General features: G+C 62.1%; 52 protein-coding genes and 1 riboswitch (1 of these 53 cut by a window edge). Of the genes, 33 read left to right on the forward strand and 19 right to left on the reverse strand.

The features are described from left to right. A partial coding sequence (locus BLU85_RS23035) for a beta strand repeat-containing protein (RefSeq protein WP_092290045.1) occupies window positions 1–2,053 on the forward strand: 2,053 nt, incomplete at its 5' end. 198 nt (window positions 2,054–2,251) lie between these two features. Here the strand turns inward: BLU85_RS23035 and BLU85_RS23040 are convergent. After that, window positions 2,252–5,143 carry a ribonucleoside-diphosphate reductase subunit alpha gene (locus tag BLU85_RS23040; RefSeq protein ID WP_060741041.1) on the reverse strand — a complete coding sequence of 964 codons (2,892 nt, stop codon included), beginning with the start codon at window positions 5,141–5,143 and terminating at the stop codon, window positions 2,252–2,254. A gap of 862 nt (window positions 5,144–6,005) precedes the next feature. On the opposite strand from BLU85_RS23040, the gene BLU85_RS23045 reads away from it, so the two are divergent. After that, complete coding sequence (locus BLU85_RS23045) at window positions 6,006–6,728, forward strand: response regulator (RefSeq protein WP_060741042.1); 723 nt, start codon at window positions 6,006–6,008, stop codon at window positions 6,726–6,728. Continuing rightward, window positions 6,725–8,335 carry an ATP-binding protein gene (locus BLU85_RS23050; RefSeq protein ID WP_092203988.1) on the forward strand — a complete coding sequence of 537 codons (1,611 nt, stop codon included), beginning with the start codon at window positions 6,725–6,727 and terminating at the stop codon, window positions 8,333–8,335. The genes BLU85_RS23045 and BLU85_RS23050 overlap by 4 nt, the downstream gene beginning before the upstream one ends. A 115-nt stretch (window positions 8,336–8,450) precedes the next feature. On the opposite strand, the gene BLU85_RS23055 is transcribed toward BLU85_RS23050, so the two are convergent. Together BLU85_RS23055 and BLU85_RS23060 are read right to left on the reverse strand one after the other, a co-directional pair. After that, window positions 8,451–9,176: a 4'-phosphopantetheinyl transferase family protein gene (locus BLU85_RS23055; RefSeq protein WP_218190020.1), complete on the reverse strand. Its 726-nt coding sequence runs from the start codon at window positions 9,174–9,176 to the stop codon at window positions 8,451–8,453. 208 nt (window positions 9,177–9,384) lie between these two features. Beyond that, window positions 9,385–10,176, reverse strand: a complete 792-nt coding sequence (locus tag BLU85_RS23060; protein WP_092203992.1) for a dienelactone hydrolase family protein — start codon at window positions 10,174–10,176, stop codon at window positions 9,385–9,387. A 144-nt stretch (window positions 10,177–10,320) separates the two neighbouring features. On the opposite strand from BLU85_RS23060, the gene BLU85_RS23065 reads away from it, so the two are divergent. The 3 genes from BLU85_RS23065 to BLU85_RS23075 all read left to right on the forward strand — a co-directional run bounded on the left by BLU85_RS23065 (window position 10,321) and on the right by BLU85_RS23075 (window position 13,046). Then, a complete protein-coding gene (locus BLU85_RS23065) occupies window positions 10,321–10,920 on the forward strand; it encodes a hypothetical protein (protein ID WP_092169949.1) in 600 nt (199 codons plus the stop codon). A gap of 105 nt (window positions 10,921–11,025) precedes the next feature. Beyond that, the gene (locus BLU85_RS23070; RefSeq protein ID WP_092203994.1) at window positions 11,026–11,703 is read left to right on the forward strand and encodes a response regulator; all 678 of its coding nucleotides are present in this window, start codon (window positions 11,026–11,028) and stop codon (window positions 11,701–11,703) included. After that, window positions 11,700–13,046: an ATP-binding protein gene (locus tag BLU85_RS23075; protein WP_092203996.1), complete on the forward strand. Its 1,347-nt coding sequence runs from the start codon at window positions 11,700–11,702 to the stop codon at window positions 13,044–13,046. Before BLU85_RS23070 ends, BLU85_RS23075 begins: the two co-directional genes overlap by 4 nt. Before the next feature lie 144 nt (window positions 13,047–13,190). Here BLU85_RS23075 and BLU85_RS23080 read toward each other — a convergent pair whose 3' ends face one another. Next, window positions 13,191–14,189, reverse strand: coding sequence for an AraC family transcriptional regulator (locus tag BLU85_RS23080; protein WP_092203998.1), 999 nt, complete (start codon window positions 14,187–14,189; stop codon window positions 13,191–13,193). Window positions 14,190–14,521: 332 nt separating this feature from the next. Here BLU85_RS23080 and BLU85_RS23085 point away from each other — a divergent pair, with 332 nt between their 5' ends. Both BLU85_RS23085 and BLU85_RS23090 read left to right on the forward strand, forming a co-directional pair. After that, complete coding sequence (locus BLU85_RS23085) at window positions 14,522–15,874, forward strand: dicarboxylate/amino acid:cation symporter (protein ID WP_092203999.1); 1,353 nt, start codon at window positions 14,522–14,524, stop codon at window positions 15,872–15,874. 314 nt (window positions 15,875–16,188) lie between these two features. Then, a complete protein-coding gene (locus BLU85_RS23090; RefSeq protein WP_092204001.1) occupies window positions 16,189–17,370 on the forward strand; it encodes a CaiB/BaiF CoA transferase family protein in 1,182 nt (393 codons plus the stop codon). 117 nt (window positions 17,371–17,487) lie between these two features. Here the strand turns inward: BLU85_RS23090 and BLU85_RS23095 are convergent, their stop codons facing one another. Then, window positions 17,488–17,982 (reverse strand): SprT family zinc-dependent metalloprotease, encoded by a 495-nt coding sequence (locus BLU85_RS23095; protein WP_092204003.1) that lies wholly within the window; start codon window positions 17,980–17,982, stop codon window positions 17,488–17,490. A 148-nt stretch (window positions 17,983–18,130) separates the two neighbouring features. Beyond that, window positions 18,131–18,733, reverse strand: a complete 603-nt coding sequence (locus tag BLU85_RS23100; RefSeq protein WP_092204005.1) for a Yip1 family protein — start codon at window positions 18,731–18,733, stop codon at window positions 18,131–18,133. 396 nt (window positions 18,734–19,129) lie between these two features. Between BLU85_RS23100 and ttcA the strand changes: the two genes are divergently transcribed. Next, window positions 19,130–19,954: a tRNA 2-thiocytidine(32) synthetase TtcA gene (gene ttcA / locus BLU85_RS23105; protein ID WP_003204698.1), complete on the forward strand. Its 825-nt coding sequence runs from the start codon at window positions 19,130–19,132 to the stop codon at window positions 19,952–19,954. Window positions 19,955–20,035: 81 nt separating this feature from the next. After that, window positions 20,036–20,710, forward strand: a complete 675-nt coding sequence (locus BLU85_RS23110) for a DNA-3-methyladenine glycosylase I (protein WP_092204007.1) — start codon at window positions 20,036–20,038, stop codon at window positions 20,708–20,710. A gap of 89 nt (window positions 20,711–20,799) precedes the next feature. Here BLU85_RS23110 and BLU85_RS23115 read toward each other — a convergent pair whose 3' ends face one another. The 3 genes from BLU85_RS23115 to arsC are packed head-to-tail and all read right to left on the reverse strand — an operon-like array spanning window position 20,800 to window position 22,173. Continuing rightward, window positions 20,800–21,225, reverse strand: coding sequence for a DUF2069 domain-containing protein (locus BLU85_RS23115; protein ID WP_092169969.1), 426 nt, complete (start codon window positions 21,223–21,225; stop codon window positions 20,800–20,802). After that, the gene (wrbA, locus tag BLU85_RS23120; protein ID WP_092204009.1) at window positions 21,218–21,823 is read right to left on the reverse strand and encodes an NAD(P)H:quinone oxidoreductase; all 606 of its coding nucleotides are present in this window, start codon (window positions 21,821–21,823) and stop codon (window positions 21,218–21,220) included. The genes BLU85_RS23115 and wrbA overlap by 8 nt, the downstream gene beginning before the upstream one ends. Continuing rightward, a complete protein-coding gene (gene arsC / locus BLU85_RS23125) occupies window positions 21,820–22,173 on the reverse strand; it encodes an arsenate reductase (glutaredoxin) (RefSeq protein WP_092204011.1) in 354 nt (117 codons plus the stop codon). The genes wrbA and arsC overlap by 4 nt, the downstream gene beginning before the upstream one ends. Before the next feature lie 114 nt (window positions 22,174–22,287). Here arsC and BLU85_RS23130 point away from each other — a divergent pair, with 114 nt between their 5' ends. Continuing rightward, on the forward strand, window positions 22,288–22,755 hold the full coding sequence (locus BLU85_RS23130; protein WP_092204013.1) for a TlpA disulfide reductase family protein: 468 nt from the start codon (window positions 22,288–22,290) through the stop codon (window positions 22,753–22,755). Window positions 22,756–22,945: 190 nt separating this feature from the next. On the opposite strand, the gene BLU85_RS23135 is transcribed toward BLU85_RS23130, so the two are convergent. From BLU85_RS23135 to BLU85_RS23150, 4 genes are all read right to left on the reverse strand, one after another. Further along, entirely contained in the window at window positions 22,946–23,350 is a 405-nt protein-coding gene (locus BLU85_RS23135) for an META domain-containing protein (RefSeq protein WP_092204015.1), read from the reverse strand. Then, window positions 23,350–23,784, reverse strand: coding sequence for a hypothetical protein (locus tag BLU85_RS23140; protein WP_092204017.1), 435 nt, complete (start codon window positions 23,782–23,784; stop codon window positions 23,350–23,352). The genes BLU85_RS23135 and BLU85_RS23140 overlap by 1 nt, the downstream gene beginning before the upstream one ends. 194 nt (window positions 23,785–23,978) lie before the next feature. Further along, window positions 23,979–24,968, reverse strand: a complete 990-nt coding sequence (locus BLU85_RS23145) for a 2-hydroxyacid dehydrogenase (RefSeq protein WP_092204019.1) — start codon at window positions 24,966–24,968, stop codon at window positions 23,979–23,981. A 181-nt stretch (window positions 24,969–25,149) separates the two neighbouring features. Continuing rightward, window positions 25,150–27,900 (reverse strand): response regulator, encoded by a 2,751-nt coding sequence (locus BLU85_RS23150; RefSeq protein ID WP_092204021.1) that lies wholly within the window; start codon window positions 27,898–27,900, stop codon window positions 25,150–25,152. Window positions 27,901–28,190: 290 nt separating this feature from the next. Here BLU85_RS23150 and cysM point away from each other — a divergent pair, with 290 nt between their 5' ends. The 5 genes from cysM to BLU85_RS23175 all read left to right on the forward strand — a co-directional run bounded on the left by cysM (window position 28,191) and on the right by BLU85_RS23175 (window position 34,339). Further along, window positions 28,191–29,093, forward strand: a complete 903-nt coding sequence (gene cysM, locus BLU85_RS23155) for a cysteine synthase CysM (RefSeq protein ID WP_092204023.1) — start codon at window positions 28,191–28,193, stop codon at window positions 29,091–29,093. After that, complete coding sequence (rlmD, locus tag BLU85_RS23160; RefSeq protein ID WP_092204025.1) at window positions 29,093–30,463, forward strand: 23S rRNA (uracil(1939)-C(5))-methyltransferase RlmD; 1,371 nt, start codon at window positions 29,093–29,095, stop codon at window positions 30,461–30,463. The genes cysM and rlmD overlap by 1 nt, the downstream gene beginning before the upstream one ends. A gap of 101 nt (window positions 30,464–30,564) precedes the next feature. Continuing rightward, on the forward strand, window positions 30,565–32,811 hold the full coding sequence (relA, locus tag BLU85_RS23165) for a GTP diphosphokinase (RefSeq protein WP_014339754.1): 2,247 nt from the start codon (window positions 30,565–30,567) through the stop codon (window positions 32,809–32,811). 128 nt (window positions 32,812–32,939) lie between these two features. After that, on the forward strand, window positions 32,940–33,773 hold the full coding sequence (mazG, locus tag BLU85_RS23170) for a nucleoside triphosphate pyrophosphohydrolase (RefSeq protein ID WP_092204027.1): 834 nt from the start codon (window positions 32,940–32,942) through the stop codon (window positions 33,771–33,773). A 26-nt stretch (window positions 33,774–33,799) separates the two neighbouring features. Next, on the forward strand, window positions 33,800–34,339 hold the full coding sequence (locus BLU85_RS23175; RefSeq protein ID WP_092204029.1) for a DUF2058 domain-containing protein: 540 nt from the start codon (window positions 33,800–33,802) through the stop codon (window positions 34,337–34,339). Window positions 34,340–34,498: 159 nt separating this feature from the next. On the opposite strand, the gene BLU85_RS23180 is transcribed toward BLU85_RS23175, so the two are convergent. From BLU85_RS23180 to purM, 4 genes are all read right to left on the reverse strand, one after another. Then, window positions 34,499–34,693 carry a hypothetical protein gene (locus tag BLU85_RS23180; protein WP_092204031.1) on the reverse strand — a complete coding sequence of 65 codons (195 nt, stop codon included), beginning with the start codon at window positions 34,691–34,693 and terminating at the stop codon, window positions 34,499–34,501. A 310-nt stretch (window positions 34,694–35,003) separates the two neighbouring features. Continuing rightward, a complete protein-coding gene (locus BLU85_RS23185; protein WP_060741064.1) occupies window positions 35,004–35,717 on the reverse strand; it encodes a DUF3108 domain-containing protein in 714 nt (237 codons plus the stop codon). 8 nt (window positions 35,718–35,725) lie between these two features. Further along, a complete protein-coding gene (purN, locus tag BLU85_RS23190) occupies window positions 35,726–36,376 on the reverse strand; it encodes a phosphoribosylglycinamide formyltransferase (RefSeq protein ID WP_060741065.1) in 651 nt (216 codons plus the stop codon). Continuing rightward, entirely contained in the window at window positions 36,376–37,434 is a 1,059-nt protein-coding gene (gene purM, locus BLU85_RS23195; protein ID WP_092204033.1) for a phosphoribosylformylglycinamidine cyclo-ligase, read from the reverse strand. The genes purN and purM overlap by 1 nt, the downstream gene beginning before the upstream one ends. Window positions 37,435–37,798: 364 nt before the next feature. Here purM and BLU85_RS23205 point away from each other — a divergent pair, with 364 nt between their 5' ends. From BLU85_RS23205 to BLU85_RS23225, 5 genes are all read left to right on the forward strand, one after another. Beyond that, entirely contained in the window at window positions 37,799–38,857 is a 1,059-nt protein-coding gene (locus tag BLU85_RS23205; protein ID WP_092204037.1) for a DUF2066 domain-containing protein, read from the forward strand. A 32-nt stretch (window positions 38,858–38,889) separates the two neighbouring features. Continuing rightward, window positions 38,890–39,963, forward strand: a complete 1,074-nt coding sequence (locus BLU85_RS23210; RefSeq protein ID WP_092204039.1) for an AI-2E family transporter — start codon at window positions 38,890–38,892, stop codon at window positions 39,961–39,963. A 169-nt stretch (window positions 39,964–40,132) separates the two neighbouring features. After that, window positions 40,133–40,837 carry a DnaA regulatory inactivator Hda gene (gene hda, locus BLU85_RS23215; protein ID WP_003178999.1) on the forward strand — a complete coding sequence of 235 codons (705 nt, stop codon included), beginning with the start codon at window positions 40,133–40,135 and terminating at the stop codon, window positions 40,835–40,837. Window positions 40,838–41,049: 212 nt separating this feature from the next. Continuing rightward, complete coding sequence (locus BLU85_RS23220) at window positions 41,050–41,676, forward strand: C40 family peptidase (RefSeq protein ID WP_092204041.1); 627 nt, start codon at window positions 41,050–41,052, stop codon at window positions 41,674–41,676. A gap of 165 nt (window positions 41,677–41,841) precedes the next feature. Next, window positions 41,842–42,378, forward strand: coding sequence for a C40 family peptidase (locus BLU85_RS23225; RefSeq protein WP_092204043.1), 537 nt, complete (start codon window positions 41,842–41,844; stop codon window positions 42,376–42,378). A gap of 182 nt (window positions 42,379–42,560) precedes the next feature. Here BLU85_RS23225 and BLU85_RS23230 read toward each other — a convergent pair whose 3' ends face one another. Together BLU85_RS23230 and BLU85_RS23235 are read right to left on the reverse strand one after the other, a co-directional pair. Continuing rightward, complete coding sequence (locus BLU85_RS23230; RefSeq protein ID WP_092204045.1) at window positions 42,561–43,871, reverse strand: PQQ-dependent sugar dehydrogenase; 1,311 nt, start codon at window positions 43,869–43,871, stop codon at window positions 42,561–42,563. A 177-nt stretch (window positions 43,872–44,048) separates the two neighbouring features. Further along, window positions 44,049–44,633 (reverse strand): hypothetical protein, encoded by a 585-nt coding sequence (locus BLU85_RS23235; RefSeq protein WP_092204047.1) that lies wholly within the window; start codon window positions 44,631–44,633, stop codon window positions 44,049–44,051. A 153-nt stretch (window positions 44,634–44,786) separates the two neighbouring features. Next, window positions 44,787–44,997, forward strand: a riboswitch (cobalamin riboswitch). Between the two features lie 80 nt (window positions 44,998–45,077). Between BLU85_RS23235 and cobO the strand changes: the two genes are divergently transcribed. The 12 genes from cobO to BLU85_RS23295 form a co-directional block, all read left to right on the forward strand. After that, entirely contained in the window at window positions 45,078–45,689 is a 612-nt protein-coding gene (gene cobO / locus BLU85_RS23240; protein WP_092204049.1) for a cob(I)yrinic acid a,c-diamide adenosyltransferase, read from the forward strand. Further along, window positions 45,686–47,080 carry a cobyrinic acid a,c-diamide synthase CobB gene (locus tag BLU85_RS23245; RefSeq protein WP_092204051.1) on the forward strand — a complete coding sequence of 465 codons (1,395 nt, stop codon included), beginning with the start codon at window positions 45,686–45,688 and terminating at the stop codon, window positions 47,078–47,080. Before cobO ends, BLU85_RS23245 begins: the two co-directional genes overlap by 4 nt. Next, the gene (gene bluB, locus BLU85_RS23250) at window positions 47,077–47,727 is read left to right on the forward strand and encodes a 5,6-dimethylbenzimidazole synthase (protein WP_092204053.1); all 651 of its coding nucleotides are present in this window, start codon (window positions 47,077–47,079) and stop codon (window positions 47,725–47,727) included. Before BLU85_RS23245 ends, bluB begins: the two co-directional genes overlap by 4 nt. After that, window positions 47,724–48,632: an adenosylcobinamide-phosphate synthase CbiB gene (gene cbiB, locus BLU85_RS23255; RefSeq protein WP_092204055.1), complete on the forward strand. Its 909-nt coding sequence runs from the start codon at window positions 47,724–47,726 to the stop codon at window positions 48,630–48,632. The genes bluB and cbiB overlap by 4 nt, the downstream gene beginning before the upstream one ends. Next, window positions 48,625–49,617, forward strand: coding sequence for a threonine-phosphate decarboxylase CobD (gene cobD, locus BLU85_RS23260; protein WP_092204057.1), 993 nt, complete (start codon window positions 48,625–48,627; stop codon window positions 49,615–49,617). Before cbiB ends, cobD begins: the two co-directional genes overlap by 8 nt. Continuing rightward, a complete protein-coding gene (locus tag BLU85_RS23265; RefSeq protein WP_092204059.1) occupies window positions 49,614–51,065 on the forward strand; it encodes a cobyric acid synthase in 1,452 nt (483 codons plus the stop codon). The genes cobD and BLU85_RS23265 overlap by 4 nt, the downstream gene beginning before the upstream one ends. Window positions 51,066–51,216: 151 nt before the next feature. Continuing rightward, the gene (cobU, locus tag BLU85_RS23270) at window positions 51,217–51,738 is read left to right on the forward strand and encodes a bifunctional adenosylcobinamide kinase/adenosylcobinamide-phosphate guanylyltransferase (protein ID WP_092204060.1); all 522 of its coding nucleotides are present in this window, start codon (window positions 51,217–51,219) and stop codon (window positions 51,736–51,738) included. Beyond that, a complete protein-coding gene (gene cobT / locus BLU85_RS23275; protein WP_092204061.1) occupies window positions 51,735–52,790 on the forward strand; it encodes a nicotinate-nucleotide--dimethylbenzimidazole phosphoribosyltransferase in 1,056 nt (351 codons plus the stop codon). Before cobU ends, cobT begins: the two co-directional genes overlap by 4 nt. Further along, a complete protein-coding gene (gene cobC / locus BLU85_RS23280; protein WP_092204062.1) occupies window positions 52,787–53,362 on the forward strand; it encodes an alpha-ribazole phosphatase family protein in 576 nt (191 codons plus the stop codon). Before cobT ends, cobC begins: the two co-directional genes overlap by 4 nt. Before the next feature lie 2 nt (window positions 53,363–53,364). Next, window positions 53,365–54,096: an adenosylcobinamide-GDP ribazoletransferase gene (locus BLU85_RS23285; RefSeq protein WP_092204063.1), complete on the forward strand. Its 732-nt coding sequence runs from the start codon at window positions 53,365–53,367 to the stop codon at window positions 54,094–54,096. Window positions 54,097–54,290: 194 nt separating this feature from the next. After that, entirely contained in the window at window positions 54,291–56,321 is a 2,031-nt protein-coding gene (locus tag BLU85_RS23290) for a hypothetical protein (RefSeq protein ID WP_092204064.1), read from the forward strand. Between the two features lie 230 nt (window positions 56,322–56,551). Beyond that, window positions 56,552–57,166 carry the beginning of an autotransporter outer membrane beta-barrel domain-containing protein gene (locus tag BLU85_RS23295; RefSeq protein WP_092204065.1) on the forward strand. 1,602 nt of this gene lie beyond the right edge of the window, so only the first 615 of its 2,217 coding nucleotides appear in the window; its start codon is at window positions 56,552–56,554; its stop codon lies off the right edge, out of view.

Below are 57,166 nucleotides of genomic sequence, written 5' to 3' on the forward strand. Positions count from 1 at the left end.
GGGTAACGACGTTTACGTTATCAACGGCACGGCCAGCCAGTTCGTGCGGGAGTTTGCCGGTGGCGGTGACGATGAGGTGCGCACCAATCAGGCCAGCGTGACCCTGGCCACGGAGGTTGAACGCCTGACCTTCACCGGCACAGGTAATTTCCGCGGTAATGGCAACGCTTCAGACAACATCATCACCGCCGGCGCAGGTAACGATATTTTGATCGGCGGCAATGGTGCGGACCAATTGATTGGCGGTGCCGGCATCGACACCGTCAGTTACGAGGATGCGAGCAGCGTCACCCTGAACCTGAAAACCGGGGTACACACCGGGTTTGCGGCGGGCGATACATTCAGCGGTATCGAGACGTTCCGAGGCTCGGCAATCGACGATACGTTTTACGCCAGTGCCGATGCTGACAGTCTAGATGGTTACTCAGGTACCGACATGCTTTCTTATTCGCAGTCGGAACAGGGCATCAATATCACCATGACGTCTGCCACCGCGGGGACGGGGTCGGGCGGTGATGCTCAAGGCGACATCTTCACGGCCTTCGAGAGAATTACCGGCTCGAACTATGACGATGTATTCACCACCGCACTGGGCACTACCGAGTTCTATGGCGGTAACGGCAACGACGTGTACATCATCAACGGCACGGCCAGCCAGTTCGTGCGGGAGTTTGCCGGTGGCGGTGACGATGAGGTGCGCACCAATCAGGCCAGCGTGACCCTGACTTCGGAGGTCGAGCGCCTGACCTTCACTGGCACGGGTAATTTCGTCGGTCGCGGCAACGCCTCGGACAACGTCATCATCGGCGGTGCGGGTAACGATACCCTGTTCGGTGGCGCTGGTGCGGACCAACTCATTGGCGGCGCGGGCACCGATACAGTCAGCTACGCTGACAGTGGTGCGAGTGTGACCATCAACACCCAAACGGGTATCCATACCGGTATCGCGGCAGGTGATACCTACAGCAGCATCGAAGCGATTACGGGCTCCAATTACAGTGACGTATTTGTCGGTGATGCAGGGGCCAACATCTTCAACGGTGGCACCGGCCTGGACTTGTTGAGCTTCGCCAGTGAGAGCTCGGGTATCACGTTGGACCTGAGTGCGCCTCTGGTGACGGGTGTCGCGGCCGGCGATAGTTACACCTCCATTGAAATTTTCCAAGGGACCGCACAGGCCGATGCCTTCACCGGCAGTACGGGAGCTGCGGAAAACTTCATCGGGGGGGCGGGCGCTGACACGCTCAATGGATTGGGCCGTGGCGACGGTGCCTGGTATCTGACCAGCAACGATGCGGTACAGGTCGATCTGTTGGCGGGAACCGCGTCGGGAGGTGATGCGCAAGGCGACGTGCTGGCCAATATCGATAATCTGATCGGCTCGCAATTCAACGACACCCTGACGGGCAACGCCTACTCGAACAAGCTGGAAGGTGGGGCGGGCAACGACCTGCTTTACGGCGGCGATGGCGATGACTTTATCTATGGCGGCACCGTCACGGACATCAGCACCCTTGCATTGACGCCTTCCTCGGGCACCCAGGCCGATACGCTGTATGGCGGCAATGGCAATGACACCATGATGAGCAGCGGCAACGATGCTGGCAGCGTGCTTTACGGCGAGGCCGGCAGCGATACGTTGACGGTCTCTTCCGGCATTGCTTATGGGGGCGATGGCAACGACATCCTGACGGGAACCGGTTACGCCTATGAGCTTCATGGGGGCGCGGGTTTCGATACCTTCAACATGAATGCGTCTGGCGATGCCTATGGTGGGGAAGGTAGTGACGCCTACATAGTCAACTCCAAGAGCATGGTCGCCATCGAGGACACCGGGACAACAGGTGTCGACACTGTCAGGTTGAAAAATATCCAGAGTGTCAACGACGTGCAGGTGATCAAAACCGATGCGGGCGCCTACATCTTCAACGTGGCCGATTACCAGAGTGGAAACCTGGACTCCGGTGTTTTCCTGAAGGACTGGTACGCAGGAAGCAATACCATCGAAACGTTCTTTACCAACAACGGTGACTCTTTCACCCTTCCGGTCTAAGCGTCATCTGGCCACTGCGGCATCCGTCGATTTTCGGCGGATGTTGCGGTGAGATGAAACACCAACGGCAAAGCCCACAATCGGGCCTTGCCGTTTTTTTTTACCCGGCTTTTCTCCACACAAAAGAAAACCCCCGATAAACTAGCGGTCTATCGGGGGCTTCTTCAATCGGCGCCTTTACACGCCCACCCGCTCAGCTTATTGGCAAGCTTCGCAATCCGGCTCGTCGATCGCACAGGCCTTTGGCACTGGCGCCGGACCTGCTGGAGCCGCCAGGACCGAATCGTCACCGTGATTGCCGCCGCTGGAAACCGCGTTCAGCTTGCCGGTGTTGATGGTCGACTTCTCGGTGCTGGTGGCGGCCAGGGCACGGAGGTAGTAAGTGGTTTTCAGGCCACGGTACCAGGCCATGCGGTAGGTCACGTCCAGCTTCTTGCCCGAAGCGCCGGCGATGTACAGGTTCAGCGACTGAGCCTGGTCGATCCACTTCTGGCGACGGCTGGCGGCGTCGACGATCCACTTGGTGTCCACTTCGAACGCCGTGGCATAGAGCGCTTTGAGCTCTTGCGGGATGCGTTCGATCTGTTGCACCGAACCGTCGTAGTACTTCAGGTCGTTGATCATGACCGAGTCCCACAGGCCGCGAGCCTTGAGGTCGCGAACCAGGTACGGGTTGATCACGGTGAATTCGCCCGACAGGTTCGATTTCACATACAGGTTCTGGTAGGTCGGTTCGATCGACTGCGACACGCCGGTGATGTTGGCGATGGTGGCGGTCGGTGCGATGGCCATGATGTTGGAGTTACGGATGCCTTTCTGCACACGGGCGCGAACCGGTGCCCAGTCCAGGGATTCGTTCAGGTCGACGTCGATGTACTTCTGGCCGCGCTGGGCGATCAGGATCTGTTGCGAGTCCAGCGGCAGGATGCCCTGGGACCAGAGCGAACCCTGGAACGTCTCGTAGGCGCCACGCTCGTCGGCCAAGTCGCAGGAAGCCTGGATCGCATAGTAGCTGACCGCTTCCATGGACTTGTCGGCGAACTCGACCGCGGCATCGGAACCGTACGGGATGTGCTGCAGGTACAGCGCGTCCTGGAAGCCCATGATGCCCAGGCCGACCGGACGGTGCTTGAAGTTGGAGTTCTTCGCTTGCGGCACCGAGTAGTAGTTGATGTCGATCACGTTGTCGAGCATGCGCACGGCGGTGTTCACGGTGCGTTGCAGCTTGGCGGTGTCCAGCTTGCCGTCGACGATGTGGTTCGGCAGGTTGATCGAGCCCAGGTTGCAGACCGCGATCTCGTCCTTGTTGGTGTTCAGGGTGATCTCGGTGCAAAGGTTCGAGCTGTGGACCACACCCACGTGCTGCTGCGGACTGCGCAGGTTGCACGGGTCCTTGAAGGTCAGCCATGGGTGGCCGGTTTCGAACAGCATCGACAACATCTTGCGCCACAGGTCTTTGGCCTGGACGACTTTGAACAGCTTGATCTTGTTGTACTCGGTCAGGGCTTCGTAGTACTCGTAGCGCTCTTCGAAAGCCTTGCCGGTCAGGTCGTGCAGGTCCGGCACTTCGGATGGCGAGAACAGGGTCCACTTACCGTCGTCGAAGACACGCTTCATGAACAGGTCGGGGATCCAGTTGGCGGTGTTCATGTCGTGGGTACGACGGCGGTCATCACCGGTGTTCTTGCGCAGCTCGATGAACTCTTCGATGTCCATGTGCCAGGTTTCCAGGTAGGCACAGACCGCGCCCTTGCGCTTGCCGCCCTGGTTGACCGCAACGGCGGTGTCGTTGACCACTTTGAGGAACGGCACGACGCCCTGGGATTTACCGTTGGTGCCCTTGATGTACGAGCCCAATGCGCGAACCGGGGTCCAGTCGTTGCCCAGGCCGCCGGCGAATTTCGACAGCATGGCGTTGTCGTGGATGGCGCCGTAGATGCCCGACAGGTCGTCCGGTACGGTGGTCAGGTAGCAGCTCGACAGCTGTGGACGCAGGGTGCCGGCGTTGAACAGGGTCGGGGTCGACGCCATGTAGTCGAAGGACGACAACAGGTTGTAGAACTCGATCGCACGGTCTTCGCGCTGCTTCTCTTCGATTGCCAGGCCCATGGCCACGCGCATGAAGAAGATCTGCGGCAGTTCGAAACGGATACCGTCCTTGTGGATGAAATAACGGTCGTACAGGGTTTGCAGGCCCAGGTAGGTGAACTGCTGGTCACGCTCGTGGTTGATCGCCTTGCCGAGTTTTTCCAGGTCGAATTCGGCCAGGACCGGGTTCAGCAATTCGAACTCGATACCCTTGGCGACATAAGCGGGCAACGCCTTGGCGTACAGGTCGACCATTTCGTGGTGGGTCGCGCTCTCGGCGACTTCCAGGAAGCTCAGACCTTCGGCACGCAGGGTGTCCATCAGCAGGCGGGCGGTCACGAAGGAGTAGTTCGGCTCGCGTTCCACCAGGGTCCGGGCGGTCATCACCAACGCGGTGTTGACGTCCTTGAGGGCGACGCCGTCATAGAGGTTCTTCAGGGTTTCGCGCTGGATCAGGTCGCCATCGACTTCTTCCAGGCCTTCGCAGGCCTCGGTGACGATGGTGTTCAGGCGGCCCATGTCCAGCGGCGCCAGGCTGCCGTCGGCGCGTGCGATGCGGATCGAAGGGTGGGCCTGGACCGGTGCGTCGGCCGGGGAGCGGGTGGCACGTTCCTTGGCGCGCGAATCACGGTAGATCACGTAGTCGCGGGCCACTTTCTGCTCGCCGGCACGCATCAGGGCCAGTTCGACCTGGTCCTGGATTTCTTCGATGTGGATGGTGCCGCCCGAAGGCATGCGACGCTTGAAGGTCGCGGTGACCTGTTCGGTCAGGCGGGCGACGGTGTCGTGGATTCGCGACGAAGCGGCAGCGGTGCCGCCTTCAACTGCGAGAAACGCTTTGGTGATGGCGACGGTGATCTTGTCATCGGTGTAAGGAACGACAGTGCCGTTACGCTTGATCACGCGCAGTTGGCCCGGCGCGGTGGCGGACAGATCCGGGCTCGAATCGGCGGCCAGCGGCGCGGTGCCCTGCGGGTTCTCGCGAGTTGTGTCGGTGTGCATGGGTGTCTCCACGTTCTCTATGTTTGTTTGGGCACCATCACGGTGCCCACCGTTCCGTCCTGAAGCACTACAACCGACTGGCGCCGGGCATAACAACTTCGGGACAGTAGGAAGCAGGCGTTTAATGCCGCTTCCATCCGAAGTTCTCAGGTTACGAGCGAGGCTCGAAACCGGATTGCCGGGGTGGCAGCAATTGACTGCAACACCCGTACCGTTTCGGTCGTTTTCGACCTGGAAACAGCTGCCATCCGCAGGGGCGGTCTGGGCTTGGGGAAATGCGATGTTCCAGTTGGACAGAAGCAAGAAAAGCGCTTGAATTCTCTGCCCGACTTGTGTTTGGTTTTTGGCCTGAAACCCTACATGTAGGGTTTTTTACGCGGCGGGCTACAAGATAATGCGTTTTCGGGGGGTATGCAACGTACTACCTGTGGATAAGCCTGTGCGTAATTTGTGTGCGAAACATGGAACTGCTCTGTAGGCCGCGACCTAGCTGGAGTGGACCTTTTTTCACCGGTTTCGACGATCCGAAAACAGCCTGAAGATTTTTGCGGGCGCGGACATTACCACATAAAACCCACCCGACCGAAACGCATTTGTCCGCTTGTTTTCTGTGCAGGCGGCGTTTATACAATCGGCCCGTGCATGGGGGTGTTTATCCTCCTTTAACATGACAAAAAGACGGGGAGGCGCAGGACCCAACCTGTGGGAGCGAGCTTGCTCGCGATAGCGTCGGAGCAGCAGCATGGAGGCTGACAGACACACCGCCATCGCGAGCAAGCTCGCTCCCACAGGGTTCGTGCCTTGTCAGTGAGATTGGCAACACGCCTCTCCTTATTTAGCTAATCAGCCAAAAGGTCCCCCTGTGGAACAAGAAGCCTGGCAGGTATTGATCGTCGAGGATGACCAGCGTCTGGCCGAGCTGACCCGGGAATACCTCGAAAGCAACGGGTTGCGTGTCGCCATCGAAGGCGACGGTGCGGTGGCGGCGGCGCGGATCATTGCCGAGCAGCCGGACCTGGTGGTCCTCGACCTGATGCTGCCCGGCGAAGACGGCCTGAGCATCTGCCGCAAGGTGCGTGAGCACTACGACGGGCCGATCCTGATGCTCACCGCCCGCACCGACGACACAGACCAGATCCAGGGCCTGGACCTGGGCGCCGATGATTACGTTTGCAAGCCGGTTCGCCCGCGCTTGCTGTTGGCGCGGATCCAGGCCCTGCTGCGACGCAGCGAGCCGGAGCCGAGCGTGGCGCAGAAGCAGCGGCGCCTGCAATTCGGCCCGCTGGTGGTCGACGACGCCCTGCGCGAAGCCTGGTTGCAGGGCAACGGTATCGAGCTGACCAGCGCCGAATTCGACCTGCTGTGGCTGCTGGTGTCCAATGCCGGGCGCATCCTGTCCCGGGAAGAAATCTTCACCGCCCTGCGCGGCATCGGCTATGACGGCCAGGACCGCTCCATCGACGTGCGTATTTCGCGCATCCGGCCCAAGATCGGCGACGACCCGGACCATCCACGGCTGATCAAGACCATCCGCAGCAAAGGCTACCTGTTCGTTCCCGAAGCTTGCGCAGACTTGGCGCCGTGAATTCGATCTTCCTGCGTATTTATGGCGGCATGTGCGCGGCGCTGGTGCTGGTGGCGGTCCTCGGCGTGTTGGCCCTGCACCTGCTCAACCAGACTCGCGGCGAGCAATACCGCGAGCGCCTGGCCCATGGCACGTTTTCGTTGATGGCCGAGAACCTGCGACCCATGAACGACACCGAGCGCCGCCGGGCACTGCTGGTGTGGGAGCGCCTGCTGGGCATTCCTCTGGCGTTGCAGACCTTCTCCCAGACCGATCTGGATCTCGGCCAGCGTACCCGCGTACTGCGCGGCCAGGCGTTGGTCGAACAGACCGGGCCCCATGCGGCAAAAGTCTATCGGCTGGTCAATGAAACCGAGCAATTGATGTTGGTCGGGGAAGTCCAGCAGATCAGCGAGCAATTGGCCCGCGCGACCATTTACCTGTTGGCCGACGAACTGGTGCGTTACCCCGTGGCCGAGCAGCCCAAGCGACTGGCGCAACTGGAGCAGGAAAAAGGGTTTGGTTTCGACCTGCGACTCATGACCGCCGAGCAGGCCGACATGGACGAAGATCAGCGCCGTCGCGTGTCCGAGGGCGATACGGTGATGGCGCTGGGCAAGGGTGGCGATTCCATCCGGGTCTTCGCCGGCATGGTCGGCACCCCGTGGGTCCTGGAGATCGGCCCGCTGTACCAGATGAACCCTTATCCGCCGCAATGGCTGGTGCTGATCGCGGCGCTGGGGTTGAGCCTGATCGGGTTGATCGTCTACCTGTTGGTGCGCCAGTTGGAGCGGCGCTTGCGTGGCCTGGAGTCGGCCGCCACCCAGATCGCCCAGGGCAGCCTGGAAACCCGGGTGCCGGCCCGCGGCGCCGACTCGGTCGGGCGATTGGCGGCGGCGTTCAATGGCATGGCCGAGCACTTGCAGCAACTGTTGGCGATCCAGCGCGAGCTGGTGCGGGCGGTGTCCCACGAATTGCGCACCCCGGTGGCGCGCCTGCGGTTTGGCCTGGAAATGCTCGGCAGCGCCACCACCCCCCAGGCCCGGGATAAATACCTGGCGGGCATGGATCACGACATCGAAGACCTGGATCGGCTGGTGGACGAAATGCTCACCTATGCGCGGCTGGAGCAGGGTTCGCCGGCGTTGAATTTTCAGCGGGTGGATCTGGATGCGCTGGTTAATCAGGTGATCGATGAGCTGGGGCCGTTGCGGGCCGGGATCACGGTCGAGCGCGGTCTATGCCTGTCGGCCGCCGATTGCGACGGCGCCTGGGTCGAGGCCGAGCCACGCTTTCTGCATCGGGCCTTGCAGAATCTGGTGGGCAATGCCATGCGCCACGCCCATTCCAAGGTCACGGTCAGCTACCAGGTGGGCCAGTTGCGCTGTCGGGTGGACGTGGAAGATGACGGGCCCGGCGTGCCGGAAGCGGCGTGGGAGCGGATTTTCAAACCCTTCCTGCGCCTGGACGACAGCCGCGCCCGCGCTTCGGGCGGTCATGGGCTGGGGCTGTCGATCGTGCGGCGGATCATCCACTGGCATGACGGTCGGGCGTTGATAGGCAAGAGCAAGAGCCTGGGTGGGGCGTGCTTCAGCTTGAGTTGGCCCAGGCATCAGGACAGGTCTTGAGAGAAGCGGTGCCTGTGCCGGCCTCATCGCGAGCAAGCTCGCTCCCACAGGTTGAACGCATGCCCATGTGGGAGCGAGCTTGCTCGCGATGAGGCCCTCCCAGACACCAAAAATCTCAGGCCCTGACCCCCACCAGGCTCAACAACTGCCCGTCCTTCACCCCGAATTGCGCCTGCAGCTCACTGCCATGGCGCCATTCGGTCGACAGGTCCGTCAGCAAGCGCAGCCGCACCTGCCCGTCGTGTGTCCAGTCCAGCACTTCGGCATGCTCGAAATAAAAACGCTGCCTGACGATGGGATACAGCGCCTTGAACAAGCTTTCCTTCACTGAAAAGGTCAGGGTCACCAGCAAGGCCTGGTCATCGCGTGTGAGCCGGGTCATGCGCTGCAACTCTGGCGGGGTGAGGATTTCACCGGCCAGGCGTTCGGCGCGCTCGGGGTCGAGCAGGTTTTCCACGTCCATGCCCAAGCCTTGCCAGTGGTCTTTTTTCGCGACGATGGCCGCTGCCCGGCCCGTGCTGTGGGTGATCGAGCCGCTGATATGAGCCGGCCACACCGGGGCGCGGTCTTCGCCGATGGCCGGCACGCAGGCCTGGCCGTCGAGCCGCTGCAACGCCGCCCGGGCGCAGATCCGCCCGGCCAGGAATTCTGCCTGGCGCTTGGCCACCGAGCGCTGGATGCTCGCCGGTGGTTCGATGGCGCTGTCGGGAAAGTCGGTGCCCGCCAGCAGCAACGGGTCGAAGCGGGTGCTCAGCAGCACTGTATCGGGCAGCGCGTCGGGCAATAGCCAGTGTTCATCCAGGGGCGAGCAACAGGCGGGCAGGGGGGGGAGTGTCTTCATGCCGGGCATTTTGCCGGGTTGGCTTGGGGCTGGGTAGTGGCGATGGGATTTTCCCTGCCGGGCCTGACCTGTAGGAGCTGCCGAAGGCTGCGATCTTTTGATCTTGATCTTGATCTTTCGCTCTCGACTCAATTGGCAAGGGAAAGATCGCAGCCTCGTTGCACTCGTCAGCTCCTACAGATGTGCACAAGAAGTCTCTTCCAGGGCGTCAGCCAAAGATTTTCTTGAAGAACTTCTGCATGTCCGCCCACGACTTCTCGTCGGCTTCCTTGTTATAGCCAATGTCCGGCCCGCCATGTTCGCCGTGGCTCAAACGGTCGGCGTCAGGGTTGCTGAAGCCGTGCTTGGCACCTTCGAGGCTGACGAATTTATAGTCGGCACCGGCCTTGTCCATTTCGCTCTTGAAAGCGGTGACGTTGTCTTCGGTGACCATGCTGTCCAGCGCGCCGTGCTCCACCAGCACCTTGGCCTTGACGCTGCCCGGGGTGGCCGGGGTATTGGTCACCAGCGCGCCGTGGAAACTCACCACGCCGGCCAGCGGCACACCCTGGCGTGCCGCATCCAGCACCACCTTGCCGCCGAAGCAGTAGCCGATGGCGGCCAGTTTGTCCGGATCGGTCTGGGGTTGTTTTTTCAGCAGGTCCAATCCCGCCTGGAAGCGTGCGCTGGCGGCCTTGCCGTCCTTGAGTGCCGCCTGCATGAAGGCCATGGCGTCCTTGGGGTGCTCGGTGTTCTTGCCGTCGCCGTACATGTCGATGGCCAGGGCGCTGTAGCCCAGGCCCGCGAGGTCACGGGCGCGGCGCTTGGCGTAATCGTTCAGCCCCCACCATTCGTGAACCACCACCACACCCGGGCGCGGACCTTTGACGGCGTCGTCATAAGCGTAGTAACCGATCAGCTGGGTGCCATCGGCACTGGTGTAGGGGATCTCCTGGGTCTGGATGGCGGCGTGACTCATGCCGCTCATGGCCAAAAGTACAACAGCAAGCAGCCTGCGCATGACGGATCTCCTTATGAAAGTGGTCCGCACAGATTAGCCGATTCATTCAGCGCAGGTTCAGAGAACGTTCAAGGGGTGTTCAGGGAGCGCTGGTTAACGTGACAGCGACTTCACACACCACCCATGCTTCAAAGGAGCTCGACCATGACTCAGATGAAAAAACTGTTGCTGGCTTTCACCGTGCTGGGCGCCAGCGCCTTGGCCCACGCCGATGACAACTTCGCCAGCCTGACCCTCGGCCAGACCAGCGACAAGGTCAAGAAATCCGACGCCCTGGATGCCAACCTGAACCACCCGAACGCCGACGGCATCATCGGCAAGGACACCACGTATGGCCTGCGCCTGGGCAAGCAGAACGACCAGGGCCGCTACTACGCCACCTACGACAACGTCTCGGGCACCCACAACGGCATCAAGCTGCGCCAGGAAAACCTGCTGGGCAGCTACGATGTGTTCCTTCCGGTCACCAGCACGACCAAACTGTTCGGCGGCGGCACGGCGGGCCTGACCAAGCTGACCCAGGACTCTCCCGGTTTCAGCCGCGACAGCGACATCGGCTACGCGGTAGGCCTGCAGGGCGGCGTGCTGCAACAAATTTCGCAAAACACCTCGGTTGAACTGGGTTACCGTTACCTGCGCAGCAACGCCAGCACCGAGATGAGCCCGCACGGTGGTGACAAGGTCGGCTCGCTGGACCTGACCAGCAGTGCCCAGACCTACCTGTCCGCCAACTACACGTTCTAAGCGGGCCAGGGTGAGTGTATCCAGCCGGATCGGTCGAAGACGATCCGGCGCCTTTCGTTGAGGTGCGCCGCGCGCGATTGTTTGATTTGCCTGGGGAGAGGCTCCATGAAGTTACTGGTCGTCGAAGACGAAGCGCTGTTGCGCCATCACCTGCAAACCCGTCTCACTGACAGCGGCCATGTGGTGCAGGCCGTGGCCAATGCCGAAGAGGCCTTGTACCAGGTCCGGGAATTCAATCACGACCTGGCGGTGATCGACCTCGGCCTGCCGGGTATCAGCGGGCTGGAGCTGATCCGCCGGCTGCGCTCACAGGACAAGACGTTTCCGATCCTGATCCTGACCGCCCGCGGCAACTGGCAGGACAAGGTCGAAGGCCTGGCCGCCGGTGCCGACGACTACGTGGTCAAGCCGTTTCAGTTCGAAGAGTTGGAGGCTCGGTTGAACGCCTTGCTGCGTCGCTCCAGCGGCTTCACCCAATCGACCATCGTCGCCGGGCCGTTGCTGCTGGACCTCAATCGCAAGCAGGCCGTCCTCGATGACGAGCCGCTGGCGCTGACCGCCTACGAATACCGCATCCTCGAATACCTGATGCGCCATCACCAGCAGGTGGTGGCCAAGGACCGCTTGATGGAGCAGCTTTACCCCGATGACGACGAGCGCGATCCCAATGTCATCGAAGTGCTGGTAGGGCGCCTGCGCCGCAAACTGGAAGCCCCCGCCGGCTTCAAGCCCATCGACACCGTGCGCGGCCTGGGTTACCTGTTCAACGAGCGCTGCCAGTGATTCGTTCGCTTCGGCTGCGGCTGATGCTGGCCGCGATGACCCTGGCGGTGCTGTTCATGCTGGCCTTGTTGCCGGCCATGCAAGGCGCGTTTAGCCTGGCGTTGCAGGAGTCCATCGAGCAACGCCTGGCCTCGGACGTGACCACGCTGATTTCCGCCGCCCGGGTGGAAAACAACCGCTTGAAGATGCCGGCGCAATTGCCCGATGAGCGCTTCAACCTCGCCGATGCCCGCTTGCTGGGCTACATCTATGACCGTGAGGGGCGGTTGGTCTGGCGGTCCAAGGCCACCCAGGAAGAAAACATCAACTACACGCCGCGCTATGACGGCCAGGGCAACCAGTTTGCCCGCATTCGCGAGAACGACGGCCAGGAGTTCTTTGTCTATGATGTCGAGATCAAGTTGCTCGGCGGCCAGAACGCGGCGTTCAGCATCGTTACCTTGCAACCGGTGCGCGACTACGAAGTGACCTTGCAGGGGTTGCGGGACAATCTCTACCTGGGTTTTGGCGCGGCCCTGGCGGTGTTGCTGGCGCTGTTGTGGATCGGCCTGACCTGGGGCCTGCGGGCGCTGCGACGCCTGAGTCAGGAACTGGATGAAATCGAAAGCGGTGCCCGGGAAAGCCTCAGTACCGAGCACCCTCGGGAACTGTTGCGCCTGACCGGCTCCCTCAACCGCCTGCTCTACAGCGAACGGGAGCAGCGCAGCCGTTACCGTGATTCCCTCGATGACCTGGCCCACAGCCTGAAAACCCCGCTGGCGGTGTTGCAGGGCGTCAGCGAAGACATGGCCCGGCGCCCCGAGGACCGTGGCCAGGCCTGGGTGCTGCAAACCCAGATCGAGCGTATGAGCCAGCAGATCGGCTACCAGTTGCAGCGCGCCAGCCTGCGCAAAAGCGGGTTGGTGCGCCATCAGGTGCGCTTGCGCCCGGTGCTGCAAAGCCTGTGCGACACCTTGGACAAGGTCTATCGCGACAAACGGGTCAATGTGAGTTTCGATCTGCCGGAGCACTGCCAGGTGCCGATCGAGCAGGGCGCCTTGCTGGAGATGCTCGGCAACCTCCTGGAGAACGCCTATCGACTGTGCCTGGGCGAGGTGCGCGTCAGCGTGCACCAGACCCTCGGCGGCACGGAGTTGAGCGTCGAGGATGACGGGCCGGGTGTGCCGCCGGATCAACGTGCGCGGATCCTCCAACGCGGCGAACGGCTGGACCGTCAGCATCCGGGGCAGGGCATTGGCCTGGCGGTGGTCAAGGACATTATCGAAAGCTATGGCGCCCGTTTGACTCTGGGGGATTCAGAGCTGGGCGGGGCGGCGTTCCGGATTCATTTTCCGGTGGTTTGACTGGGATGTTTTCGGTGTGTTTGCGGGCCTCATCGCGAGCAAGCTCGCTCCCACAGGGGATTTGTGAGCACCGAAAATCCAATGTGGGAGCGAGCTTGCTCGCGATGAGGCCCGTCAGCACACCACAAAAAACCAATCAGGAAATCAGTTCTCCAACTCCCTGTAGGCCCCCGGCGTCAGCCCCGTCCACTTCTTGAACGCCCGGTGAAACGCCGACGGTTCGGAAAAACCCAACTGCTCGGCAATCTGTTGCAACGACAGATCCGCACGCCCCAAGTGGTAGATGGCGATATCCCGCCGTAGCTGATCCTTGAGTTCCTGGAAGCTGGTGCCTTCCTCCCGCAGATGCCGGCGCAAGGTCTGCGGGCTGATGTGCAAGTGGGCGGCGACGTTATCCAGGTCGGGCCAGCGTGCCGTGTCGCGGCTGAGCAGGCGGCGCAGTTGGCTGCTCAGGCTATGGCCATCGTCCGGGCGTGACAGCAGGTCGGCGGGGGAGTGTTCGAGGAAATGCTTGAGGGTGCGTTCGTCCTGCAACAGCGGCATGTCCAGGTAGCGGCTGTGGAACAGCAGGCTGCTGCCGGGCGCGTCGAACACCAGCGGGTAGGGGAACAATAAGTCGTATTCGGCCCCGTGGGCGGGCCTGGCATAGCCGAAAGTCACCTGCTCCAGGCCGATCCGCTGGCCGATCAGCCAACTGGCGAGGCGATGCCAGACCACCAGCAGGCTTTCAGTCAGGAAGTGATCGGGGTCCCACAACGTCGAGTCGTCCAGCACCAGCCGCACCCGTTCGCCTTCGGTTTCCAGCGTCAGGCGCGGGGCGTCGGGGAACAGGCTGTAGAACAGCAAGCCGCGCTGAAGGGCCTTGCCCAGGGTCCGACAGTGGATCAACGCATGACACATCATGGCGAACGTCCCGGGCTTGCTCGGCGCCCGGCCGAATCCCAGGTATTCGTCCTCCATTGCCAGCCACAACGCTTGCAACAGGCGGGCGAACTGTTCCGGCGCGATGCGCGCGCGCGGTTCATCCAGCAGTTCAGGGCTGATGCTCAATTGTTGCAACAAGGGAAAATAGTCGAAGCCTTGCCGACGTGCGCCGCCCAGGGCTGCGCGGGCGAAGTGGCTGGCGATCGTGCGTTGGCGCATGGCAGAAATCCGTCCGTTAAGCGGGCAAATGGTAGCAGGGGCTTGAGGCTGAACAAGGCGGATATCCGCCAAATCCCGGAGCGCGGGATGGTCTGTAGGCGGAAATCCGCCACTTATACACTGCGTTTAGTCGCGTGTGGAAACCGCAAGCCCTTCTGCTATACCGGGTGTAGGGCATTTCGCAAAAATGGCACGCGCTTTGCGATGCGTTGGGTAGGTCTGCTCCGTGCAGCCGAAAAAAACAAATCCCTCCAGTGCAGGAGGGTTCGCAATTGAGGTGCCGTGGACGACAGGTGGAAGTCGTCATACGGGACTCTTGAGGAAGGTTTGCCATGACGACTCGTCAGCCACTGTACAAATCCCTGTATTTCCAAGTGATCGTAGCCATTGCCATCGGCATTTTGCTCGGCCACTTCTACCCGCAGACCGGTGTTGCCCTCAAGCCATTCGGTGACGGGTTCATCAAACTGATCAAAATGGTCATCGCCCCGATCATCTTCTGTACCGTCGTCAGCGGCATCGCCGGCATGCAGAACATGAAGTCGGTGGGCAAGACCGGCGGCTACGCGCTGTTGTACTTCGAAATCGTCTCCACCATCGCCCTGCTGATCGGCCTGGTCGTGGTCAACGTCGTGCAGCCGGGCAACGGCATGCACATCGACGTATCGACCCTGGACACCAGCAAGATCGCCGGTTTCATCTCGGCCGGTAAAGACCAGAGCATCATTGCCTTCATCCTCAACGTGATCCCGAACACCATCGTCGGCGCGTTCGCCAACGGCGACATCCTGCAAGTGCTGATGTTCTCGGTGCTCTTCGGCTTCGCCCTGCATCGCCTGGGTGCCTACGGCAAGCCGGTGCTGGACTTCATCGATCGCTTCGCCCACGTGATGTTCATCATCATCAACATGATCATGAAGCTGGCGCCACTGGGTGCGTTCGGTGCCATGGCCTTCACCATCGGTGCCTACGGTGTCGGTTCGCTGGTACAACTGGGCCAGTTGATGATCTGCTTCTACATCACCTGCGTGGTGTTCGTGCTGGTGGTGCTGGGCGCCATCTGCCGCGCCCACGGCTTCAGCGTCATCAAGCTGATCCGCTACATCCGTGAAGAACTGCTGATCGTGCTGGGTACTTCCTCCTCGGAATCGGCCCTGCCACGCATGTTGATCAAGATGGAGCGCCTGGGCGCGAAGAAATCTGTCGTAGGCCTGGTGATCCCGACGGGCTACTCGTTCAACCTCGACGGTACTTCGATCTACCTGACCATGGCGGCAGTGTTCATCGCCCAGGCCACCGACACCCAGATGGATCTGACTCACCAGATCACCCTGCTGCTGGTGCTGTTGCTGTCGTCCAAAGGTGCGGCCGGCGTGACCGGTAGCGGCTTCATCGTACTGGCGGCCACCCTGTCGGCCGTAGGTCACCTGCCGGTGGCCGGCCTGGCGCTGATCCTGGGTATCGACCGCTTCATGTCCGAAGCTCGCGCCCTGACCAACCTGGTGGGCAACGCTGTCGCCACCATCGTGGTTGCCAAGTGGGTCAAGGAGCTGGACGTAGATCAACTGCAGACCGAGCTGGCTTCCGGTGGTCGCGGTATCTCCGACGTTCGTGAAGATGACGAGCAGATCGCGGCGGCGCAGATTGCAGCGGCTGAGTCCTCTGCTCCAGGCGCTGTGAAGTAATCTTCAGGCTGCAATGAAAAACCCGCTTCGGCGGGTTTTTTCATGCTTCGGATTTCTGAGGGCAAGGGCGTATCTGTGGCAAGGGGATTTATCCCTGTGGGAGCAAGGCTTGCCCGCGATACAGGCGGTGCGGTCTTCCCGATATCGAGGTGCCTGTATTCGCGAGCAAGCTTTGCTCCCACAGTCCAGTGTCGCTGCAAAGGGTCATTGCGCTTTGAGCGCAATAGTCATTCCAAACTGCAAATCCGGTAATTGCCCCAACGCCAGCCCCTGCCTAGTCTTCAGCCATCGCCCCAGGTTATGGAGATTCACCCATGCAAGGCCCACTGGCATCGCTCAAGGTTCTGGACTTCTCGACCCTGCTGCCTGGCCCGTTCGCCTCGCTGTTGCTGGCGGACATGGGGGCCGAGGTGTTGCGCATCGAGTCGCCGACCCGCCAGGACTTGCTGCGGGTACTGCCGCCCCATGACCAGGGCGTATCGGCCAGCCACGCCTACCTCAACCGCAACAAGCGCAGCCTGGCCCTGGACCTCAAGCAGCCGGAAGCGTTGGGGGTGGTCACGCAGTTGCTGGGGGACTACGACATCCTGCTGGAACAGTTCCGCCCCGGCGTGATGGAGCGGCTGGGCCTGGGATACGAAGCCTTGAAAGCCATCAATCCGCGGCTGATCTACGTGTCGATCACGGGCTACGGCCAGACCGGCCCTTACAAGGACCGCGCCGGCCACGACATCAACTACCTGGCCCTGGCGGGGCTGGCCAGCCACACTGGCCGTGCCGACAGCGGGCCGTTGCCGCTGGGCATTCAGGCGGCGGATATCGCCGGTGGTTCATTGCACGGGGTGATCGGACTGTTGGCGGCGGTCATTGCCCGTCAGCAGACCGGTCAGGGCCAGCACCTGGACGTGAGCATGACTGACTGCGTGTTCAGCCTCAACGCCATGGCTGGTGCCGGTTACCTGGCCTGCGAGGTGGAACCGGGTTGGGAGAATCAGATGCTCAACGGCGGCAGCTTCTACGACTATTACCGCACCCGCGATGGTCGCTGGATGTCGGTGGGCAGCCTGGAACCGGCCTTCATGCAGGCGCTGTGCGAGGCCTTGGGGCGGCCGGAACTGGCGGCCCTGGGGCTGTCGCCCAAGCCTGAGCAGCAACAAGCCCTGAAGCAGGCCTTGCAAACCGAGTTCGAGAAGCATGATTTTGCCGAGCTGTGCGGTTTGTTTGCCGGGATCGATGCCTGTGTCGAGCCGGTGCTGAGCCTGGAGGAAGCTGTCCGGCATCCGCAATTGCAGGCTCGGGAGCTGGTGAAGCAGGTGCCCCGGGGGGATGGTTCGAGCCAGGCGCAAATGGCCTGTCCGTTGCGGTTTTCGGAGGGGCTGCCCGAACCTCGCCATATTGGCGTGGGGCTGGGGGCGCATACGGATCAGGTGTTGGGGGCGTTGGGGTTCAGTGCGCAGCGGATTGCTCAATTGCGTCGCAGTGGGGTGGTTTTGTAGCGCCTGTCAGGCAGTCATCGCGAGCAGGCTCGCTCCCACATTGGATTTATGGCGTTCACTCAATCCCTGTGGGAGCGAGCCTGCTCGCGATGGGGCCAGCCCAAACACCACAAAAATTTACTCCACCCGCGTTTCCCCACTGAATACCAAGGTATTGCGACAGCTGCGGCACAAATACCGCCGCCCCTGGCGCACCAGGCTGTGGCGCTGGGCCGAGAACGGGAAATCGCTGCCATCGCAAGGGCACTTGTAGATGTAGCGGGTCACACTGCGGCGTTTGATTTCGTAGGTGTGGCAACGGTTGGGCGGCAATTCGTACACGCCGCGCATGATCAGTTGCCATTCTTCGCCATGGGGCTGGATGCGGTCGCCAAACAGTTGGTGGGCGATCAGGTGCGCGACTTCGTGGGCGACGGTCTGCTTGAGGAAGTCTTCGGCATTTTCCCGGTACAACTGTGGATTGAAGCGCAGCAGGTTTTCGTGCAAGTGCGCGACACCGGCCTTCTGGCCACGCAATTTGAAGCTGACCACCGGGCGTTTGAAAGGACGTTTGAAAAAGGATTCGGCTTGTTGGTAACACTCTTCGACGCGGGTATTGAGTTGCTCGAGCATGCTTTACGGGTCTCCAGAAGCCCGAGTATGCCGCAAGCGTCGGCCGTTGCGAATCGCCCAGGCGCCCAGTGGTCGTTTCGAACACAGGAAGGCCGCCTTGCGGCGGCCTGTGTCGGCAGATCCTGCTTTTTTATTGGCGGGCATTACTTCAATTGGTATAGACCGGGCCGACGCCCAGCCCCCAGACGATCACCGTGAACGCCATGATGGCCACCAGCACCACCAGGCCGACCGCGAGTACCGAACTGGAAAACAGAAAACCTTCGTCCTGGGGAATGTTCATGAACGTTGGCAGGCCCACATACAACAGGTAGACGGTGTAGCAGATTGCCGCCGTGCCGACGATCATCCCCAGCCACATGTGCGGGTAGAGCGCCGCCAGGCCGCCTATGAACAGAGGTGTCGCGGTGTAGGTGGCGAACGCGACGCAACGGGCCAGGCTCGGATTGGCGTCGTAGGTACGGGCCATCCAGTGGATGAAGGCACCCATTACCGCCACGCCGCCCAACATGGCCAGGTACGACATGATGGTCATCCACAGCGCGCTTTCCTGCGTGAGCATGACCGGTGGACGATTGCCGATGACCCATCCCACCTGCGTGGTGCCGATGAATGCCGATACGGCGGGGATGGCCGCCAGGATCAGCGTGTGGGTGAGGTACATGTGGCTGATGCTTTCCTCCTGATCGCCACGGATGTCTTTCCATTCTTGATCAGGGTGGGTAAAGAGCCCCACGACATGATGGATCATAGTCAGTCACTCCTTTGTTATTGCCATCGCCCCCCAACGGAGCGCCTACACGGGCCAAGGTGGCCAAGTAAGTGAAGGTCTGGATATGTGTGCGACCTTATGTCGCAGTATAGAAAGGAGTTACTCCGAGGGGGATGGAGGGCTTAGAGCAAATCGCGCTGTAGGAAGGTGTATTAATCGCCGATGAGTCTGTGGCGAGGGGATTTATCCCCGTCGGGGCGCGAAGCGCCCCCAATACCATTGACTCCCAGTAGGTCAGCCCTGATGAGGGGGCTGCTGCGCAGCCCAGCGGGGATAAATCCCCTCGCCACAATAGCGTTCGTCATGAGCCTTCGCCGAAGGTGGGTTTTTTGCGTAAAATGCCGGCCTTTCGTCACACCTCACGGATTTCGCGTCATGGGCACTCTTACGGTCAACCAGAACAAACTGCAAAAGCGCCTGCGCCGCCAGGCCGGTGAGGCGGTCGCCGATTTCAACATGATCGAGGACGGCGACAAGGTCATGGTCTGCCTGTCCGGCGGCAAGGACAGCTACACCTTGCTCGATGTGCTGATGCATTTGCAGAAGGTTGCGCCGATCAAGTTCGACATCGTCGCGGTGAACATGGACCAGAAGCAGCCCGGGTTCCCCGAGCATGTGCTGCCGGCCTATCTTGAGTCGCTGGGCGTGGAATACCACATCGTCGAGAAAGACACCTATTCGGTGGTCAAGGAACTGATTCCCGAAGGCAAGACCACCTGTTCGCTGTGCTCGCGCCTGCGGCGTGGAACGCTCTACACCTTTGCCGACGAGATCGGTGCGACCAAGATGGCCCTGGGTCACCATCGCGACGACATCGTCGAGACGTTCTTCCTGAACATGTTCTACAACGGTTCGCTCAAGGCCATGCCACCCAAGCTGCGGGCCGATGACGGGCGCAACGTGGTGATCCGCCCACTGGCCTATTGCAGCGAGAAAGACATCCAGGCCTATTCGGATTTCAAGCAGTTCCCGATCATCCCCTGCAACCTGTGCGGCTCCCAGGAAAACCTGCAACGCCAGGTGGTCAAGGAGATGCTCCAGGAGTGGGAACGCAAGACCCCGGGCCGTACCGAGAGCATTTTCCGTGGCCTGCAGAACGTCATTCCGTCGCAACTGGCGGACCGCAACCTGTTCGACTTCACCAACCTGCGTATCGACGAAAACGCCACGCCGCGGTTCGTCAACGTGGTGAACCTCTGACGGTGCCAACCGCTCTATTCACGGCGCCAGTGGCTATAAGGGCCACTGGCGCCGTTTTCATTTCCGACCCCAGGAGAGGGCATGCGCGATTACAAGTGGCTGCACGAGTATTGTCTGAACCGCTTCGGTTCGGCGGCTGAACTGGAAGCCCACCTGCCGGTTCCCAAGACTCCGGCGCAACTGCGCAAGATCGGCGACGACCGCTACCTCTCGACCATGGCGCTGCGGGTGTTCCGCGCCGGGCTCAAGCACAGCCTGGTAGATGCCAAGTGGCCGGCGTTCGAAGAGGTGTTCTTCAAGTTCGATCCGGAGAAAGTCGTGCTGATGAGCGCCGAGCACCTGGAGCGTTTGATGCAGGACGCGCGGATCATCCGCCACCTGGGCAAACTCAAGAGCGTGCCGCGCAACGCGCAGCTGATATTGGACGTGGCCCATGAAAAGGGCAGCTTTGGCGCACTGGTGGCCGACTGGCCGGTGACCGACATCGTCGGCTTGTGGACCTACCTGAAAAAGCACGGCCATCAGTTGGGCGGCCTGTCGGCGCCGCGCTTCTTGCGGATGATGGGCAAGGACACCTTCGTGCCCAGTTATGACGTGGTGGCCGCGCTCAATGCCCAGGACATCATCGACAAAGTCCCCACCAGCCAGCGGGACCTGGCGACGGTGCAGAATGCCTTCAACCGGTGGCACGAAGAGAGCGGGGGAAGGCCCATGAGCCAGATATCGATGATGCTGGCGTATACCGTGAATCATTGAGACCGCGTTGCGGCCATCGCGAGCAAGCTCGCTCCCACAGGGTGCCATCGAGCCCTTGTGGGAGCGAGCTTGCTCGCGATAGCGATGTATCAGGCGACGGAAATCTCGCCTTCCCCCGCCAACCGCCGGTTCAACTGGAACCGCCAGCGCACATACAGCAGGGCCGAGCAGAACACCGCCACGCTCGCCGCCATTTCCAGTACGCCGAACCATTGCCGGTTCGGGTCATAGGCCGCCAGTGCGCCTTTGATGAAATACAGGTTCACCACGAAGCACATCCACGAATGCCCGCGGGCGCTACCGCTGAGCATGCCGGGCGCGAGTATCAGCAGCGGCACCAGTTCGATCAGCAGAATCACCCAGGGCCGCGCGCCGTGCAGGTCGGCGATCAGCAGGTAATAGGCGCTGAGCAACCCCACCAGGCCGAAAAAGCACAGCAGGCTGAGGACGCGAGCCAGGCGTACGCGCGGTTCCAGCCATTGGATGGAAGGCAGGATCTTCGGCTTCTTAGCCACGGCCGTTCTCCAGCAGCAGGGCGGTTTTCGCCAGGCGCGAACCCAAGGCGCGGCACAGGGCGACTTCATGTTCGTTCAAGCCGCTTTTGCCATCGGCCCCGGCATGATGGCTCGGACCGTAGGGCGTGCCGCCGCCCTGGGTGTCGATCAGGGCCGATTCGCTGTAGGGCAGGCCGGTGATCAGCATGCCGTGGTGCAACAGCGGCAGCATCATCGACAGCAGGGTGGTTTCCTGGCCGCCGTGCAGGCTCGCGGTGGAGGTGAACACCCCGGCCGGTTTGCCCACCAGCGCGCCGGTCAGCCACAGGTTGCTGGTGCCGTCGAGAAAGTACTTGAGTGGCGCGGCCATGTTGCCGAACCGCGTCGGGCTGCCCAAGGCCAGGCCGGCGCAATGTTTCAGGTCATCGAGGCTGGCGTAGAGTGGGCCTTGCTCGGGGATGTCCGGGGCCACCGCCTCGCACTCGGCGGAAATCGCCGGCACCGTACGCAGCCTGGCTTCCAGTCCGGCCTGTTCGACACCCCGGGCGATTTGCCGGGCCATCTCGTTGGTGGAGCCGCTGCGGCTGTAATACAGCACCAGGATGTACGGCGTGGTCACGGCAGGATCTCCAGAATCTTCTCCGGCGGCCGGCCGATCACGGCCTTTTCACCGGCTTCCAGAATCGGCCGTTCCATGAGTTTCGGGTGGGTGGCGATGGCCGCGATCAACTGGGCCTGGCTCAGGTTTTCGTCGGCCAGGTTCAGCGCTTTGTATTCATCCTCGCCGGTGCGCAGCAATTGCCGGGCGGTGATGCCCAGCTTGCCCAGCAGGCGTTCCAGTTGCGCGGCGTCGAGCGGGGTTTCCAGGTAACGGACCACGGTGGGCGTCAGGCCGCGGGCCTCCAACAGTTCCAGCGCACCGCGGGATTTCGAGCAGCGCGGGTTGTGATAAAGCGTCAGATCGGTCATGAGCGGGTCGCATCTTGCGTAAGGTGGCGGCTATTCTACTGTGCCGCGAAGTCCCTAGCACCTTAGAGAGGCGACGGGTCGTTGCAGCGTTCACATTCAGACAAGGATTGGTACATGACAAGGCGATTGATAGCGGCACTGACATTCATGGGCATCCTGTTGCTCGCCGGTTGCGGAAACGACTACGGAGTGGACCAGAACGGCCAGGCCATCGACTCGCAGCGGCTGGACAAACAATGGCTGGTGCTCAACTACTGGGCGGAATGGTGTGCGCCGTGCCGCACCGAAATCCCGGAATTCAATGCCTTGGCCGAACAGCTCAAGGGGCGCAACGTCGGTGTGTTCGGGGTCAACTTCGATCAGGTGCAGGGCGAAGAGCTCAAGAGCGCCAGCGACAAGATGGGTATTCGCTTCACGGTGCTGGCCCGGGATCCGGCCGAGATTTTCGACCTGCCTCGCAGTGAAGGCTTGCCGGTGACCTACATCATCGATAACCGGGGCAAGGTGCGCGAGCAGTTGCTGGGGGAGCAGACGGCGGCGGGGGTAATGGCCAAGCTTGAGGCGTTGCAGGCGTTCAAATAGCCCCCGTTATGGCAGGCGGGATACCTTGTGGCGAGGGGATTTATCCCCGCCGGGCTGCGCAGCAGCCCCCTGCGTCCCGTCTGACAAACCACGGTAGCAAGTGGATCTGGGGCCGCTTCGCGACCCAGCGGGGATAAATCCCCTCGCCACAGGGGGCCCATGCCGGATTCGGGATCTTCCCTTGGAGGCCTCAGCCTTCTTCCAGCCACCACCGCAGCGGCTTGCCCTGGGCCGGCCAGAAGCGCAGTTGGTCGATGGGCGAGATGTCCCAGCGTTCGACCTTCTCCAGGGCCTGCAAGAAGCGCGTCTCCTGCTCCATCAGCGCCGGGGCGCAGAGCTTGCGGGTGCTGCCGATCTTGCCGAAGCTCAAACGATGGCCTTCCAGGGTGTAGGGCGCGAACCAGTGGTTGCAGCCGCCGTTGCCGTAGGCTCGACCGTCATCCCCAAGGGTGATGGTCAGGTGGCTGTAGTCCATCAATGGCCGTTCGCCGATCCATTCCAGGATATAGCTGCGGTTGTGTTGCAACTGCACAGGTTCAGCGGCGCACCCCATCAGGCTCATGCCGATCGACGCGGACAGGGCCAAACGTTTCATCAGGCGGCTTCCTGGCATGTCGGGCACAGGTGTTTTTCACCCACGGTGGTCCAGCCCAGCTCGGCGATCCGTGCGCTGGCGGCCGGTTTCTCGGCCTTGACGCCGAGTTTGGCATCGACGGCGAACTCGAAGCTCAGTGTCTTGGCGCAACCGTCGCAGTTGACCTGCCAGGTATGGATCGCCAGTTCGCCGAACACCGGACCGGTGGTCATGGCGGTCCATTGGCCCATGGGTTTGAGCAGGTGCCGCACGGTGTCCACGGTCAGTCGCATGGACAAATCCTTGCTGCCCTTGAGCGTGACGAGCAGTACATCGTTGGCCTGGATCGAACCGCCATTGCCGGTGACCTGGTAGCGGCCCGGCGCCAGGGCGCGGACTTCGGTCAGGGTGTGCTGCGGGTTCATCAGGGTGTAGCGAAAATCGTGTTCGGCCATGGGTCCTCCAAATAGGCGCGACATGCTAGCACGGGCCATGGCTTGGGATGGTCAACCACGAATCTTGCCGACGAAACTCCACTTCCTGTGGGAGCGAGCTTGCTCGCGATGGCGACGGATCAGTCTGCTCGAATGTCGACTGACAGACCGCTATCGCGAGCAAGCTCGCTCCCACAGGGGGGGGTGGTTCTGGTCTAGCGGTCCACCAGGTTTTTCGGCGTGCCGGCCGCCCAGGCCGCGATGTTATCCAGGGTGGTCATGGCAATCGCCGCCAAGGCTTCATGGGTGAGGAAGGCCTGGTGGGCGGTGATCACCACGTTGGGGAAGGTCAGCAGGCGTGCCAGCACATCGTCTTGCAAGGGCTGGTCGGAGCGGTCCTTGAAGAACAGTTCGGCCTCTTCTTCATAGACATCCAACCCCAAATAGCCCAATTGGCCGCTCTTCAGCGCCTCGATCAGGGCCGGTGTATCCACCAGGCCACCGCGTCCGGTGTTGATCAACATGGCGCCGCGTTGCATCGACGCCAGGGATTGGGCGTTGATCAGGTGGCGGCTCTGTTCGTTCAACGGGCAGTGCAGGCTGATGATCTGCGCTTGCGCCAGCAGTTCATCCAAGGGCAGGTAGCGCGCGCCCAAGGCTTGCACCTGAGGATTGGGGTACGGGTCGTAAGCCAGTAGCTGACAGCCGAAACCGGCCATGATCCGCGCGAACGTCGCGCCGATCTGCCCGGTGCCGATCACCCCGACGGTCTTGCCCACCAGGTCGAACCCGGTCAAGCCATGGAGGCTGAAATTGCCGTCCCGGGTGCGATTGTAGGCGCGGTGCAGGCAGCGATTGAGGGCCATGATCAACGCCACGGCATGTTCGGCCACGGCGTGGGGCGAGTAGGCCGGTACCCGGACGATGCTCAAGCCCAGACGCTTGGCGGCGGGCAGGTCGACGTGGTTGTAGCCTGCCGAACGCAGGGCGATCAGCCGCGTGCCGCCCGCGGCCAGCCGTTCCAGCACCGGGGCGCTCAGGTCATCGTTGATGAACGCGCAGACCACTTCATGCCGTTCGGCCAGGGCCACGGTGTCCAGGTTCAGGCGGGCGGGCTGGAACTGCAACTCGAGGCCGGCGGGCGCCGGGGCTTTGATGAAGCTGTCACGGTCGTAGGTCTGGCTGCTGAAAAGAATCGCGCGCATGGTGGCCTCCTGGCAGAAAAATGAACCTGTAGGAGCCGCCGAGCGGAGCGAGGCTGCGATCTTTCGCTTGCGACTCAAGCGTCAGGGGCAAGATCGCAGCCTCGCTTCGCTCGGCAGCTCCTACAGTCGGGGTCGGAGCGTGGATTTTCAGCGATTCCGATTTCCAGGGTATTGCCCTGGGTCAGGCGCTGATACGCGCCTCGCTGGCCAGGCGATTGATCGCACGCTCCAGGTCTTCCAGGGCCGCAGCGGCTTTCGGGTCCTGCTGCTTGAGCAGGGTTTCGCTGCGCTGGCAGGCTGCCCGCAACTGCGGTACGCCACAGTAGCGGGTGGCGCCGTGCAGGCGGTGGACCCGTTCGATCAGGGCGTTGTGATCGTTGGCCTCGCTGGCCTGGCGGATCGCTTCGCGGTCGGCTTCCAGGGATGCGAGCAGCATCGCCAGCATGTCCGCTGCCAGATCGGCCTTGCCAGCGGCCAGGCGCAAGCCTTCTTCATGATCGAGCACCAGCAGTTCGCTACCCCCCTGGGCATCGCTGTTGCGCTCCGGCGACTGGTTGCGCAGGGCCAGGCCGGTCCATTTGAGCACCACCTGGGCCAGTTGCCGTTCGCTGATGGGCTTGGTCAGGTAGTCGTCCATGCCGCTTTGCAGCAGCGCGCGTTTTTCGTTGGCCATGGCGTGGGCGGTGAGAGCGACGATGGGCAGCGGCGTGCAGTGCCGCTCGCTTTCCCACTGGCGGATCGCCTCGGTGCTCTGGCGACCGTCCATGCCGGGCATCTGCACGTCCATCAGCACCAGGTCGAAGGTTTCCTTCTGCACGGCCTTGACCGCCGCGTAGCCGCTTTCCACCGCCAGCACCTTGGCGCCCATGTCTTCGAGCAGGGTTTGCACCAGCAGCAGGTTGGCCGGGTTGTCGTCCACGCACAGCACTTTCGGGGCACGGCTGGAAACCGGCTCACTGGGTTCGCTGCGGGGCGGGCGCGGGTTGACCAGGTCGGACAGCGCGCGGCGCAACTTACGGGTGCAGGCCGGCTTGGCCTGCAACTGACTGTGGGGGTTGGGCACCGAGAGGTGGTACAGGGTTTGTTCGGTGGTGGGGCACAGCACGAGCACTTTGCAGCCCAAGTGCTCGAGGTCCCAGATGTGCTGGTTGAGGCGCTCCGGCGGCATGTCGTTGCTGGTGATGCCCAGCACGGCCAGATCGATCGCCTGGTCGGTCTGGTGGGCGACGGTGATGCCGTTGGTCAGGCTCTCCAGGGTGTTGAACGGCGTCACTTGCAGGCCGCAGTCTTCGAGCTGGTGCTGCAAGGCCTGGCGGGCCAGTTCGTGGTTCTCCAGCACCGCCACGCGCCGGCCCAGCAACGGCGGGCCCGGGAGGTCTTCGGCATCGTCACGGGTCTTGGGCAGGCGCAGGCTGATCCAGAACTCCGAGCCTTCGCCCGGTGTGCTGTCGACGCCGATCTCGCCACCCATCTGCTCCACCAGGCGTTTGGAGATCACCAGGCCCAGGCCGGTACCACCCGGTTGCCGGGACAGCGAGTTGTCGGCCTGGCTGAATGCCTGGAACAGCGCCCGCACGTCCTGGTTGGACAGGCCGATACCGGTGTCCTGGATGCTGATGCGCAACTGCACGCTGTCTTCGTGCTCGTCTTCGAGCATGGCCCGGGCGACGATGGTGCCCTCGCGGGTGAACTTGATCGCGTTGCTCACCAGGTTGGTGAGGATCTGCTTGAGGCGCAGCGGATCGCCCACCAGCGACAGCGGTGTGTCCCGGTAGACCAGGCTCACCAGTTCCAACTGCTTGGCGTGGGCGGCCGGGGCGAGGATGGTCAGGGTGTCTTGCAGCAGGTCCCGCAGGTTGAACGGAATGCTGTCGAGCACCAGCTTGCCGGCCTCGATCTTCGAAAAGTCGAGGATCTCGTTGATGATCCCCAGCAGGCTGTCGGCGGATTTCTCGATGGTGCCCAGGTAATCGAGCTGGCGCGGGGTCAGTTCGCTTTTTTGCAACAGGTGGGTAAACCCGAGGATGCCGTTGAGCGGTGTGCGGATTTCATGGCTCATGTTCGCCAGGAACTCGGACTTGATCCGGCTCGCTTCCAGGGCTTCCTTGCGGGCCAGGTCCAGCTCGATGTTCTGGATCTCGATGGTTTCCAGGTTCTGGCGCACGTCTTCGGTGGCCTGGTCGATGCTGTGCTGCAATTCTTCCTGGGCATTCTGCAAGGTACTGGCCATGCGATTGATGCCCGAGGCCAGTTCATCCAGCTCCTGGCTGCCCAGCGGTGGCAGGCGGGTTTCCAGGTGACCGTCCTTGAGTTGCGCCACGGCTTGCTTGATCTGGCTCAGCGGGCGGTTGATCGTGCGGCCCATGCGCAGGGCCAGCAGCGCGGTCAGGCACAGGCCCGCGGCGATCAGCAGCAGGCTGGCGAACAGGCTGCGATAGCCGCGCAGCAACATGCCGCTGTGGGACAACTCCAGCTCGACCCAGCCCAGCAGGCGGTCGGCTTCTTCGGGAATCAGTTCGCCCGCCAGGTTGCGGTGCTTGCCGAATACCGGCAGCAAGTAGCGCGTGGCGTCGTTGCCGGTGCGTTGCAGCAGCTGTGCACTGTTGCCCTCCGGTGCCCGGTTGAGCATGGTCGGGCCGGCGTGGGCCAACGGCGCGCGGTCGGGGGCGAGAAAAGTCACGGCGCGTACGTCCGTTTCCTCGAGGGACTGGGTGGCGATGCGCTCCAGCAGATCGGTGTCCTGGCGGCTCATGGCCGGGGCGACCAGCGGGGCCAGTTGCTCGGCGATCATCTCGCCACGTTGCAGCAACTGGGCGTGCAGGTCCGATTGCTGCATCCAGGTGAAATAACCGCCCAGGACCAGCGCCATCAGGCTGGTCGGCAACAGGGTCAGCAACAGCACGCGGCCTTTGATTCCCAGTTTCTTGAGCACACTTGTCTCCTGCATCCAGCGGTCTGATCGAACTTGCACGCATCCAGCGTGCAATACCTGCGCAGTGTAGCGATTTGCGTGCGGGCAATCTTCGTAAAATTCATGCCGCTGTTCTGAATCTTCGCCCGCTCAAGCTTTGGGGCCGCTTCGCAGCCCAACGAGAGCAAGTTCCCCTCGCCACGGGCCCGTACTTATTCCCATAAGCCATAACCACCACACTTTGCGTGATATGGCCGCGCCAGGTTTGCCGGTATGATAGGCGCCCCCGCAGTCCGGATTGCGAATACGCCATGACTTTGCAGTACCCCACCATCGCCGATTGCGTCGGCAACACCCCGCTGGTCCGCTTGCAGCGCTTGCCCGGCGAGACCACTAATACGCTTTTGCTCAAGCTCGAAGGGAATAACCCGGCGGGTTCGGTCAAGGACCGGCCGGCGCTGTCGATGATCACCCGTGGCGAGTTGCGCGGACAGATCCGGCCTGGCGATACGCTGATCGAGGCGACTTCCGGCAACACCGGTATCGCCTTGGCGATGGCGGCGGCGATCAAGGGCTACAAGATGATCCTGATCATGCCCGACAACTCCAGTGCCGAGCGCAAGGCGGCGATGACCGCCTATGGCGCCGAGTTGATCCTGGTGACCCAGGAGCAGGGCATGGAGGGTGCCCGGGACCTGGCCGAGCGCATGCAGGCCGAGGGGCGCGGCAAGGTGCTGGATCAGTTCGCCAACGGCGACAATCCCGAGGCCCACTACACCACCACCGGCCCTGAGATCTGGCGCCAGACCGACGGCACCATCACCCATTTCGTCAGCTCGATGGGTACCACCGGTACCATCATGGGCACCTCGCGCTATCTGAAAGAACAGAACCCGAACGTGCAGATCATCGGCCTGCAACCGATGGAAGGCTCGGCCATTCCCGGCATCCGCCGCTGGCCCGAAGAGTATCTGCCGAAGATTTACCAGGCCGAGCGCGTGGACCGGATCATCGACATGGCCCAGAGCGAAGCCGAGGACGTGACCCGTCGCCTGGCGCGTGAGGAGGGCATCTTCTGCGGCGTGTCTTCGGGCGGTGCCGTGGCGGGGATGCTGCGCCTGTCCAAGGAAGTGGAAAATGCGGTGATCGTGGCGATCATCTGTGACCGTGGCGACCGTTACCTGTCGACCGGCATTTTCGACGCGCCCAACTGATGGCCAAGCATGAAAGAGGCTTGCGCTTCCAGCCCAGCGGCGGAAGCCGGGCCCCGCAAGTGCCCACCGGTAAAAAGCAGCGCCTGACCATCGAGCGCCTGGCCAACGATGGCCGGGGCATTGCGTTCGTCGATGGCCGGACCTGGTTCGTCATCGGCGCCCTGGCCGGCGAAGAGGTCGAGGCGCGGGTGCACGGTGCCCACGGCAAAGTGGTCGAGGCGCGTACCGAGCGCGTGTTCCTGTCCAGTGACCTGCGTCGCGCAGCGCCGTGTATCCATGCCGGTCGTTGCGGCGGTTGCAGCGTCCAACATTTGCCCCACGACGAACAACTCGCCCTGAAACAGCGCATGCTCGCCGAGCAGCTGTCGCGGGTGGCCGGGGTCGAGCCGGATGAATGGGCCGCGCCATTGAGCGGGCCTGAGTTCGGTTATCGGCGTCGCGCCCGCGTGGCGGTGCGCTGGGATCAGAAGGCGAAAAAACTCGAAGTGGGGTTCCGTGCCGTCGGCAGCCAGGACATCGTCGCCATTGGCGATTGTCCGGTGCTGGTACAGCCCTTGCAGTCGATCATGAGTCGCCTGCCGGAGATGCTTCGACGCCTGGGCAAGCCCCAGGCGCTGGGCCATGTGGAATTGTTCGCCGGCTCGTCCCTTGCGGTATTGCTGCGCCACATGGCGCCGCTGTCGGAGGCCGACTTGACCATACTCAAGGATTTCTGCGCGTTTCATGCAGCCCAGTTGTGGTTGCACGGTGAAGGTGAGCCACAACCGGTCGAGCCCGGACAGGCCCTGGGCTTTCGCCTGGATGCCTGGGATCTTGAGCTGGCGTACCGGCCCGGGGATTTCATCCAGGTGAACGCCGGGGTCAACGAGGCGATGATCGCCCAGGCCCTGCAATGGCTGGCGCCGCGTTCCGAGGAGCGGGTGCTGGACCTGTTCTGCGGCCTGGGCAATTTTGCCTTGCCGCTGGCCAAAAGCGTGCGCCAGGTGGTGGCCGTGGAAGGCGTGCAAACCATGGTGGACCGTGCGGCGGCCAATGCCGTCAGCAACAATTTGAATAACACTGCCTTTTTTCAGGCCGATTTATCCCTGCCTCTGGCGGATGCCGAATGGATCGGCGAAGGCTTTTCTGCGGTACTCTTGGACCCACCCCGTGACGGTGCTTTCGAGGTGGTGCGCAAGCTGTCGTCCCTGGGGGCCAAACGGTTGGTTTATGTATCGTGCAACCCGGCAACTTTGGCCCGGGATACGGTCGAACTGATCAAGCAGGGCTACCGGTTAAAACGTGCCGGGATTCTCGATATGTTTCCTCAAACGGCGCATGTCGAGGCCATGGCGTTATTTGAAGCGAGCCAGGATGGCTTGTCCGACTGACCCGTTCGTGCCAACCCGCCACAGCCCTGGGCGGAAACACGGGCAGCGAAGGTCAGCGAAGTTGACGCATTGAATCTGCGTCGTAGGGAAGGTAAGCAAAGATGGTACAGGTGAGAGCACACCAGCCGATCAACACCGACGGCAGTATCAATCTCGAGGCTTGGCTCGATCATGCGGTCAGCGTCGACATGGCACTGGATCGCGAAGCCTTGAAGGCCGCCTGCGAGTTCGCTCGCGAGGCGGAGCAGCAACACAACGCGGCGAAGAACCTGTGGTCCGAAGGCACCTCGAGTTTCCAGACGGGCCTGGAGATCGCTGAAATTCTCGCTGACCTCAAGCTCGACCAGGACTCCCTGGTGGCGGCGGTGCTGTACCGCGGCGTGCGCGAAGGGCAGATCCAGCTACCGGTGGTCAGCCAGCGCTTCGGCACCGTGGTGGCCAAGCTGATCGACGGCGTGCTGCGCATGGCCGCTATCAGTGCCAGCCTCAGCCCGCGCCAATCCATGGTGCTGGGTACCCAGGGCCAGGTGGAGAACCTGCGCAAGATGCTGGTGGCGATGGTCGACGACGTGCGCGTCGCGCTGATCAAGCTGGCCGAGCGCACCTGCGCGATCCGTGCCGTGAAGTCCGCCGATGACGAAAAGCGCAATCGCGTCGCCCGGGAGGTGTTCGACATCTATGCACCCCTGGCCCACCGTCTCGGCATCGGTCACATCAAGTGGGAGCTGGAGGACCTGTCCTTCCGCTACCTGGAGCCCGACCAATACAAGCAGATCGCCAAGCTGTTGCATGAGCGGCGCCTGGATCGCGAGCGCTTCATCACCGATGTGATGACCCAGTTGCGCGAAGAGTTGCAGGCCACCGGCGTGGAAGCCGACATCAGTGGCCGGGCCAAGCACATCTACTCGATCTGGCGAAAAATGCAGCGCAAGGGCCTGGAATTCAGCCAGATCTACGACGTTCGCGCCGTTCGTGTGCTGGTCCCGGAAATGCGCGACTGCTACACCGCGCTGGGGATCGTCCACACCTTGTGGCGGCACATTCCGAAGGAGTTCGACGACTACATCGCCAACCCCAAGGAAAACGGCTACCGCTCGTTGCACACGGCGGTGATCGGCCCCGAGGGCAAGGTGCTGGAAGTGCAGATCCGCACCCACGCCATGCACGAGGAAGCCGAGCTGGGGGTCTGTGCCCACTGGAAATACAAGGGCACCGACGTCAAGTCCGGGTCCAACCACTACGAAGAGAAAATTTCCTGGCTGCGCCAGGTGCTCGAGTGGCATGAGGAACTGGGTGACATCGGCGGCCTGGCCGAACAGCTGCGCGTCGACATCGAACCTGACCGGGTCTATATCTTCACCCCCGACGGCCACGCGATCGACCTGCCCAAGGGCGCGACACCGCTGGACTTCGCCTACCGGGTCCACACCGAGATCGGCCACAACTGCCGTGGCGCCAAGATCAACGGGCGGATCGTGCCGCTCAACTACAGCCTGCAGACCGGTGAGCAGGTCGAAATCATCACCAGCAAGCACGGTACGCCGAGCCGCGACTGGCTGAACCCGAATCTGGGCTACATCACCACATCCCGGGCGCGGGCGAAAATCGTCCACTGGTTCAAGCTGCAGGCCCGCGACCAGAACGTCGCCGCCGGCAAGACCCTGCTCGAGCGTGAGCTCGGGCGCCTGGGGCTGCCGCAGGTGGACTTCGACAAACTGGCCGAAAAAGCCAACATGAAAACCGCCGAGGACATGTTCGCCGCCCTCGGTGCCGGCGACCTGCGCCTGGCGCAGTTGGTCAACCTGGCCCAGCAACTGGTGGAGCCGGAGCGTGGCAACGAGCAACTGGAGCTGATCCCGCGCAAGGCCACCGGTTACAAGCCGGGCAAGCGCGGCGATATCCAGATCCAGGGCGTGGGCAACCTGATGACCCAGATGGCCGGCTGCTGCCAGCCATTGCCGGGGGATGCGATCGTCGGCTACATCACCCAGGGCCGCGGCGTGAGCATTCACCGTCAGGACTGTGCCTCGGTGCTGCAACTGGCCGGTCGCGAGCCGGAGCGGATCATCCAGGTCAGTTGGGGCCCGGTGCCGGTGCTCACTTACCCGGTGGACATCGTCATCCGCGCCTACGACCGATCCGGTCTGCTGCGTGACGTGTCCCAGGTGTTGCTGAACGAGCGGATCAACGTGCTGGCGGTCAATACCCGTTCGAACAAGGAAGACAACACCGCGCTGATGTCCCTGACCATCGAGATTCCGGGGCTGGATGCGCTGGGGCGGTTGCTGGGGCGGATCTCCCAGTTGCCGAACATCATCGAGACCCGGCGTAACCGGACGCCAGGTTAAGCGCAGTCCAAAAATGTGGGAGCGAGCTCGCTCGCGATAGCGGTCTATCAGTGACAGAGAGGTTGACTGGTGTTCCGTCATCGCGAGCAAGCTCGCTCCCACAGGGCTTTTTGTGATGGGATGGATTGATGTACAGCCTTGAAGACCTGCTCCACCTGATGAACCGCCTGCGGGATCCGCAGTACGGCTGCCCGTGGGACATCAAGCAAACCTACGCCACCATCGTTCCTCATACGCTTGAAGAAGCCTACGAGGTGGCTGATGCCATCGAGCGCGGCGATTTCGATCACCTGCAGGGCGAGTTGGGCGACCTGTTGTTCCAAGTGGTGTACTACAGCCAGTTGGCCCGGGAAGAGAACCGCTTCGAATTCGCCGGCGTGGTCGACAGCATCACCCGCAAGCTGATCCGTCGTCATCCCCATGTGTTTCCTACCGGTGACCTTTATGCCCCGGTGGACATCCCGCGCCTGAGTGAAGAACAGGTCAAGCATCGCTGGGAAGAGATCAAGGCTGAGGAACGGGCCGAGAAAGCCTTGGCGCCCGAGCAATTGTCGCTGCTCGATGATGTGCCGGGGGCGCTGCCGGCGTTGTCCCGTTCGGCGAAGCTGCAAAAGCGTGCCGGGCAGGTCGGTTTCGACTGGCCAGGCCCGTTGCCGGTGCTCGACAAGGTCCGGGAGGAACTGGACGAAGTGCTCGAAGCCATGGCTGACAACGATCCGGTGGCCATCAGCGACGAGATCGGCGATCTGCTGTTCAGCGTGGTGAACCTGGCTCGCCACCTCAAGGTCGACCCGGAAACCGCGCTGCGCGACGCCAACGGGAAGTTCGAGCGACGGTTCCGATTTATCGAACAGGCATTGCGCGATACCCACCGTCCCATGGAAGATTGCACCCTCGAAGAGTTGGACGCCTTGTGGGGCGAAGCCAAACGTCAGGAAAAGAATTTGCCCAGCTGTGGCTGAGGCCGTTGCCTAAGTGAGTAAGCACCATGAGCCTTTCCCTTCGCGACCAGTTGCTCAAAGCAGGGCTGGTCAACCAAAAGCAGGCCAAGCAGGTCGGCAAAGAGAAACAGAAGCAGCAGCGCCTGGCCCACAAAGGCCAGATCGAACTGGATGATTCCCAGCAACGCGCCGCCCAGGAAGCCATGGCCGAAAAGGTCAAGCGCGACCAGGAACTCAACCGGCAGCAGCAGGAAAAGGTCGAGCAGAAGGCCCGGGCCGCGCAGATCAAGCAATTGATCGAAGTCTCGCGCCTGCCGAAGCTGAACACCGAGGATTATTACAACTTCGTCGACGACAAGAAGGTCAAGCGCATCTCGGTCAATACGCTGATGCGCAACAAGTTGAGCAGTGGCTCCCTGGCGATCGTCCACCATGCCGGCGGCTACGAAGTGATCCCGCGCGAGGCAGCCCTGAAGATCCAGGAGCGCGACCCCAAGCGCATCGTCCAGCTCAATACCCAGACCGAAGAAGTGGATGCCGATGATCCGTACGCGGCGTATCAGATTCCTGATGATTTGATGTGGTAAGCCTGGCGCAATGCCAATGAGCTAAACACAAAACCTGTGGAAGCCGAGCTTGTGTGGGAGCCGAGCTTGCTCGCGATGGCGGCGTGTCAGTCAGTACATTACCTGGCTGGTATACCGCCATCGCGAGCAAGCTCGGCTCCCACAGGGGCTATGGTGTTCTTACGATCCCGCCGCCTCATCCGAGCGCTGCCGTTCCTGGCACTCCAGCTCGTCTTTATAGCGGTTGGCATCCGTCTCGGAATGGAACATCCCCACCAGCAGATCCTGCTGACGCACATCCCAGATCCGGATCCCGGCAGCAATGGCTTCGTGGGACATGTGGGCATCATCGCGTTCATTTACTTTCACTGTCATCTTGCTAACTCCAATCTCTGTCATCTGCAGCAAGGCGTGTGCAGGACTTTGTTATAGATTTTGATAGCGTGCTAAGTAAATGCCCCGGTTCGTTAAGAAGTTTTCATGGAAAGCGCAACAATCCTGCAGGCCAGGTGATGCGCGGCATTCGGTCGCAGGTGTTGTTCATGAAGAAGATTTCATGTTGCAGGGGGCATCCTCCATGAACACAAACCCTGTGGGAGCGAGCCCGCCAGGGAATGTAGGCATTCAAGAAAGTTTGGGCAAAAAGAAGCCCCGCAGGTGCGGGGCTTCTTGATATCAGTATGGATCAGCTGCCTTTCACAGCCTTGCCGTTGACCGTGCCGTCCTGGAGCATGATGTTGTACTCCTTGCCGTCGGTCTCGACCTGTTGCAGGCGCACCAGCAGGTAATCCCAGTCCTTGGCGAACCAAAGCACGGTGATGCGCTTGCTTTGTGTCGGGTCGCGCACGCGCTCGACCTTGATCGCATCGATCTGTCCGGCCTTGGTGTCGACTTTCTCCGAGCCCAGGACACGGAAGTCATAGGTATCGACTTCGCCATCATCCACGACCTGATAGCTCATGCTTTTCTTGCCAGCCGCCACGTCATGCTGCAAGGCCAACTGGTAAGTGGATTTATCGACCATGCCACGGTTGAGCGGCAGCTTGACCGCGTCACCGCGATCGGTGCCGGTGACCATCTTGGTGTTCCAGTCGAAGTCCAGGTCGGCCTTCTTGGCCTTGCCCAGGCCACCCCGTTCAAAGTGGTAGGACTGTGGCAGCAGGGTGTCCTTGTCCAGAGTCAGGGTGCTTTCTTCGGTCAGGCTGGCGATCATCATCGAAGCCTTGAAGCTCAGCTTCCAGGTGCCGTTGGCCTCCTTGGTCAGGTTGCGCTCGGCAGTGCCGCTCATGGGCAACTGTTTCCAGTCGGCGGTGTAGCTGGCGGAGAACGGTTGAAGTTCTGCGGCCTGTGCCAGGGGCAAGGCAAGCAGAGCGCAAGCGAAGAGCAGGGCGCGACGCATAAAATCTCCTAGTATCGAATCAAATGGCCGCTGGCGGCGAGCAACTGGCCGTCCAGTGAGGCACCGCGATCGTCGAGGGTCAGCCTTCCTTCGGCAAACCAACGCACGGCCATGGGGTAGATCTGGTGCTCGCGGGCGTGAACCCGTTGCGCCAGACTTTGCGGCGTGTCGTGCAACTCTACCGGTATTACTGCCTGTACGACCAGTGGTCCGCCATCGAGTTCCTCGGTGACAAAGTGCACGGAGCAGCCGTGCTCCGTGTCTCCGGCCTCCAGCGCGCGCTGGTGAGTATGTAACCCTTTGTATTTGGGCAGCAGCGAGGGATGGATATTGAACAGGCGGCCCTGGTAGTGACGCACGAAGCCAGCGCTGAGAATGCGCATGAAGCCAGCGAGCACGACCAGTTGCGGATTGAAGGTGTCGATCTGTTCGATCAGCGCGGCGTCGAAGGCTTCGCGGCCCTCGAACGCCTTGTGATCCAGGACGCGGGTGTCGATGCCCGCGTCCCTGGCACGTTGCAGGCCGTAGGCATCGGCGCGGTTGGAAATCACCGCACGGATACGGACCGGGCTGTCGCCGGTCCGCGTGCTGTCGATCAAGGCCTGCAAGTTACTGCCGGTGCCGGACAGCAGCACCACCACGTCACAGGTCGCGGACATCAGTGTGCCTTAAGGTTTTTCAGCTCGACCTGTGCGGCGCCTTCGGCCGCGGTAGCGATCTGGCCGATGACCCAAGGCTGTTCGCCGGCTTCACGCAGGACGTTCAGGGCGGTCTCGACGTGCTCCTGGGCCACGCAGATGACCATGCCCACGCCGCAGTTCAGCACGCGGTGCATTTCGGTTTCATCGACATTGCCTTTCTCTTGCAGCCAGTCGAACACCGCCGGACGGGTCCAGCTTGCCACGTCGACCACGGCCTGGGCGCCTTTTGGCAGCACGCGCGGGATGTTGTCCAGCAGGCCACCACCGGTGATGTGGGCCATGGCCTTGACGGCACCGGTGTCCTTGATCAGCTTGAGCAGCGGCTTGACGTAGATGCGGGTCGGGGCCATCAGCAGGTCGGCCAGCGGCTTGCCGTCGAGCTGGGTCTTTTCGATCTCGGCACCCGAGACTTCGATGATCTTGCGGATCAGCGAGTAGCCGTTGGAGTGCGGGCCGGAGGATGGCAGGGCGAGCAGGGCATCGCCGGCAGCGACTTTCGAGCCGTCGATGATTTCGGCTTTCTCCACGACGCCGACGCAGAAGCCGGCCAGGTCGTAGTCTTCGCCTTCGTACATGCCTGGCATTTCGGCGGTTTCGCCGCCGACCAGGGAGCAGCCGGCCAGTTCGCAGCCGGCGCCGATGCCGGTCACGACCTGGGCAGCGGTGTCGACGTTCAGTTTGCCAGTGGCGTAGTAGTCAAGGAAGAACAGCGGCTCGGCACCGCACACCACCAGGTCGTTCACGCACATGGCCACCAGGTCGATGCCGATGCTGTCGTGCTTGTTCAGGTTCAGGGCCAGGCGCAGCTTGGTGCCGACGCCGTCGGTGCCAGAGACCAGGACCGGTTGCTTGTAGCCGGCCGGGATCTCGCAGAGGGCGCCGAAACCGCCCAGGCCGCCCATGACTTCCGGGCGCGCAGTGCGCTTGGCGACGCTCTTGATGCGTTCGACCAATGCTTCACCGGCGTCGATGTCTACACCGGCGTCCTTGTAGCTCAGGGAGGGTTGCTTGCTCATGATCCAGGCCTTTAGGGGGGATTTCTGGGTAACGACCGACCGCCAGGGCCATTGAATAACCGTTGTACGAATTATTCCGGGGGCCCGGCCGTTGCCGGTCTGCGAAGGCGCGCGATTTTATCAGGCTTGAGGGGCAGCGGCCATCCTCGCGCCGACGGGCAGGGACATATCCGCGGAAAAAAACCGATATTTCTTATATTGGTACTGCGCAACGCCTCTGTATAAGGTGTAGCGGTAACCGGTTATGGTGATGACCGTGCGAAACTTCCACCGGCGTGTGAATGTTTTGCCGGGTGCTGTGGTCTCAGCCATGCTCAATCTTCTTCACACGGCCTGTTCCAGCCGTTATGTCCGGGAATCTTCCATGCGTTTGTTCAAATTCTTGTCCGTGGGCTGCTTGTCGCTGATCAGCCTGGCGAGCCATGCAGAAACCGTCAGCGGCCTCTATCAAGTGCTCGAACCGGTCACCAACCAGACGCCGGAGGAGCGCAACCAGGCGACGTTGCGCGCCCTGGATACGCTGGTGCTGCGCCTGACCGGCGATGCCAAGGCGGCCCAGAATCCCGGGTTGGCGGCCATCCGCCAGGATCCGCAACAGATCATTCTTCAATATGGCTACGACGCCGGCCCGCCGGAAAGCCTCAAGGTGGATTTCGACCCGGCGAGCACCGACCGGGCACTGCGCGCGGCAGGCTTGTCGCTCTGGAGCGCGAACCGGCCATCGATCCTGGGCTGGTGGCTGAACGATTCGGCCGAGGGCTCGAGCCTGGTGGGCGATGGCCAAGCCAGCGCCACGCCGCTGCGGCGTGCCGCGCAGCATCGGGGCCTGGCTTTGCACCTGCCGCTGGCGGATCTGAGCGAGCAGATCGTCGCCACCGCGCCGAACCTGGAAGGCAGCGACCCGGCGCCTCTGCGCGATGCGTCGGAGCGCTACGCGGCGGACGCCTTGCTGGCGGTCCATGCGAAGGAAGAAGGCGGCCAGTGGCATGGTACCTGGCGCTTGTGGCTGGGGGACCAGCGTGAGCAGGGTGCTGCCCAGGGCGCCGATCCTGCGGCCTTGGCCGATGCGGTCATGCTCGCGGTGAGCCAGCGCCTGGCGCCGCGCTTCGTCGCCAAGCCGGGGGTGGCCACGGAACAACTGCTGGAAGTGCAGGGCATGAACCTGGAGCGCTACGCGGCGTTGGGGCGTTTGCTCGAACCGTTCGCTGGGCAGTTGCAGCGGGTCGAAGGGGACCGGATCGTCTATCGGGTCAACGGCAGCGCCGAACAATTGAAGGCGCAGTTGGCTCTGGCAAAACTGCAGGAAGTTCCAGCCGGTGAGGCCATCGCGCCGGTACCGGTCGCGCCGCCCGCCGCCGATGGCTCGGCCCCGGTTGCAGCACCTGCGCCAGCACCGGCCGCCAATTTGCGGTTCCGCTGGTAGGTTGTCTTTCTTTATATAGCTAGGAGTGGTTCATGGGCGATACGCGGCGTTGGTTCTGGTTGGGTGGGGTTGCCCTGCTGTTCGCCCTTATCTATTTGCTGCATCCGATCCTCACACCGTTCCTGGTTGCGCTGCTGTTGGCCTATCTGTTCGATCCGGTGGTGGATCGCCTGGAAAAACTCGGCCTGTCGCGGACCTGGGGCGTGGTGACGGTGTTTGCGCTGTTCACACTGATTGTGAGCGCCCTGTTACTGGTGCTGATACCGATGCTCGCCAAGCAACTGGTGCGCCTGTACGAATTGGCGCCGCAGATGCTCGATTGGTTGCAGCACAGCGCGATGCCGTGGGTGCAGTCGAAATTGGGCTTGGCCGACGGTTTCTGGAAGTTCGACAAGGTCAAGGCCGCCATCAGCGAGCACATGGGCCAGACGACCGACATCGTTGGCGTGGTGTTGAGCCAGGCCACGGCCTCGGGCCTGGCGTTGATCGGCTGGCTGGCGAACCTGGTGCTGATTCCGGTGGTGGCTTTCTATCTGCTGCGGGACTGGGACCTGATGATGGCCAAGATCCGCAGCCTGCTGCCACGTCAGCGTGAAGAACGCATCATGACCCTGACCGGCGAATGCCATGAAGTGTTGGGGGCGTTCGTGCGGGGGCAGTTGCTGGTGATGGTGGCCCTGGGCTTCATCTACGCGGCCGGCTTGATGCTGGTGGGGCTGGAGCTGGGGCTGTTGATCGGCTTGATCGCCGGGCTGGCGGCCATCGTGCCGTACATGGGCTTTGTGATTGGGATCGGTGCGGCGTTGATCGCCGGGTTGTTCCAGTTCGGCGGCGACTTGTACCCGATGGTCGGCATCGTGGCGGTGTTCATGGTCGGGCAGGCCCTGGAGGGCATGGTGCTGACGCCGCTGTTGGTGGGCGACCGCATTGGCCTGCATCCCGTGGCGGTGATCTTTGCGATCCTGGCCGGTGGCGAGTTGTTCGGTTTCACCGGGATCCTGCTGGCGCTGCCGGTGGCGGCGGTGATCATGGTGCTGGTGCGGCATATGCACGATCTGTACAAGGATTCGGACATTTATAGCGGCGCTGAAGACCCTGATCTGTAGGGCAAATCCGCGACGGGGCGTCAGGGAAACCGACGTTCCGTTCTCTTGCTGCTGCAAACCTTTGATTTTGCTCGTGGTCCGGCGCATTGTGCGGTCCGTGTCACGGGTATAAACTTTGCGAACTTTACACAGAGGCCACTAACGGTTCCCTTGGAACTGTTCAGTCAGCATGAAACCGATTCAGCTGCCCCTAGGTGTGCGTCTGCGTGATGACGCCACCTTCATCAACTACTACCCAGGCGCTAATGCCGCTGCACTCGGCTATGTCGAGCGGCTTTGCGAAGCCGACGCCGGCTGGACCGAAAGCCTGATCTACCTGTGGGGCAAGGACGGGGTAGGGCGCACGCACCTGTTGCAGGCCGCTTGCCTGCGGTTCGAGCAATTGGGCGAGCCTGCTGTTTACCTGCCGTTGGCCGAGTTGCTCGATCGCGGCGTTGAGATCCTCGACAACCTTGAACAGTACGAACTGGTCTGCCTGGACGATCTCCAGGCCGTGGCCGGCAAGGCTGACTGGGAAGAAGCGCTGTTTCACCTGTTCAATCGGTTGCGCGACAGCGGTCGGCGCTTGTTGATCGCCGCCTCGACGTCGCCTCGGGAACTGCCGGTGAAACTGGCGGACCTCAAATCCCGTCTCACCCTGGCGCTGATTTTCCAGATGCGCCCATTGTCCGACGAAGACAAACTCCGAGCCTTGCAGCTGCGTGCCTCCCGCCGTGGCTTGCACCTGACCGACGAAGTCGGGCATTTCATCCTCACTCGTGGCACCCGCAGCATGAGCGCATTGTTCGAGCTGCTCGAGCGCCTCGACCAAGCCTCGCTCCAGGCCCAGCGCAAGCTGACTATTCCTTTTTTGAAAGAAACTTTGGGCTGGTAGAACCGTTGTAAGTAGTGGCTCATGGCCTGTTCTGGACGCGGCGAAACCCGCGGTCCTGCTGGGTTGCAGGCTGCGTAAGGTTCAAACTGGGCTTAAGCGCTTAGATGTAAACGTAAAACCGAGAAGTCACATTTGCATCGATTGAATTTGCAAATGAGGTTGATAGAAGGCATAGTCTCGCCATCTTTACTACTTCAGCCACGGTCGTGCCCATGCTAAATCGCTTCGCACCCCTCGTGCCTCTCGCACTCGTTACCCTGTTGTTCGGTTGCGCTGCCCACTCTCCAGTGTCCCAGCAAGCGCCACAACCAAGGGTCCAGAATTCCGTTACCGCCCAGTCTTCCTCCGTTGCGTTCCAGGAAGAAATGGCTTCCGACAAAGAGCTCGCAGCCTTCGCTGGCAGCAAGCCTTACCAGCTTCCAGTACTGGCTGACAGCATCCTGGAACGTGGCATGTCATTGATCGGTACCCGCTACCGTTTTGGCGGTACTTCCGAAGCAGGCTTCGATTGCAGCGGTTTCATCGGTTATCTGTTCCGCGAAGAGGCTGGCATGAACCTGCCGCGCTCCACTCGCGAAATGATCAACGTGAACGCCCCACTGGTAGCGCGCAATCAGCTGGAGCCCGGTGACCTGCTGTTCTTCAGCACCAACGGTCGTCGCGGTCGCGTCAGCCATGCCGGTATCTACTTGGGCGACAACCAGTTCATCCATTCCAGCAGCCGCCGCAGCGGTGGCGTGCGCATCGACAGCCTGGGCGACAGCTACTGGAGCAAGACCTTCATCGAAGCCAAGCGCGCCCTCGCCATGGCACCGACTGTGGTCACTGCTCGCAAGTAAGCACACAGTTTGTAAGGCAAACTTAAAGTCTTACTTGAAGTTTGCCACATAGCCGCTAGAATCCTTGATCATTGATTGATGGCAATCCGCCTGCGTACTACGCAGGCGGATTTGTTTTCATGCCCACGGCAGAAAAGCCGCATCCAGATCAGGATTGTTCTGCATATGTCGACGTCGGCCCGCCTTGCGCTCATCTTCCTCGCCGCGCTGCTCAGTGCGTGCGCCAGCCGTACCCCGCCGCCAGCACCTGTGGTGCGGGCCCCGGTGGTCTTTGCTCCCCCGCAATCCTTTTCACCGGCCGCCGAAGACGTCCTGTTCCGGGCGCTGGGCCTGGTGGGGACGCCGTACCGTTGGGGCGGCAATACACCGGATTCGGGCTTCGACTGCAGTGGCTTGATCGGTTATGTGTACCGCGATGCCGCCGGTATTTCCCTGCCGCGCTCCACGCGCGAGATGATCGGCATGCGCGCGCCGGATGTCGGCAAGAACGCCTTGCAGACCGGCGATTTGATTTTCTTCGCCACCAACGGCGGCTCTCAGGTCAGCCATGCCGGGATCTATGTCGGCGAGGGGCGCTTCGTCCACGCGCCGGCCACGGGCGGCACGGTCAAGCTCGACAGCCTGTCCAAGGCCTATTGGCAGAAGGCTTACCTGGGCGCCAAGCGTGTGTTGCAGTCGGAACACCTGGCGCGTAATCCCTGATGCGAATGTTCAGGCCAGCGCAAATCTGTGGCGAGGGGATTTATCCCCGCTGGGCTGCGCAGCAGCCCCCTAAAATAGTGGCTTGGATGTGATCGGCCTGAAAATTCGGGATTTCAGGCTTTAGGGCTGCTTTGCAGCCCAGCGGGGATAAATCCCCTCGCCACAAGAGAGTGCGATCAGCACTATTTGGCAGACACCCGCCAGATCTTGTTCCCCACGTCATCAGCCACCAACAAACCACCCTGCTTGTCGATGACCACGCCCACCGGCCGGCCTTGGGCTTTTTCGTCGGCGTTCAGGAAGCCGGTCAGCACATCCACCGGTTGCCCCACGGGTTTGCCGCCGTTGAACGGTACGAAAATCACTTTATAGCCACTGTGGGGCTTACGGTTCCAAGAGCCGTGCTGACCGACGAAAGCCCCTTCGGTAAACGGTGCAGGCAGGGTGCTGCCTTCGGCGAAGGTCAGGCCCAGTGAGGCGGTGTGGGGGCCGACGGCGTAGTCCGGGGCGATGGCCTTGGCCACCAGGGCCGGGTTCTGTGGTTCGACCCGGGTATCGACGTGCTGTCCGTAGTAGCTGTAGGGCCAGCCATAGAACGCGCCGTCCTTGACCGAGGTGATGTAGTCCGGCACCAGGTCGCTGCCGATCTCGTCCCGTTCGTTTACCGCCGTCCACAGGGCCCCGCTGCGAGGTTCCCAGGCCAGGCCGTTGGGGTTGCGCAGGCCTGAGGCGAAGATCCGGTGATTGCCGCTGGCCCGGTCCACTTCCCAGATGGCGGCGCGACCTTCTTCAGCCTCCATGCCATTTTCCGCGACGTTGCTGTTCGAGCCGGTGGTGACGTACAACTTGCTGCCGTCACGGCTGGCGATCACGTTCTTGGTCCAGTGATGGTTGAGGGTGCCGCCCGGCAGGTCGACGACCTTGGTCGGCTGCGCCTTGATCTGTGTGTCACCGTCCTTGTACGGGAAGCGGATCAGTCGGTCGGTGTCGGCCACGTACAGGTCATTGCCCACCAGGGTCATGCCGAACGGCGAATTGAGGTTTTCCAGGAACACCGTACGGGTTTCGGCGATGCCATCGTGGTTGGCGTCACGTAATAGCGTGATGCGGTTGGGGCTGGGCACGCCGGCACCGGCGCGGCCCATGACCTTTTTCATCACCCAGCCACGGATGCCCTTGGAATCGTCCGGTTTGGGTGGGGCGTTGGTTTCGGCCACCAGCACATCGCCATTGGGCAGCACGTAAAGCCAGCGCGGATGATCCAGTCCTTCGGCGAACGCGCCTACTTGCAGGCCCTGGGCCGGGGTCGGCTTGGCGCCTTGCGGCCAGCCGACGGCTTCGGCGATGTTGACGGTGGGGACTAGGGTCTTGTTCGGTTCAGGCAGTTTCGGTGCCGGGCCGGTGCCGTCGGAAACCTGCAGGGTGGACGATTCGCCGCAGGCGGCAAGCCCGGCGGCGAGGGCGACAATCAGGAGATGAGGTGGCTTGAACATGCTGGCTTCCCTATGAATGCATATAGTTATTCATAGAGAAGCGTAGACGCACGGATGGTTCAAACTGCGCGCAAAACCTTGTGGGAGCGAGCTTGCTCGCGATGGCGGCAGGACAGTCAATATAGATGTTGCCAGGTGCGCCGCTATCGCGAGCAAGCTCGCTCCCACAGTAATGAGTCAGCCATGGGCCTGTTTGAACAGCACGGCAATGCCTGGATGGTATTGGCCGGCCTCGTTGCGCAACTTGCGATAGGCGTATGGGAAGTACCAGGCCACGGCGCAGGTGTTTTCCTTCTGCAAGTCGTCGATCATGTCCTGCAGTTCTTCAGGCGTGGCGCTTTGCTGGGCTTTTTGCGGCGAGACGAACAGGCAGCCCAGCTTCAGGTCGCTGGCGTAGCTGATGCGCTTGGCATCGCTGGTGGCTTCCAACAGCGGTTGGGTCAGGTTCAGGTTGTTGACCTTGGGCCAGCGTTGGGTGGCCTGGATGAAGGCACGCTCATCGGTGCTGGCGATGAACAGGTCGGCGCTGACGTTGCGTTCGCCTTCTTCATTCTGCTTGCGGGTCGGCGCGTTCTGCAGCGTGACCATCTCGGCCATCCAGGCGGCGGCCGACAACAAGCTGAGATTGGCTCGTTCATCGAACCAGTAGGGGGTGTCGTTATCGCCGCGCACCGCGTTGTAGCGGTCGATACAATCAAACCAACGTTCCAGCACCGGGCGCAGGAATTCCAGTTTTGGATTGCTGATGAGCATGCCTTGCATGTTTTGCCCTCTTGTTCTTGTGATATCGGGTCGTAATGTCGCTTTGATATCACTTGCCGCAGCATCACACAAGATTGACGTCATTTTATTGATCCGTGCCAATGAGCGCCCCGACAGGCGGCTTTAATTGACGCTCCACCCCCAACCCTCTAACCTTCGCCGCTTGTTTCAGGTGCTCTGTGACTGTGTTCGACAGAGTGAAACAGGGAAGCCGGTGAGTGCACACGAACCCGGCGCTGCCCCCGCAACGGTAAATGAGTCAACGCTGTGCCTAAGCCACTGTGTCGCATGACATGGGAAGGCGCGCAGCCCGGCGCCACGCCGCTCATGAGCCCGGAGACCGGCCTGATTCATCCAACGGCATCACGGTGGGCGATGCCAGGCTTGCTGCCGTCTTTTTTTGTGCCCCGCCCGCCGTTATCCAATCCCAACGGAGAGCTCCCCATGACCGATACCCCTGAGCGCGACGAACGCCACCTGGCGCGCATGCAGCGCAAGAAAGCCGTGATCGACGAGCGCATCGCCAACTCGCCGAACGAATGCGGCTTGCTGCTGGTGCTGACCGGCAACGGCAAGGGCAAGAGCAGCTCGGCGTTCGGCATGCTGGCACGGTCCATGGGCCATGGCATGCAATGCGGGGTGGTGCAGTTCATCAAGGGGCGCAACAGCACGGGTGAAGAGCTGTTTTTTCGCCGCTTCCCGGAGCAGGTGCGTTTTCATGTCATGGGTGAAGGTTTCACCTGGGAAACCCAGGACCGCCAGCGCGACATCGCCGCCGCCGAAGCCGCCTGGGCGGTATCGCGCCAGTTGCTCAGCGATCCGTCCATCGGCCTGGTGGTGCTCGACGAATTGAATATCGCCCTCAAGCACGGCTACCTCGACCTCGATCAGGTGCTCAGCGATCTGCAGGCGCGTCCGCCGATGCAGCATGTGGTGGTGACCGGTCGCGGCGCCAAGCCGGAGATGATCGAGCTGGCCGACACCGTGACTGAAATGGGCATGATCAAGCACGCGTTCCAGGCGGGTATCAAGGCGCAGAAAGGCGTCGAACTGTGAGTGACCCTTGCCTGGCAAGCCGCCACTGTCCGGCGGTGCTGATCGCCGCCCCGGCTTCGGGACAAGGCAAGACCACCGTCACCGCGGCGCTGGCCCGGTTGCATCGCAACCAGGGACGCAAAGTGCGCGTCTTCAAGTGCGGCCCGGACTTCCTCGATCCGATGATCCTGGAGCGGGCCAGCGGCGCGCCGGTCTATCAATTGGACATGTGGATGGTCGGCGAGCAGGAAAGTCGCCGGCTGTTGTGGGAAGCCGCCGCCGAAGCGGACCTGATCCTGATCGAAGGGGTGATGGGGCTGTTCGACGGCACCCCGTCCAGCGCCGATCTGGCGCGGCATTTTGGCGTACCGGTGCTGGCGGTGATCGACGGCACGGCCATGGCCCAGACCTTCGGTGCCTTGGCCCTGGGCCTGGCCCGTTATCAACCGGACCTGCCATTCGCCGGGGTCTTGGCCAACCGGGTCGGCACCTTGCGTCACGCGCAATTGCTCGAAGGCAGCCTGACCGAAGGCCTGCGCTGGTACGGCGCGCTGTCGCGGGAAACCGGCATCGAATTGCCCAGCCGTCATCTCGGGTTGGTCCAGGCCAGTGAATTGAACGATCTCGACCTGCGCCTCGACGCGGCGGCCGATGCCTTGGCCGGTAGTTGCGAAGTGGCGCTGCCGCCTGCGGTGGAATTCGCCGCGCCGCAGGTGATTGCCGTTGAGCCGTGGCTCGCCGGGGTGCGCATCGCCGTGGCCCGTGACGAAGCGTTCGCCTTCACCTATGGCGCAAGCCTTGATCTGTTGCGGGCCATGGGTGCGCAGTTGAGCTTTTTTTCACCTATCCATGACACCGAACTGCCCGAGGCGGACAGTCTTTATCTGCCTGGCGGTTATCCGGAGCTGCACCACGTTGTGCTGGCCCGGAATACGCCGATGCTGGCCGCGATCCGTGCCCACCACGCCGCCGATAAACCGTTACTCGCCGAATGCGGCGGCATGTTGTATCTGCTCGATTCATTGACCGATGTCGACGGCGTGCGCGCCGAACTGTTGGGTTTGCTGGCCGGCGATGCGCAGATGCAAAAGCGCCTGGCGGCCCTGGCATTGCAGTCGGTGGATCTGCCGGAAGGCAACCTGCGTGGGCACACTTATCATCATTCCCTGACCAGCACCGAGGTTGAACCGATTGCCCGTGGCCATAGCCCCAATGGCGGGCGAGGGGCGGAGGCGGTTTTCCGGCAGGGGCGGATGACGGCTTCCTATGTGCATTTTTATTTTCCGTCCAATCCCAGGGCGATTGCCGCGTTGTTTGCGCCTGACCTTGATGCCGCCTTCGCGAGCAAGCCCGCTCCCACATTTGATCACCTGAACCCTGTGGGAGCGAGCTTGCTCGCGAAAAGGCCATGACCGACAACGCTTTCTCCCAGACCGAACGCGACGCCATCTACCGCGCCATCGCCGAACGCCGTGACATGCGCCACTTCAGCGGCGGCACGGTCGAACCGGCCCTGCTGCGCCGTCTGCTGGAAGCCGCGCACCAGGCCCCGAGTGTCGGCCTGATGCAACCGTGGCGATTCATCCGCATCAGCGACCGCGCCTTGCGTGGGCAGATCCGCCAACTGGTGGAGCAAGAACGCATTCGCACCGCCGAGGCCCTGGGCGAGCGCAGCGATGAGTTCATGACGCTCAAGGTCGAAGGCATCGACGACTGTGCCGAAGTGCTGGTGGCGGCGTTGATGGAGGATCGCGAGCGGCACATCTTCGGTCGTCGGACCTTGCCGGAAATGGACCTGGCCTCGCTGTCCTGCGCCATCCAGAACCTGTGGCTGGCCTCCCGCGCCGAAGGGCTGGGGATGGGCTGGGTGTCATTGTTCGAACCTCAGGCCCTGGCCGACCTGCTGGGCCTGCCCGCCGGGGCCAAGCCGCTGGCGATTCTTTGCCTGGGGCCGGTCGAGGGTTTTTACCCAGCGCCGATGCTCGCCTTGGAAGGTTGGGCGCAACCGCGTCCGCTCAATGAACTGCTGTATGAAAACCGTTGGGGGGTGAGCCCATGAGCGTGGCGTTGCTCAGTGCCGCCGCGGTGGCGCTGGATGCGCTGTTGGGCGAGCCCCGGCGCTGGCATCCGTTGGTGGCGTTCGGCGGCTTTGCCGATCGCATCGAACAACGTTTCAACTCAGGCGGACGTGGCTGGCGCAGCCACGGGGTAACGGCCTGGGTGATCGCCGTGGTGCCGTTGACCTTGCTCGCCACGGCGCTGTCCTGGGCGCCGATGGTGGGCTGGCTGGTGGATATCCTGGCGTTGTACTGTGCCCTCGGCCTGCGCAGCCTCGGCGAGCATGTCGAGCCGGTGGCGCGGGCACTGCGCAGCGGTGATCTGGAACAGGCGCGCCAGCGCGTCGGCTACCTGGTCAGTCGCGAGACGGCTGGACTGGATGAAACCGCCGTGGCCCGCGCCGCCACCGAGTCGGTGCTGGAAAACGGCAGCGACGCGGTGTTCGCCGCGTTGTTCTGGTTCGCCGTGGCCGGCACGCCCGGGGTGGTGCTGTACCGCTTGAGCAATACCCTCGACGCCATGTGGGGCTATCGCAACGAACGCTTCGAGCGCTTCGGCTGGGCGGCGGCCAAGATCGACGATGTACTCAACTACATTCCGGCGCGCCTGGTGGCGTTGACCTACGCGCTACTCGGCAAAACCCGCCTGGCGCTCAAGTGCTGGCGCAGCCAGGGCCCGACCTGGGACAGCCCCAACGCCGGACCGGTGATGGCCGCCGGGGCCGGAGCGCTGGGTGTAGAGCTGGGCGGGGCGGCGGTTTACCACGGCGAACTGCACCAACGTCCGCCCTTGGGCGAAGGTGTGCCGGCGAGTGCCGATTCCATTGATCGCGGCTGGCAATTGGTCCAGCGCGGGGTATGGTTGTGGTTGCTGATTCTCTGCCTGGGAGCTGAGTTCTATGCTTGAGCACGGTGGACGCTTGCGCAACGCGGCCCGGCAATACGGCATTGCCGAGGCCGATTGGCTCGACTTGTCCAGCGGCCTCGCGCCTTGGCCGTTCGACGTCCCGGCGATTCCCCTGCGGGCTTGGGCGCGCCTGCCGGAAGCCGATGATGGCTTGGAGCAGGCCGCCTGCGATTACTACGGTGCGTTGGATGTGCTGCCGGTGGCCGGTTCGCAGATGGCCATCCAGCTGTTGCCGCGCCTGCGTCGCAGCGGCAAGGTCGGCGTCTTGTCGCCGTGTTACGCCGAGCACGCCGAAGCTTGGCGCCGCAGCGGCTATATCGTGCGCGAAGTACTGGAAGCGGAAGTGGATTTCTTCCTCGACAGCCTCGACGTGCTGGTGGTGGTCAATCCGAACAACCCCACGGGCCTGAGCCTGGCGCCCGAGCGCTTGCTGGATTGGCATGCCCGCCTGGCCCAGCGCGGTGGCTGGTTGGTGGTGGATGAAGCGTTCATGGACGTCACACCGGCGCTGAGCCTGGCGGCATACACCCATCTGGTCGGGCTGATCGTCCTGCGTTCGTTCGGCAAGTTCTTCGGCCTGGCCGGGGTTCGCCTGGGCTTTGTATTGGCCGAACGCCGCTTGCTCAAGTTGCTCGCCGAACAGGTCGGGCCGTGGGCCGTCAGCGGGCCGACCCGGGTGCTGGGCCAGGCGTGCCTGCTGGACAGCGCTGCCCACGCAGACCAGCGTCAACGCTGCGAAGCCACCAGCCAACGCCTGGCGTTGTTGCTCGAACGCCACGGCTTCAAGCCGCAGGGCGGCTGCGGGTTGTTCCAATGGCTGGTCACCGAACACGCCCAGGGGCTTCACGATTTCATGGCCCATCGCGGCATTCTCCTGCGCCTGTTCGTGAATACCAGCAGCCTGCGGTTCGGGCTGCCGGCCGACGACAGCGAGTTCCTGCGCCTCGAACAAGCCTTCGAGGCCTACGCCAAGGACAACCCATGACCACAGTGATGGTGCAGGGCACCACCTCCGATGCCGGCAAAAGTACCCTGGTCACGGCCTTGTGCCGCTGGGTCAGGCGCCAGGGCGTGGGCGTGGTGCCGTTCAAGCCGCAGAACATGGCCCTCAACAGTGCCGTGACCGCTGACGGCGGCGAAATCGGTCGGGCCCAGGCGGTGCAAGCCCAGGCGGCGGGGCTCGAACCGCACACCGACATGAACCCGGTGCTGCTCAAGCCCAACAGCGACACCGGCGCCCAGGTGATCATCCATGGTCGTGCCGTCACCACCATGAACGCCGTGGCTTATCACGATTACAAAGCCATCGCGATGCAAGCGGTGTTGGCCTCCCACGCGCGCTTGAGCACGGCCTATGCGGTGGTGATGGTGGAAGGCGCCGGCTCGCCGGCGGAGATCAACCTGCGCGCCGGTGACATCGCCAACATGGGCTTTGCCGAGGCGGTGGACTGCCCGGTGCTGCTGATCGCCGATATCAATCGCGGCGGAGTGTTCGCCCATCTGGTCGGCACGCTGGAGTTGCTTTCCCCTAGCGAGCAGGCGCGGGTGAAGGGCTTCATCATCAACCGTTTTCGTGGCGACATCGCCTTGCTGCAACCGGGCCTGGACTGGCTGGAGACGCGCACCGGCAAACCGGTGATCGGCGTGTTGCCGTACGTCATGGATCTGCACCTGGAAGCCGAGGATGGCCTCGATCAGCGTCAGATCGACAAGGCCGAGCAGGTGCTGAAAGTGGTGGTGCCGGTCTTGCCGCGCATCAGCAACCACACCGATTTCGATCCGTTGCGCCTGCACCCTCAGGTCGACCTACAATTCGTCGGCCCCGGCCAGCCCATCCCGCCGGCCGACCTGATCATCCTGCCCGGCTCGAAAAGCGTGCGCAGCGACCTGGCCTACCTGCGAGCCAACGGTTGGGAGACGGCGATCCATCGTCACCTGCGCTACGGCGGCAAATTGCTGGGCATCTGCGGCGGTTTGCAGATGCTTGGCCAGCAGGTTCACGACCCGTTGGGGCTGGAAGGCGCGGCCGGTTCCAGTGCCGGGCTGGGCCTGCTGGATTTTGAAACGACCCTGGAGCACGAGAAGCAACTGCGCAATGTGCGTGGGCGACTGGCCTTGGAAGCGGCCGAGGTCAGCGGCTATGAGATCCACGCGGGCGTGACCACCGGCCCGGCCTTGGAAAATGCTGCGGTGCACCTGGAAGACGGCCGTTGCGACGGCGCCCAGAGCCTCGACGCACAGGTGTTCGGCACCTACCTGCACGGGCTGTTCGAGTCGCCCCAGGCCAGCAGCGCGTTGTTGCGTTGGGCGGGGTTGGCGGATGTGCAAACGGTGGATTATCACGGCTTGCGCGAGCGGGACATCGAGCGGTTGGCGGATCTGGTGGAGCGGCATCTGGATACTGGATTGTTGCGTGAGCTTTGTGGGATTTGAGGTGGCTGGGCTGGCCTCATCGCGAGCGAGCTCGCTCCCACATTGGATTTCTGATGAGCACAGAATTTATGTACACCCCAGATCAACTGTGGGAGCGAGCTTGCTCGCGATGGCGCCAGTCGCCACACCGCCAAATAAAGGTTAATGACCCATGCTGCAACTGATCCTCGGCGGCGCCCGCTCCGGCAAGAGCCGCCTGGCTGAAAAACTCGCGGCGGACACCGGCTTGCCAGTGACCTACATCGCCACCAGCCAACCCCTGGACGGTGAGATGAACGATCGTGTCGCCCAGCATCGCGCCCGGCGGCCGGCCGAATGGGCGCTGGTGGAGGAGCCCTTGGCCCTGGCCCGGGTGCTGCGGGAAAACGCCGCCCCCGGGCAATGCCTGCTGGTGGATTGCCTGACCCTGTGGCTGACCAACCTGCTGATGCTCGACGCTCCCGAGCAACTGAACGCCGAGCGCCAAGCGCTGCTGGACAGCCTGGCCGCGCTGCCTGGGGAGATCATTTTTGTCAGCAACGAGACCGGCATGGGTGTCGTGCCGCTGGGCGAGCTGACGCGCCGTTACGTCGATGAAGCCGGTTGGCTGCATCAAGCCTTGGCCGAACGTTGTCAGCGCGTCGTGCTGACCGTCGCTGGCCTGCCCCTGACTCTCAAAGGTACTGCGTTATGAATCATCGCTGGTGGCTGGAACCGTGCAAGCCCGTCGATAACCAAGCGCTGGAACTGGCCGCGGCCCGTCAGCAACAACTGACCAAACCGGCCGGTTCCCTGGGTCGGCTGGAATCGGTGGCGGTGCAACTGGCGGGTCTGCAAGGGCAGCTCAAACCGAGCCTGGATCACGTGTGGATCGCGATTTTCGCCGGCGACCATGGTGTAGTCGCCGAAGGCGTGTCGGCGTTTCCCCAGGAAGTGACTGGGCAAATGCTGCTCAATTTCGTCAGCGGTGGCGCGGCCATCAGCGTCCTGGCGCGACAGCTGGGCGCGTCCCTGGAAGTGGTCGACCTGGGCACCGTCACGCCTACGCTGGACCTGCCCGGTGTGCGGCACCTGAACCTGGGGCCGGGCACGGCGAATTTCGCCCAGGGCCCGGCAATGACGGTGAGACAGGGCGAGCAAGCCTTGCACGCCGGGCGCGACAGTGTGCTGCGTGCCGTCGCGGCCGGGACGCAATTGTTCATCGGCGGCGAGATGGGCATCGGCAACACCACCGCCGCCAGCGCCCTGGCCTGCGCCTTGCTCGACTGCCCGGTGGCGCATCTGGTCGGGCCGGGCACGGGGTTGGACGCCGCAGGTGTCAGCCGCAAGGCCCAGGTGATCGAACGGGCCCTGGCGTTGCACGCTGCCCAGGGTAACGACCCGTTGCAGACGTTGTTCAACCTCGGCGGTTTTGAAATCGCCGCGTTGGTCGGTGCATACCTGGCCTGTGCTCAGCAGGGTGTCGCGGTGCTGGTGGATGGCTTCATTTGCAGCGTCGCGGCCCTGGTGGCGGTGCGCCTCAATCCTGAATGCCGGCCATGGCTGCTGTTCGGTCATCGCGGCGCCGAACCGGGCCATCGTCACGTGCTGGAAACCCTCGGCGCCGAACCGCTGCTGGATCTCGGGCTGCGCCTGGGCGAGGGCAGTGGCGCGGCGTTGGCGGTGCCGCTGTTGCGCCTGGCGTGTGACCTTCACGGGCAGATGGCGACATTTGCCGAAGCGGCCGTGGCGGACCGCCCGGCATGACCCTGCGCCTGGACCTGCTGCGTCACGGCGAAACCGAACTGGGCGGCGGCTTGCGCGGCAGCCTCGACGATGCCTTGACGGCCAGGGGCTGGGAGCAGATGCACACCGCCGTCGCTCAAGGCGGGCCCTGGGATCGCCTGGTCAGCTCACCCTTGCAGCGCTGCGCCCGTTTCGCCGAGCAACTCGGCGCCCGGCTCAACGTGCCGGTGCACTTGGACAAAGACCTGCAAGAGCTGCATTTTGGCGCCTGGGAAGGTCGCAGCGCGGCGGCCTTGATGGAGACCGACGCCGAGGCGTTGGGGCGGTTCTGGGCCGACCCTTACAGCTTCACGCCGCCCGACGGCGAGCCAGTGCTGGAATTTTCCAGACGGGTCCTGGCGGCGGTGGGACGGCTGCACGCGGCCTATGCCGGCCAGCGTATCTTGCTGGTCAGCCACGGCGGCGTGATGCGCTTGTTGCTGGCCCAGGCCCGTGGTCTGCCGCGCGAACAGTTGCTCAATGTCGAAGTCGGACATGGCGCGCTGTTCGCTCTTCAGGTGTCATCCGGTCCCGCACTGAACGAGGTGGGTTAGGCATGCTGCCATTCTGGATCGCCCTGCAATTTCTCAGCAGCCTGCCGGTGCGATTGCCGGGCATGCCCGAACCTGAACAACTGGGCCGTTCCTTGCTGTTCTACCCCTTGGTGGGCTTGTTGTTCGGCGGCCTGCTCTGGCTGCTCAATGCATTGCTGACCGGCGCACCGCCACTGCTTCACGCCGCGTTGCTGCTCACCGCTTGGGTCCTGCTCAGCGGCGGCCTGCACCTGGATGGCCTGGCCGACAGCGCCGACGCCTGGCTCGGTGGCTTCGGCGATCGCGAACGCACGCTGTTGATCATGAAAGACCCGCGCAGCGGGCCGATTGCGGTCATCACCCTGGTGCTGGTGTTGCTGCTCAAGTTCACTGCGCTGCTGGCGCTGATCGAACAAGGCCAGAGTCTGGCTTTGCTCATCGTCCCGGTGCTGGGGCGCGGGACGTTGCTTGGGCTGTTTCTTACCACGCCTTATGTGCGTGCTGGTGGGTTGGGGCAGGCGTTGGCTGATCATCTGCCGCGGCGCGCTGGGTGGCGGGTGTTAGCCGGATGTGCGCTGGGTTGCGTGCTGGTGACTGGGTGGAACGGGATACTCGCGCTGGTGATTGCCTTGGGAGTGCTTGTTGGCTTGCGGCGGATGATGGTGCGCAGGTTGGGGGGCTGCACCGGGGATACAGCCGGGGCGTTGCTTGAACTGTTGGAAGTGGCGGTGTTGGTAGGGTTGGTTTCGGCCTGATTTAATCAAACCACCTGTCAACTCTGACAGTATCGGTGATCGCCAATAGAGTTTTAAATCATTGCCAGGCCCTTAGCGGCCATCCAATACCTGCGAAGTGTCTGCGGACTGTTTTCTCGATCAGGTGGCTGAATTAATCACCGTCATGGTTTGCCCGTGGCGGACACAATTCAAGTCAAGAGCGAGGACTGGCGATGAGCAGCGTATACAGGAAGCGTAAAGGCGAAGAGGCTCGGCAAGCTTACGACAGGTCATTGAAAGAGCCGAGGCTCGTCGGTGAGATGACCCCTCCCGTTGTTGTAGATGCGATACCTGGCGACCCGGATGGATTGCTTCCCAGGCGAGTGCTCGATGCGCCGATCCGCATCCAGATTCCTGCCTTTCGCCTTGAGTCCGACCCCAATCCTGACGGTACTATCTTTGAGACCGAGCTAAAATTACAGTGGCGACGGGAAAGTGAAGAAGAGTTCCAAACGGTTAGGGACACCGAAATACTACGGAACGACGGATCGATCAACTTTCCTATAGGCCGTACCATCGAAGTGGAAAAGCACGATGGCCTGGAAGGTAAGTTAATGCTTCGCTACTTTGTCATATTATGGGATGGCAATCAGGACTGGTCCGAAGAAGTTCCGATTCGTTTAGATAAAACAGGGCCTTATCTTCATCTACAAGATCCTGATGATATTCCACCAGAGGTAATACTCACTTCAAATCCGATAACGGACGCCACCTTGGATGCAGAAGACGGCGTTGAATGTGAAATTTCTGATTTCGATGATCCGGACAAAGACCGTATTGTCGTTGCGGTCGGCTGGGCCGACGCTCCTCCAAAACCTTCAGACCCTATCGACCCAGTGGTAACAATCCTGTTACCTCCGCTACGAAAGGTGAAAGTTCCCAGAGACAGGGTCGAGCCCCTTGGATCCGGTACACATTATGTGAGTTATGTGCTGGTTGATCCGGCGGGAAATGTCAGTAAGTTGTCGTGGGTAAAGGAGGTGCCGGTGGCCTTGGGGGCTTTACCGACTAATCTGCACCCGCATACCGTCCCTTTGGCGGCAGATGGTTTGATCAATCGCGACGATGCCGATCACGGGGTGACGGTGGATATTCCTCTTTACGACAATCCTGAGCCGGAAGACAATATTTTCGTTGAGTGGGGGGCGTCGAAATTGTCTGCATTTCCGGTGGGCGAGGTGCCGCCGAGCGTATTTCGGATACCGGTTTCCTGGGATCGTTTGAAATCACAATACGATTACACAAACCCGGGGGTGCAAACCGTTTCGGTCGGCTATCGGGTCGAGCGGGCACCGACCGTCGAGTTTTTCCCCAACCCCACCACTATCGATGTCGATGTCGATTTTTCCGTAACGGGCCCAGTCGATCCGGCCGATCCGGATCCCAGTCCAGTTAACCCGTTGCTGGACAAGGTGACGGTATATGGTGATTCCGGTGGTATCAATAAACTGACCGATGCAGATTTCGGTCGTTCTGCCACCGCCAAGTTCAAGGCACCGTATCCAATCGTCGTTGGCGATATCTTTACCTTGTACTGGAAGGGTGTGCCCGTGACTGAGACCTATGCAGCCACTGGCGCGGAAAGACCCGGTCTCACTGACATCGTTATCAATGTTACCTGGGATGAGATCGAACGCGGTGGTTCGCACCCCGAACTGCCGGTGATGTATGTAATGAGTAATCCCATCAACTTTCCTAACAATGACCAGGAATCGGTGACGACCAAGGTTGGGGTCAACGCTATCAGGGTCAACCTCCCTGAACCTTCCTTTCCTGATATGGGCTCTACTCCAGGTCCAGTGATCAACTGCACTCATTTACGTAGTGTAGGCGGAGTCGTTGGATACAGGATTAAGGTTCCGCCTTCGTCCTATCTGGTACCAGGAGATGACATTACACTGCGTTGGCGGGCCTTCGGGGCCGATGGTACGACCCCTATCGATGCGGTTGACAAGAATTCAACGTTTGCAATACCAGACGGCGCGCAAACCACCGGTGTTGATTGGTTTGTTGAGTATGACGCGCATGTTTTACCTACAGATCCACTCGTGGGGACTAACAGGCACGCCTTCGTTGAGGTGGATTACACCATTCCCGTGGATGGATCGGGAAAAGACTCGATAAAGCTGCGCAAGATGGTGTCGATTGCCTTGGGGTCGGCTGGCGCAACTTGTGACCTGGATATCGTCGTGCCCACGCCTTGAAATTTCCGACGTGCCCAGGATCCGCAGACGGTGTCCTGGGCGCCGACGGAGTCTCTTGCCAATGAACGGAATGAGATTAAGGAATAATCTCTACATCAATAGGAATTTTCCTACATAGCGCACTAGGGTCAATCTGTAGTCTTCGGCGCCTATTGAATGGTGTCGTACGTAGTTTCTGGAATTTACCTACGACGTTGGTGTTAAACCGGAATTTCTCTACGGTGCTTTCCATGACGTGTGTAAAAACCTTTACCTTGTGCCCATTGCCCCTGGCCTTGAAGCTGCTTTCCATCGCCCCCTTTCTGATGGTCAGCCAACCGGCATTCGCCATGATCATCGATGGCGGCAGCCCGGTGGTCATTGACGGCACGGCGCCGCTGGACCGCTATACCGTGCGCAACAACGCCCAGCTCACCGCCAACGGCGCGACGACCAATGAAATCGTCGTGCAAACCGATTCCCAGCTCAACCTGAACGGCTCGGCTGTCAACGCCACTGGAATTACGAACGGCGTCACGCTGACGCAGAGCAGTGCGACCATCAATGGCAGCACCATCGTCAGCAGCCGTTCGGGGCTTTTCCTAGGGCATACCGTCGGCTCGGGAGTTGGGGCCCAGGCCAGTGTCGCCGACAGTTCGATTACCGGCGGCAACCGCGGTGTCACCGTCGCCAGCCTGGGGGTGCTTGACCTGTCGCGCACGGCGGTCACGGCGACCGATGCCAATGGCATCGGCCTGCAAATGACCGAAGCTTCGGTGATAGCACGGGCCAGCACCATCAGCGGTGGCCAGAATGGCATCCTGATGATGTCCAGTGGCAGTGGCCCGGCCGGGGCGTCGCGCACC

The sequence above is a fragment of the Pseudomonas sp. NFACC14 genome (assembly GCF_900106885.1).
Lineage (GTDB): Bacteria > Pseudomonadota > Gammaproteobacteria > Pseudomonadales > Pseudomonadaceae > Aquipseudomonas > Aquipseudomonas fluorescens_AA.

Coding starts and splice junctions, on each gene's coding strand:
- BLU85_RS23180 (WP_092204031.1), bottom strand. CDS start 34,693: ATGACAGTGAAAGTAAATGAACGCGATGATGCCCACATGTCCCACGAA.
- BLU85_RS23235 (WP_092204047.1), bottom strand. CDS start 44,633: ATGCAAGGCATGCTCATCAGCAATCCAAAACTGGAATTCCTGCGCCCG.
- cobU (WP_092204060.1), top strand. CDS start 51,217: ATGCTGCAACTGATCCTCGGCGGCGCCCGCTCCGGCAAGAGCCGCCTG.
- BLU85_RS23285 (WP_092204063.1), top strand. CDS start 53,365: ATGCTGCCATTCTGGATCGCCCTGCAATTTCTCAGCAGCCTGCCGGTG.
- BLU85_RS23290 (WP_092204064.1), top strand. CDS start 54,291: ATGAGCAGCGTATACAGGAAGCGTAAAGGCGAAGAGGCTCGGCAAGCT.
- BLU85_RS23140 (WP_092204017.1), bottom strand. CDS start 23,784: ATGGCCGAACACGATTTTCGCTACACCCTGATGAACCCGCAGCACACC.
- cobD (WP_092204057.1), top strand. CDS start 48,625: ATGCTTGAGCACGGTGGACGCTTGCGCAACGCGGCCCGGCAATACGGC.
- arsC (WP_092204011.1), bottom strand. CDS start 22,173: ATGACCGATCTGACGCTTTATCACAACCCGCGCTGCTCGAAATCCCGC.
- cysM (WP_092204023.1), top strand. CDS start 28,191: ATGACTTTGCAGTACCCCACCATCGCCGATTGCGTCGGCAACACCCCG.
- cobT (WP_092204061.1), top strand. CDS start 51,735: ATGAATCATCGCTGGTGGCTGGAACCGTGCAAGCCCGTCGATAACCAA.
- BLU85_RS23130 (WP_092204013.1), top strand. CDS start 22,288: ATGACAAGGCGATTGATAGCGGCACTGACATTCATGGGCATCCTGTTG.
- BLU85_RS23210 (WP_092204039.1), top strand. CDS start 38,890: ATGGGCGATACGCGGCGTTGGTTCTGGTTGGGTGGGGTTGCCCTGCTG.
- BLU85_RS23225 (WP_092204043.1), top strand. CDS start 41,842: ATGTCGACGTCGGCCCGCCTTGCGCTCATCTTCCTCGCCGCGCTGCTC.
- BLU85_RS23230 (WP_092204045.1), bottom strand. CDS start 43,871: ATGTTCAAGCCACCTCATCTCCTGATTGTCGCCCTCGCCGCCGGGCTT.
- BLU85_RS23060 (WP_092203992.1), bottom strand. CDS start 10,176: ATGCGCAGGCTGCTTGCTGTTGTACTTTTGGCCATGAGCGGCATGAGT.
- BLU85_RS23205 (WP_092204037.1), top strand. CDS start 37,799: ATGCGTTTGTTCAAATTCTTGTCCGTGGGCTGCTTGTCGCTGATCAGC.
- BLU85_RS23070 (WP_092203994.1), top strand. CDS start 11,026: ATGAAGTTACTGGTCGTCGAAGACGAAGCGCTGTTGCGCCATCACCTG.
- BLU85_RS23175 (WP_092204029.1), top strand. CDS start 33,800: ATGAGCCTTTCCCTTCGCGACCAGTTGCTCAAAGCAGGGCTGGTCAAC.
- BLU85_RS23185 (WP_060741064.1), bottom strand. CDS start 35,717: ATGCGTCGCGCCCTGCTCTTCGCTTGCGCTCTGCTTGCCTTGCCCCTG.
- BLU85_RS23040 (WP_060741041.1), bottom strand. CDS start 5,143: ATGCACACCGACACAACTCGCGAGAACCCGCAGGGCACCGCGCCGCTG.
- BLU85_RS23110 (WP_092204007.1), top strand. CDS start 20,036: ATGCGCGATTACAAGTGGCTGCACGAGTATTGTCTGAACCGCTTCGGT.
- BLU85_RS23265 (WP_092204059.1), top strand. CDS start 49,614: ATGACCACAGTGATGGTGCAGGGCACCACCTCCGATGCCGGCAAAAGT.
- cobO (WP_092204049.1), top strand. CDS start 45,078: ATGACCGATACCCCTGAGCGCGACGAACGCCACCTGGCGCGCATGCAG.
- cobC (WP_092204062.1), top strand. CDS start 52,787: ATGACCCTGCGCCTGGACCTGCTGCGTCACGGCGAAACCGAACTGGGC.
- mazG (WP_092204027.1), top strand. CDS start 32,940: ATGTACAGCCTTGAAGACCTGCTCCACCTGATGAACCGCCTGCGGGAT.
- purN (WP_060741065.1), bottom strand. CDS start 36,376: ATGTCCGCGACCTGTGACGTGGTGGTGCTGCTGTCCGGCACCGGCAGT.
- BLU85_RS23055 (WP_218190020.1), bottom strand. CDS start 9,176: ATGAAGACACTCCCCCCCCTGCCCGCCTGTTGCTCGCCCCTGGATGAA.
- rlmD (WP_092204025.1), top strand. CDS start 29,093: ATGGCCAAGCATGAAAGAGGCTTGCGCTTCCAGCCCAGCGGCGGAAGC.
- BLU85_RS23095 (WP_092204003.1), bottom strand. CDS start 17,982: ATGCTCGAGCAACTCAATACCCGCGTCGAAGAGTGTTACCAACAAGCC.
- BLU85_RS23085 (WP_092203999.1), top strand. CDS start 14,522: ATGACGACTCGTCAGCCACTGTACAAATCCCTGTATTTCCAAGTGATC.
- BLU85_RS23100 (WP_092204005.1), bottom strand. CDS start 18,733: ATGATCCATCATGTCGTGGGGCTCTTTACCCACCCTGATCAAGAATGG.
- purM (WP_092204033.1), bottom strand. CDS start 37,434: ATGAGCAAGCAACCCTCCCTGAGCTACAAGGACGCCGGTGTAGACATC.
- hda (WP_003178999.1), top strand. CDS start 40,133: ATGAAACCGATTCAGCTGCCCCTAGGTGTGCGTCTGCGTGATGACGCC.
- BLU85_RS23080 (WP_092203998.1), bottom strand. CDS start 14,189: ATGCGCCAACGCACGATCGCCAGCCACTTCGCCCGCGCAGCCCTGGGC.
- BLU85_RS23135 (WP_092204015.1), bottom strand. CDS start 23,350: ATGAAACGTTTGGCCCTGTCCGCGTCGATCGGCATGAGCCTGATGGGG.
- BLU85_RS23145 (WP_092204019.1), bottom strand. CDS start 24,968: ATGCGCGCGATTCTTTTCAGCAGCCAGACCTACGACCGTGACAGCTTC.
- BLU85_RS23090 (WP_092204001.1), top strand. CDS start 16,189: ATGCAAGGCCCACTGGCATCGCTCAAGGTTCTGGACTTCTCGACCCTG.
- BLU85_RS23220 (WP_092204041.1), top strand. CDS start 41,050: ATGCTAAATCGCTTCGCACCCCTCGTGCCTCTCGCACTCGTTACCCTG.
- cbiB (WP_092204055.1), top strand. CDS start 47,724: ATGAGCGTGGCGTTGCTCAGTGCCGCCGCGGTGGCGCTGGATGCGCTG.
- relA (WP_014339754.1), top strand. CDS start 30,565: ATGGTACAGGTGAGAGCACACCAGCCGATCAACACCGACGGCAGTATC.
- ttcA (WP_003204698.1), top strand. CDS start 19,130: ATGGGCACTCTTACGGTCAACCAGAACAAACTGCAAAAGCGCCTGCGC.
- bluB (WP_092204053.1), top strand. CDS start 47,077: ATGACCGACAACGCTTTCTCCCAGACCGAACGCGACGCCATCTACCGC.
- BLU85_RS23065 (WP_092169949.1), top strand. CDS start 10,321: ATGACTCAGATGAAAAAACTGTTGCTGGCTTTCACCGTGCTGGGCGCC.